The organism is Rhodococcus sp. OK302 (assembly GCF_002245895.1).
Classification (GTDB): domain Bacteria; phylum Actinomycetota; class Actinomycetes; order Mycobacteriales; family Mycobacteriaceae; genus Rhodococcus_F.
This window is the reverse complement of record NZ_NPJZ01000002.1, coordinates 1-56,187: the sequence shown is the minus strand read 5'-3', so window position 1 is coordinate 56,187 and position 56,187 is coordinate 1. Positions and strand designations below refer to the sequence as shown.

At 62.4% G+C, this 56,187-nt stretch carries 54 protein-coding genes and 8 pseudogenes (1 of these 62 only partly in view); 28 read left to right on the top strand and 34 right to left on the bottom strand.

Going from position 1 to position 56,187, the window contains the following annotated elements; all coding sequences use genetic code 11:
• On the top strand, positions 1–724 hold the 3' portion of the coding sequence (locus BDB13_RS27695) for an NAD(P)/FAD-dependent oxidoreductase (RefSeq protein WP_094275291.1). Its footprint begins 392 nt before the window's first position; only the last 724 of its 1,116 coding nucleotides appear in the window; the start codon falls outside the window, past its left edge; its stop codon occupies positions 722–724.
• Between the two features lie 240 nt (positions 725–964).
• On the opposite strand, the gene BDB13_RS27690 is transcribed toward BDB13_RS27695, so the two are convergent.
• Positions 965–1,516 carry a TetR-like C-terminal domain-containing protein gene (locus BDB13_RS27690; protein ID WP_094275290.1) on the bottom strand — a complete coding sequence of 184 codons (552 nt, stop codon included), beginning with the start codon at positions 1,514–1,516 and terminating at the stop codon, positions 965–967.
• A gap of 357 nt (positions 1,517–1,873) precedes the next feature.
• On the opposite strand from BDB13_RS27690, the gene BDB13_RS27680 reads away from it, so the two are divergent.
• From BDB13_RS27680 to BDB13_RS31815, 3 genes are all read left to right on the top strand, one after another.
• On the top strand, positions 1,874–2,185 hold the full coding sequence (locus BDB13_RS27680; protein WP_094275288.1) for a hypothetical protein: 312 nt from the start codon (positions 1,874–1,876) through the stop codon (positions 2,183–2,185).
• Between the two features lie 260 nt (positions 2,186–2,445).
• Complete coding sequence (locus BDB13_RS27675; RefSeq protein WP_094275287.1) at positions 2,446–2,943, top strand: hypothetical protein; 498 nt, start codon at positions 2,446–2,448, stop codon at positions 2,941–2,943.
• Positions 2,944–3,778: 835 nt separating this feature from the next.
• Positions 3,779–3,976 (top strand): hypothetical protein, encoded by a 198-nt coding sequence (locus tag BDB13_RS31815; protein WP_141210716.1) that lies wholly within the window; start codon positions 3,779–3,781, stop codon positions 3,974–3,976.
• 134 nt (positions 3,977–4,110) lie between these two features.
• Here BDB13_RS31815 and BDB13_RS27670 read toward each other — a convergent pair whose 3' ends face one another.
• Entirely contained in the window at positions 4,111–4,488 is a 378-nt protein-coding gene (locus BDB13_RS27670) for a transposase (protein ID WP_254923082.1), read from the bottom strand.
• Positions 4,489–4,664: 176 nt separating this feature from the next.
• The gene (locus tag BDB13_RS27665) at positions 4,665–7,946 is read right to left on the bottom strand and encodes a protein kinase domain-containing protein (protein ID WP_094275286.1); all 3,282 of its coding nucleotides are present in this window, start codon (positions 7,944–7,946) and stop codon (positions 4,665–4,667) included.
• Positions 7,947–8,293: 347 nt separating this feature from the next.
• Between BDB13_RS27665 and BDB13_RS32325 the strand changes: the two genes are divergently transcribed.
• Positions 8,294–8,443 (top strand): hypothetical protein, encoded by a 150-nt coding sequence (locus tag BDB13_RS32325; RefSeq protein ID WP_176459762.1) that lies wholly within the window; start codon positions 8,294–8,296, stop codon positions 8,441–8,443.
• A 447-nt stretch (positions 8,444–8,890) separates the two neighbouring features.
• On the opposite strand, the pseudogene BDB13_RS27655 reads toward BDB13_RS32325, so the two are convergent.
• Positions 8,891–9,079 (bottom strand): annotated as a pseudogene (locus BDB13_RS27655) (IS3 family transposase); the annotation flags it as partial.
• 249 nt (positions 9,080–9,328) lie between these two features.
• Here BDB13_RS27655 and BDB13_RS27650 point away from each other — a divergent pair.
• Positions 9,329–10,531 carry an IS110 family transposase gene (locus BDB13_RS27650; protein WP_094275891.1) on the top strand — a complete coding sequence of 401 codons (1,203 nt, stop codon included), beginning with the start codon at positions 9,329–9,331 and terminating at the stop codon, positions 10,529–10,531.
• A 21-nt stretch (positions 10,532–10,552) separates the two neighbouring features.
• Here the strand turns inward: BDB13_RS27650 and BDB13_RS27645 are convergent, their stop codons facing one another.
• From BDB13_RS27645 to BDB13_RS27615, 6 genes are all read right to left on the bottom strand, one after another.
• Positions 10,553–11,626, bottom strand: a complete 1,074-nt coding sequence (locus BDB13_RS27645) for an IS110 family transposase (protein ID WP_094275283.1) — start codon at positions 11,624–11,626, stop codon at positions 10,553–10,555.
• A 233-nt stretch (positions 11,627–11,859) separates the two neighbouring features.
• Positions 11,860–12,558 (bottom strand): IS3 family transposase, encoded by a 699-nt coding sequence (locus BDB13_RS27640; protein ID WP_094275282.1) that lies wholly within the window; start codon positions 12,556–12,558, stop codon positions 11,860–11,862.
• On the bottom strand, positions 12,555–12,830 hold the full coding sequence (locus tag BDB13_RS32320) for a helix-turn-helix domain-containing protein (RefSeq protein WP_176459761.1): 276 nt from the start codon (positions 12,828–12,830) through the stop codon (positions 12,555–12,557). Before BDB13_RS32320 ends, BDB13_RS27640 begins: the two co-directional genes overlap by 4 nt.
• 553 nt (positions 12,831–13,383) lie before the next feature.
• A complete protein-coding gene (locus BDB13_RS27630) occupies positions 13,384–13,830 on the bottom strand; it encodes a hypothetical protein (protein ID WP_094275280.1) in 447 nt (148 codons plus the stop codon).
• A gap of 334 nt (positions 13,831–14,164) precedes the next feature.
• Positions 14,165–14,404 carry a hypothetical protein gene (locus BDB13_RS27620; RefSeq protein WP_094275278.1) on the bottom strand — a complete coding sequence of 80 codons (240 nt, stop codon included), beginning with the start codon at positions 14,402–14,404 and terminating at the stop codon, positions 14,165–14,167.
• A gap of 476 nt (positions 14,405–14,880) precedes the next feature.
• A complete protein-coding gene (locus BDB13_RS27615; protein ID WP_094275277.1) occupies positions 14,881–15,207 on the bottom strand; it encodes a hypothetical protein in 327 nt (108 codons plus the stop codon).
• 482 nt (positions 15,208–15,689) lie between these two features.
• Between BDB13_RS27615 and BDB13_RS27610 the strand changes: the two are divergent.
• Positions 15,690–15,980, top strand: a pseudogene (locus BDB13_RS27610) (FAD-dependent oxidoreductase); the annotation flags it as partial.
• Between the two features lie 46 nt (positions 15,981–16,026).
• Here BDB13_RS27610 and BDB13_RS27605 read toward each other — a convergent pair.
• Positions 16,027–16,716 (bottom strand): GNAT family N-acetyltransferase, encoded by a 690-nt coding sequence (locus BDB13_RS27605; RefSeq protein WP_254923080.1) that lies wholly within the window; start codon positions 16,714–16,716, stop codon positions 16,027–16,029.
• A gap of 54 nt (positions 16,717–16,770) precedes the next feature.
• Between BDB13_RS27605 and BDB13_RS27600 the strand changes: the two genes are divergently transcribed.
• From BDB13_RS27600 to BDB13_RS27590, 3 genes are all read left to right on the top strand, one after another.
• Positions 16,771–17,469, top strand: a complete 699-nt coding sequence (locus BDB13_RS27600; protein WP_094275276.1) for a class I SAM-dependent methyltransferase — start codon at positions 16,771–16,773, stop codon at positions 17,467–17,469.
• Between the two features lie 65 nt (positions 17,470–17,534).
• Positions 17,535–18,071 carry a GNAT family N-acetyltransferase gene (locus tag BDB13_RS27595; protein ID WP_176459760.1) on the top strand — a complete coding sequence of 179 codons (537 nt, stop codon included), beginning with the start codon at positions 17,535–17,537 and terminating at the stop codon, positions 18,069–18,071.
• Positions 18,072–18,373: 302 nt separating this feature from the next.
• Complete coding sequence (locus BDB13_RS27590) at positions 18,374–21,604, top strand: arabinosyltransferase domain-containing protein (protein WP_441347250.1); 3,231 nt, start codon at positions 18,374–18,376, stop codon at positions 21,602–21,604.
• 346 nt (positions 21,605–21,950) lie between these two features.
• Here the strand turns inward: BDB13_RS27590 and BDB13_RS33850 are convergent, their stop codons facing one another.
• The 3 genes and pseudogenes from BDB13_RS33850 to argS form a co-directional block, all read right to left on the bottom strand.
• Positions 21,951–22,073 carry an HAD family hydrolase gene (locus BDB13_RS33850; RefSeq protein ID WP_441347249.1) on the bottom strand — a complete coding sequence of 41 codons (123 nt, stop codon included), beginning with the start codon at positions 22,071–22,073 and terminating at the stop codon, positions 21,951–21,953.
• Between the two features lie 40 nt (positions 22,074–22,113).
• Positions 22,114–22,500 carry a Tn3 family transposase gene (locus BDB13_RS27580; protein ID WP_441347256.1) on the bottom strand — a complete coding sequence of 129 codons (387 nt, stop codon included), beginning with the start codon at positions 22,498–22,500 and terminating at the stop codon, positions 22,114–22,116.
• A 282-nt stretch (positions 22,501–22,782) separates the two neighbouring features.
• Positions 22,783–24,437: pseudogene (argS, locus tag BDB13_RS27575) on the bottom strand (arginine--tRNA ligase).
• Positions 24,438–24,630: 193 nt separating this feature from the next.
• On the opposite strand from argS, the gene BDB13_RS27570 reads away from it, so the two are divergent.
• The 3 genes from BDB13_RS27570 (at position 24,631) to BDB13_RS27560 (ending at position 25,917) form a co-directional block, all read left to right on the top strand.
• Positions 24,631–25,230: a transglutaminase-like domain-containing protein gene (locus BDB13_RS27570; RefSeq protein ID WP_217902173.1), complete on the top strand. Its 600-nt coding sequence runs from the start codon at positions 24,631–24,633 to the stop codon at positions 25,228–25,230.
• A gap of 203 nt (positions 25,231–25,433) precedes the next feature.
• Entirely contained in the window at positions 25,434–25,673 is a 240-nt protein-coding gene (locus BDB13_RS27565) for a hypothetical protein (protein ID WP_094275274.1), read from the top strand.
• A 1-nt stretch (position 25,674) separates the two neighbouring features.
• Positions 25,675–25,917: a hypothetical protein gene (locus BDB13_RS27560; protein ID WP_094275273.1), complete on the top strand. Its 243-nt coding sequence runs from the start codon at positions 25,675–25,677 to the stop codon at positions 25,915–25,917.
• 116 nt (positions 25,918–26,033) lie between these two features.
• Here BDB13_RS27560 and BDB13_RS27555 read toward each other — a convergent pair whose 3' ends face one another.
• The 3 genes from BDB13_RS27555 to BDB13_RS32620 all read right to left on the bottom strand — a co-directional run bounded on the left by BDB13_RS27555 (position 26,034) and on the right by BDB13_RS32620 (position 27,844).
• Positions 26,034–26,825: a hypothetical protein gene (locus tag BDB13_RS27555; RefSeq protein WP_094275272.1), complete on the bottom strand. Its 792-nt coding sequence runs from the start codon at positions 26,823–26,825 to the stop codon at positions 26,034–26,036.
• A 284-nt stretch (positions 26,826–27,109) separates the two neighbouring features.
• Positions 27,110–27,301 (bottom strand): hypothetical protein, encoded by a 192-nt coding sequence (locus BDB13_RS32625; protein WP_217902172.1) that lies wholly within the window; start codon positions 27,299–27,301, stop codon positions 27,110–27,112.
• A gap of 216 nt (positions 27,302–27,517) precedes the next feature.
• On the bottom strand, positions 27,518–27,844 hold the full coding sequence (locus tag BDB13_RS32620) for a site-specific integrase (RefSeq protein WP_217902171.1): 327 nt from the start codon (positions 27,842–27,844) through the stop codon (positions 27,518–27,520).
• Here BDB13_RS32620 and BDB13_RS27545 point away from each other — a divergent pair.
• A complete protein-coding gene (locus tag BDB13_RS27545; RefSeq protein ID WP_141210712.1) occupies positions 27,843–28,268 on the top strand; it encodes a hypothetical protein in 426 nt (141 codons plus the stop codon). The two genes, BDB13_RS32620 and BDB13_RS27545, sit on opposite strands and share 2 nt — an antisense overlap.
• On the opposite strand, the gene BDB13_RS27540 is transcribed toward BDB13_RS27545, so the two are convergent.
• Positions 28,244–28,771 carry a site-specific integrase gene (locus BDB13_RS27540; RefSeq protein ID WP_094275270.1) on the bottom strand — a complete coding sequence of 176 codons (528 nt, stop codon included), beginning with the start codon at positions 28,769–28,771 and terminating at the stop codon, positions 28,244–28,246. The two genes, BDB13_RS27545 and BDB13_RS27540, sit on opposite strands and share 25 nt — an antisense overlap.
• 205 nt (positions 28,772–28,976) lie before the next feature.
• Here BDB13_RS27540 and BDB13_RS27535 point away from each other — a divergent pair.
• Together BDB13_RS27535 and BDB13_RS32315 are read left to right on the top strand one after the other, a co-directional pair.
• Positions 28,977–29,390 (top strand): annotated as a pseudogene (locus BDB13_RS27535) (SOS response-associated peptidase); the annotation flags it as partial.
• 211 nt (positions 29,391–29,601) lie between these two features.
• Entirely contained in the window at positions 29,602–29,745 is a 144-nt protein-coding gene (locus BDB13_RS32315; protein WP_176459759.1) for a hypothetical protein, read from the top strand.
• 477 nt (positions 29,746–30,222) lie between these two features.
• On the opposite strand, the gene BDB13_RS27525 is transcribed toward BDB13_RS32315, so the two are convergent.
• Complete coding sequence (locus BDB13_RS27525) at positions 30,223–31,272, bottom strand: ATP-binding protein (RefSeq protein ID WP_254923079.1); 1,050 nt, start codon at positions 31,270–31,272, stop codon at positions 30,223–30,225.
• A 387-nt stretch (positions 31,273–31,659) separates the two neighbouring features.
• Between BDB13_RS27525 and BDB13_RS27520 the strand changes: the two genes are divergently transcribed.
• The 4 genes from BDB13_RS27520 (at position 31,660) to BDB13_RS27505 (ending at position 35,433) form a co-directional block, all read left to right on the top strand.
• Entirely contained in the window at positions 31,660–32,712 is a 1,053-nt protein-coding gene (locus tag BDB13_RS27520; protein ID WP_094275267.1) for a 3-keto-5-aminohexanoate cleavage protein, read from the top strand.
• A gap of 146 nt (positions 32,713–32,858) precedes the next feature.
• On the top strand, positions 32,859–34,460 hold the full coding sequence (locus BDB13_RS27515; protein WP_254923078.1) for a long-chain fatty acid--CoA ligase: 1,602 nt from the start codon (positions 32,859–32,861) through the stop codon (positions 34,458–34,460).
• Between the two features lie 527 nt (positions 34,461–34,987).
• On the top strand, positions 34,988–35,245 hold the full coding sequence (locus BDB13_RS27510; RefSeq protein WP_094275265.1) for a hypothetical protein: 258 nt from the start codon (positions 34,988–34,990) through the stop codon (positions 35,243–35,245).
• Positions 35,242–35,433, top strand: coding sequence for a hypothetical protein (locus BDB13_RS27505; protein WP_094275264.1), 192 nt, complete (start codon positions 35,242–35,244; stop codon positions 35,431–35,433). The genes BDB13_RS27510 and BDB13_RS27505 overlap by 4 nt, the downstream gene beginning before the upstream one ends.
• 64 nt (positions 35,434–35,497) lie before the next feature.
• On the opposite strand, the gene BDB13_RS27500 is transcribed toward BDB13_RS27505, so the two are convergent.
• Positions 35,498–36,571: an AraC family transcriptional regulator gene (locus tag BDB13_RS27500; RefSeq protein ID WP_094275263.1), complete on the bottom strand. Its 1,074-nt coding sequence runs from the start codon at positions 36,569–36,571 to the stop codon at positions 35,498–35,500.
• Between the two features lie 179 nt (positions 36,572–36,750).
• On the opposite strand from BDB13_RS27500, the gene BDB13_RS27495 reads away from it, so the two are divergent.
• The 5 genes and pseudogenes from BDB13_RS27495 to BDB13_RS27475 all read left to right on the top strand — a co-directional run bounded on the left by BDB13_RS27495 (position 36,751) and on the right by BDB13_RS27475 (position 41,718).
• Positions 36,751–37,713 (top strand): ABC transporter substrate-binding protein, encoded by a 963-nt coding sequence (locus BDB13_RS27495; protein WP_176459758.1) that lies wholly within the window; start codon positions 36,751–36,753, stop codon positions 37,711–37,713.
• A 45-nt stretch (positions 37,714–37,758) separates the two neighbouring features.
• A complete protein-coding gene (locus BDB13_RS27490; protein WP_094275888.1) occupies positions 37,759–38,583 on the top strand; it encodes an SDR family NAD(P)-dependent oxidoreductase in 825 nt (274 codons plus the stop codon).
• 65 nt (positions 38,584–38,648) lie between these two features.
• Positions 38,649–39,548: an ABC transporter permease gene (locus BDB13_RS27485; protein ID WP_254923077.1), complete on the top strand. Its 900-nt coding sequence runs from the start codon at positions 38,649–38,651 to the stop codon at positions 39,546–39,548.
• A gap of 32 nt (positions 39,549–39,580) precedes the next feature.
• Positions 39,581–40,405, top strand: a complete 825-nt coding sequence (locus BDB13_RS27480) for an ABC transporter ATP-binding protein (RefSeq protein WP_254923076.1) — start codon at positions 39,581–39,583, stop codon at positions 40,403–40,405.
• A gap of 333 nt (positions 40,406–40,738) precedes the next feature.
• A pseudogene (locus BDB13_RS27475) lies at positions 40,739–41,718 on the top strand (quinone oxidoreductase family protein).
• A 619-nt stretch (positions 41,719–42,337) separates the two neighbouring features.
• On the opposite strand, the gene BDB13_RS27470 reads toward BDB13_RS27475, so the two are convergent.
• The 5 genes and pseudogenes from BDB13_RS27470 to BDB13_RS33180 all read right to left on the bottom strand — a co-directional run bounded on the left by BDB13_RS27470 (position 42,338) and on the right by BDB13_RS33180 (position 44,827).
• The gene (locus BDB13_RS27470) at positions 42,338–43,606 is read right to left on the bottom strand and encodes a HAMP domain-containing sensor histidine kinase (protein WP_254923075.1); all 1,269 of its coding nucleotides are present in this window, start codon (positions 43,604–43,606) and stop codon (positions 42,338–42,340) included.
• A 41-nt stretch (positions 43,607–43,647) separates the two neighbouring features.
• Positions 43,648–43,776, bottom strand: a pseudogene (locus tag BDB13_RS27465) (winged helix-turn-helix domain-containing protein); the annotation flags it as partial.
• A 69-nt stretch (positions 43,777–43,845) separates the two neighbouring features.
• Positions 43,846–44,004, bottom strand: coding sequence for a hypothetical protein (locus BDB13_RS32310; RefSeq protein WP_176459757.1), 159 nt, complete (start codon positions 44,002–44,004; stop codon positions 43,846–43,848).
• Positions 44,005–44,065: 61 nt separating this feature from the next.
• Positions 44,066–44,479 carry a hypothetical protein gene (locus BDB13_RS27460; RefSeq protein ID WP_094275259.1) on the bottom strand — a complete coding sequence of 138 codons (414 nt, stop codon included), beginning with the start codon at positions 44,477–44,479 and terminating at the stop codon, positions 44,066–44,068.
• A gap of 216 nt (positions 44,480–44,695) precedes the next feature.
• Positions 44,696–44,827 carry a hypothetical protein gene (locus BDB13_RS33180; protein ID WP_254923178.1) on the bottom strand — a complete coding sequence of 44 codons (132 nt, stop codon included), beginning with the start codon at positions 44,825–44,827 and terminating at the stop codon, positions 44,696–44,698.
• Here BDB13_RS33180 and BDB13_RS33175 point away from each other — a divergent pair.
• Together BDB13_RS33175 and BDB13_RS27455 are read left to right on the top strand one after the other, a co-directional pair.
• Positions 44,821–44,949 (top strand): annotated as a pseudogene (locus BDB13_RS33175) (FAD-dependent oxidoreductase); the annotation flags it as partial. The gene BDB13_RS33180 and the pseudogene BDB13_RS33175 sit on opposite strands and share 7 nt — an antisense overlap.
• Before the next feature lie 238 nt (positions 44,950–45,187).
• Complete coding sequence (locus BDB13_RS27455) at positions 45,188–45,382, top strand: hypothetical protein (RefSeq protein ID WP_141210711.1); 195 nt, start codon at positions 45,188–45,190, stop codon at positions 45,380–45,382.
• 397 nt (positions 45,383–45,779) lie between these two features.
• On the opposite strand, the gene BDB13_RS27450 is transcribed toward BDB13_RS27455, so the two are convergent.
• The 7 genes from BDB13_RS27450 to BDB13_RS27420 all read right to left on the bottom strand — a co-directional run bounded on the left by BDB13_RS27450 (position 45,780) and on the right by BDB13_RS27420 (position 53,356).
• The gene (locus BDB13_RS27450) at positions 45,780–46,805 is read right to left on the bottom strand and encodes a trypsin-like serine peptidase (protein ID WP_094275257.1); all 1,026 of its coding nucleotides are present in this window, start codon (positions 46,803–46,805) and stop codon (positions 45,780–45,782) included.
• A gap of 737 nt (positions 46,806–47,542) precedes the next feature.
• Positions 47,543–47,839, bottom strand: coding sequence for a hypothetical protein (locus tag BDB13_RS27440; RefSeq protein ID WP_094275255.1), 297 nt, complete (start codon positions 47,837–47,839; stop codon positions 47,543–47,545).
• Between the two features lie 335 nt (positions 47,840–48,174).
• A complete protein-coding gene (locus BDB13_RS33170; protein ID WP_254923074.1) occupies positions 48,175–48,423 on the bottom strand; it encodes an AMP-binding enzyme in 249 nt (82 codons plus the stop codon).
• A complete protein-coding gene (locus BDB13_RS27435; protein ID WP_254923073.1) occupies positions 48,390–49,775 on the bottom strand; it encodes an AMP-binding protein in 1,386 nt (461 codons plus the stop codon). The genes BDB13_RS33170 and BDB13_RS27435 overlap by 34 nt, the downstream gene beginning before the upstream one ends.
• 151 nt (positions 49,776–49,926) lie before the next feature.
• The gene (locus BDB13_RS27430; RefSeq protein WP_094275254.1) at positions 49,927–50,979 is read right to left on the bottom strand and encodes a 3-keto-5-aminohexanoate cleavage protein; all 1,053 of its coding nucleotides are present in this window, start codon (positions 50,977–50,979) and stop codon (positions 49,927–49,929) included.
• 71 nt (positions 50,980–51,050) lie between these two features.
• Complete coding sequence (locus BDB13_RS27425; RefSeq protein WP_094273899.1) at positions 51,051–51,875, bottom strand: SDR family NAD(P)-dependent oxidoreductase; 825 nt, start codon at positions 51,873–51,875, stop codon at positions 51,051–51,053.
• A 128-nt stretch (positions 51,876–52,003) separates the two neighbouring features.
• Positions 52,004–53,356: an MFS transporter gene (locus BDB13_RS27420; protein ID WP_094275253.1), complete on the bottom strand. Its 1,353-nt coding sequence runs from the start codon at positions 53,354–53,356 to the stop codon at positions 52,004–52,006.
• Between the two features lie 332 nt (positions 53,357–53,688).
• On the opposite strand from BDB13_RS27420, the gene BDB13_RS27415 reads away from it, so the two are divergent.
• On the top strand, positions 53,689–54,708 hold the full coding sequence (locus BDB13_RS27415) for an AraC family transcriptional regulator (protein ID WP_217902170.1): 1,020 nt from the start codon (positions 53,689–53,691) through the stop codon (positions 54,706–54,708).
• Between the two features lie 433 nt (positions 54,709–55,141).
• Here the strand turns inward: BDB13_RS27415 and BDB13_RS27410 are convergent, their stop codons facing one another.
• Both BDB13_RS27410 and BDB13_RS32305 read right to left on the bottom strand, forming a co-directional pair.
• Complete coding sequence (locus BDB13_RS27410; protein ID WP_094275252.1) at positions 55,142–55,951, bottom strand: nucleotidyl transferase AbiEii/AbiGii toxin family protein; 810 nt, start codon at positions 55,949–55,951, stop codon at positions 55,142–55,144.
• Positions 55,944–56,187, bottom strand: a pseudogene (locus tag BDB13_RS32305) (hypothetical protein); the annotation flags it as partial. The pseudogene BDB13_RS32305 and the gene BDB13_RS27410, both read right to left, overlap by 8 nt.

Genomic DNA, 56,187 nt, shown 5'->3' with positions numbered 1-56,187 from the left:
GAAACTCGCGACACTTCCGGCCCAGGCTTCGATCGGTATCGTCGGCGGCGGACTCACCGGCATCGAGACTGCGGCCGAATTGGCTGAGCAGTCCAGTGGCCGGATCACTATTATCACCGGAGGTGTTCTCGCTCCCGAGCTTTCGGAGAAGGCGCGATCGATCATCGTCAGGGCATTGGCTGCCCTCGGCGTCGACGTGATCACCGGTTCGCGAGTCGTGCGGATTGACAAGCATGCGTGCGAGCTTTCCGACGGCCGCATCATCGCGACAGACTGTGCAGTGCTCACCACGGAATTCGGTGCCCCCGATCTTGCCCGACGCAGCGGGCTCCCCGTCGACGTTCTTGGGCGATTGAAGGTCGACCGCCAGTTGGAGTGCATCACCCATCCCAACATCGTGGGTGCCGGCGATGCGGTTGCCATCAGCGATCTTTCGTTCCGGATGAGTTGCCAAGCTGCAATTCCCCTGGGAGTTCATGCCGCGGAAACCATCACACGCCGCATCGGGGGTTTCGCACCGAAACCGGTCACACCGAAGTTCGTCGGGCAATGTGTCAGCCTGGGACGGAAGGGAGCGGTGTTTCAACGCACCACTCGGACCGACCTGTCGACAAGGTTGGTTGTCGCCGGTCGAGCAGGTGCTTTCATCAAGGAAAAAATCTGCTCTTCGACCACGGACTGGGGCATTATCCCGACACGTCCGATCTTCTACAGCTGGACGTAAACAATGCCCGATTCGTCCCCGAATCGGAACTTCGCCCGGTCGGAACATCACACTCGACCCTCACGCCGTGAGAATTTCACCAAGCGCCGAATTCGGTTCAGCGGCCGGGACCATCTGAAGAGTGCGGTGCGTCGCTGTGTCGAGGATGATGGTCCGCGCGAGTAGGTGTACGTGAATCGCGGCTTTCACTTGTCGATCTCAACGCCGGTTCTCGATCGAGTCCGGGCGACCGCAACGCTGTCAGGACCGCAAGCCGATCACGAGGTCGACGAGCTTTTCGATATCGACGGGCGGTTCGGTGTGCTGTGAAATTGCGGCGAGGCGGACCGGGGAGACCAAGGCTGCGAGGACGGTGTCGGCGTCGGTGTCCTGCGCGATCTCACCCCGATCAATTCCTCGTTGGATCATTTTTCCGGCGGCATCGAACCTTGTGCGCCAGAACGTTTTTCTCGATGCCAGGACTTGTTCGTCATTGGTTGGCATGACGCCTGTTCGGGACAATGCAAGCCCCAGGGGGGTTGCCAGCCAATCTTGGAGGTGTGTCGCGAATTCGAGTAGGTCGCCGCGAATCGAGCCGGTGTCGGGAATGGTCAATCCCGACGCCGTGAACTCGTTGAGAGCGTCGATGATCACGGCGTCGACGGTTTTCCATCGACGGTAGATCGAGGTCGGGTGCACATCGGCGTCGGCAGCAATAGCTGCGATCGTCACCGACTCGGGTCCGAGTGCCGCAACCTGACGGACCGCAGCGTTGATAACGGCCACACGTACGGCGACACCTCGTTGCTTCATGTCTCACATTGTGCCAAGTCGCAGGCCGCGAAAATATTGCAACTCATTGTTGCTATATTTTCGATAGGTGAATTTTCGAATGGAGAAGGAGTTGGACATGGTCGTTTTCTTCGAGGTGCTGTTCGTTCTTGCATGTATCGTGACGCTTTGGTTCACGGCATACGTTGTCTTCCGGTTGGTTACTGACGAACACAGGTGACATCGATGCCCCCAGGGGGTCGCGGACCCCTGGGTTGCGCATTCGTGTCGTTGGCGCCGAATCCCCTTGTAGTGCCGTCGCAAACCGCGGCCGAGTTATTCGACAAGTTCTGATATGTCGACTTATCAGTAGAGGGCGCGGGCGGCGCGGTCGGCGGCATCGGGTCGCTGATCCTCGGTGCCCACGACGACACCGGCAATTTGATTTACATAGGCAACGTCGGCACCGGATTTTCTTCGAGGCAGCGCCGTGAATTGCGCGACCAGCTCCTCGAAATCGAGCGGCCCACCAGTCCGTTCTCGATCGCTCCGCCGCGAGCAATCGCGAACGAATCACGTTGGGCTGAACCGCTTTTGGTGTGCGATGTGGAGTACAGGGAGTTCACCGGCGGCGCGCTCCGACATCCCTCGTTTAGAGGTATTCGCACAGATAAGACAATCGACGAAGTAGACCTCCCCGGCCGTCACTGACCGACCCTTCCCCGCATACGAAAGAAGCCGCCGGCACCGAAAAGATGTCCAGCGGCTTCCGAAACGCGAAAATTTGGGGTTGGATGTGCCCTTCCGATCGTCCCGTATCCCGACCAACCGAACGCCACCGACTCTCGGACGGCGCCCCGATTTTGGGACCGTCGGCGCAACGTGGCCGATCGTCGAGCTGCGTTACGCTCGAATCCAGGGGAAACCGTGAAACCCGCACCCCGCCATGATCTCGCCGCCGAAAGGTTCACATGACCGACACAGCGCGCATGCCGCCATCTGTGGCCGTCTTCCTCCGCGGATCATGGTGGTGGAGTCGCCGCGACGAGCTCGCCAACCGTCAGCTTGTCGACATCTTTGCCCGCCACGGTCACCCGTGCGCTGACATCACCTCCACGCTCGCTGTCGACACGTCCCTACAGGTGGCGGTGGAGAACGAGGCAGCGCGGGGCGAACTCGCCGACTGGATCGACATGATCTCGACACGCCGCGGCGGCAGCGGAATCGGAAATCCTGGACACAGTCTCGGCGAACGCATCGACTACCTCACCCGCAGGCTTGGCGAAAAGCCTGTGACCGCAACCGCGTTGCGTCAATGCCGTCAACAGATCGGATTCATCGACGAGCTACTGCGGGAAGGCTGTGACCTGCCGGAGCTGGCGCACCCCGATGAGGCGATGACCGATCTGCTGAGCCGCTACCGCGTCATCCGCGGACAGGTGCTCGCTGCCGAACCTACCGAACCGTGAAGGGTGGCATAGGTTTTCGGGTGAAAGCCCCCTGGTCTGAATGCTGCCTGGTCGGGGGCTGAGGATATCCTTGACCTCGTCCGGTGCTCTGCATCGGCCCGCTGAGGGTGTGACGCCGGTATGGTCACAGGCACACTCGCACGTTCAGCGCTCCCGCTGAGGCGCGGGGAGTGGTGTGGCAGGCACCAACAGGGAAATTGGGGCCCGCCACACCGCCCGCTCCGACCGCTGACGGCACGCGGTCGCAGCTACTGCCTGTATGAGTGATCGTGTCGACGAAGAATTAGTGACGCTGCCCGATGCCGGCCGGTAGGTGATCCGGCAGTGTGGCTCTCGGAAATATTGGGCATGTCTTTCGCGCATTTTTTTGGCACGTTGCGCGCGGCGCTGGTCGGGTCACGGCGAGACAAGGGTGAATCTCGCTATCCGGCCATGCATTCCCCGAAACGCTGGACGCGGACGTACCGGGGTGAGTTTGACGCCGAATCTTCTCAGCGTATTCCGGTTGTGGAGACTGCCGAAGCGGTTTGCTCAGAGTTCCGACTTTAGTGCTAGGAGTTGTCCTGGCCGAACAACTTTTCTGACGCCCGGAGCTATTGGCAGGCGGAACGGTTACCCGTCCACCGCGAGGCATGTAGTGCCGAAACGTCACGTGGACTACGTGTTTGACGGCCTTCGATCGACCGGCACGCACCGCCAAGCCGAACCTGTCGCTTTTGGCAGTGAGACTTGGTGATCGACGTCACGGCAATCCTCCGGCAATTCGACCGTACGGTCTGAAAGGCTACTGTCGAGTAAGAACTGGGGGTCGGCCTCACCGGCCCAAGGATGTCGTATGTACACAGGGCTCGGTGTTGGCGGGGGACCCGCTGTTGGTGGCGGGGTGGCCGTGATGGGCGGTGCCGGTAGTTTGGCCTTCACCGGATTTCCCGTTGCCGGTGCGGCGGTTTTGATGCTGATCGTCGTTGCCGCTGGTCTTCTGCTTCTACGGGCGTCGCGAGTGCGGGCCGACGAACTGCCCGACATGGCGTAACCGATCTCGATGACGATGCGGTGGCGGTCGATACTCGCGGCCGTCCCTCGTCGTTCCCGACGAGGGACGAGCCAACATGGCTCGCATTTCCCATACTCATTTCAATGAGAACCCGGAGTGCTTCCGTGCCTCCATCACCGTCCTTCCGGCGTCGGTCGATCAATTCGCGCGCGGGCGCATGGCACCGCGCGTGAGTCAGAGCGATCCGATGAATACCGGCATTGATTTGACGGTTCCCTGTGCGCGAGAGACGATGTCGCGCATGATTCGACGACCACACAGGTAACGGTGCGGCCGGCGTTGTGTCGGGCGAACGCATCCTTGGAGTGGAATCGACTGACCTGCGCGGTCTCGCCGAGGATCTTCGCCGCGGTCAAAGCGCCGCAGCCCGGGATCGCAAGCAAGGACGGTGCCAGGACGGTGGCCCGCGAGGTGATCTCGGCGGCGAGTTCGTCGATCTCGATCGTCAGCCGGCGGAGATGGTCGGCGAGCCTGTTGGCCAGGTCGGCCACCAGCCCGGCGAAGTCCGAAACATGCGCCTGAACCTTGGCATAGGCGCTGGCCCGAGCAGACCGGCTGGAGCCGCTCCGCCTGGGCCAGGCGTGTCAACACCCACGACAGTGCCGGGATCGCCTCCCACCGAAGGACAAAAGTGGCCACCTACGAATCGGGCAGTACGGGCGCGTACTCAGGCCCGCCCGTTCCGGGACTGCTCGACCACCCACGCAGCGATCTGCGCGCGCGAAGTGAAACCAAGTTTGTTGAGGATGTGCTCCACATGGCCCTGCGCGGTACGTGGCGAGATCACCAATGTGGTGGCGATCTGTTTGTTGGTGAGGCCCTCGGCGACGAGATCGGCGACCTGACGCTCACGCTTGGTCAAGTCCACCGACGGCCCGGCAGTGCGCGTCGCTTCCGGCGGTTGCCGGCCCAGCGCGTACGCGACTGCCCCATCCATACCCATGAGTCGCCCCTGCCTGCGAGCTGTCCCGAATGCCGACTCACCGAGTGCGCGCCGCATCGTCCTCTCGTATTCCTCGTGGTAGGGCGCCAGGGTGGGAAACACGATGGTGATGCTGCTGCCAACGGAGTGCCCCAGCTCCTCGGCAGTTCCCATCAGCACGGCGGCGCGCTGCGGATTCCGTTCCCCGGCAGCAATCCACGCCAACACCTCCAGGCACGCCGCGCAGGTCAACGGATCGTTCACCTGTGCGGTGAGCAGCAGCGCCTGCCCGAGTAGCCCAACGGCTCTACCGTGGTCACCCTGTCGCCATACCGTGACACCCATGGCCCACAGCGTGTACGAGTGATACACAAATTCCCCGTGAGATTCGGTGATCGCGAGCACCTTTTCACAACAGCCAATCGACCGCTGCGATTCGCCGCGCAGTTCGTACACCAACCCGAGGATCTGCAGTACGCCCACCTGAAGTGTCAGGTCACCGACGACGTCGAACACCTCAAGCGCGTTCTCCAAGTGGGAGACGGCGCGAGGAAGATCATCGCGGAACAGCGCCAGCGCCCCGTCGGCATGGTCGAGGAGGGCGTGGACAAGGGGGTCGGTGAGCTGAGCGCCAAGCGCGCGCCCCTCCTCCATCAGTGCAGTCGCTGCCAGCATGTCGCCCTGCATTGCGGCCAGCAGACTGTCCGCGTAGATCGCTCGAATGCGTCCCGATGTCGGCTTTCCGGCGTCGCGGGCGAGGAAACTGTCGAGCCAATGCCGACCCTCGCTGTACCGACCGCGGGTCAGAGAGAAGTGATACAGCGCGGTAGCCATCTGCAGGCCGGCCTCGACTCCCGCGGCATTGTCGGTGAAGCAATACTCCAGCGCTTCCCGCATATTCGGCAGTTCTCGCTCGAGGCGATCAATCCACTCGAGTTGCCTCGGGCTGATCCATCCGGCTTCCGCGTCGAGCGCCAACTGCCGGTACCAGTCCCGGTGCCGGCCGCGGAGCACCTCGTACTCACCGGCCTGCTGGATTTTCTCCCGGCCGTAGTCGCGAAGCGTCTCGAGCAACCGGAAGCGGACCGCGGTGTCAAACTCCTCCCGGATCAGGATCGACTTGTCCACCAGCGAGCTCAGCGAGTCCAGCAGCCCCTCCAGTGCCGCGGCGCTGCCGCAGACCTCCTCCGCCGCATCGAGTTCGAAACTTCCCGCGAACACCGACAACCTGCCCCACAGCTGCTGCTCTTCGGGAATACACAGGTCGTAGCTCCAGTCGATACTCCACCGCAAGGTCTGCTGCCGCGTCGGAGCGTCACGGCTACCGCGGGTCAGGAGCGCATAGCGATCGTCGAGCCGCTCCAAGATCTGTTCGGGCGACATCGCCCGCAACCTCGCCGCCGCCAACTCGATCGCCAATGGCAGCCCATCCAACCGCTGGCAAATCCGAGTGACCACGGCCCTGTTCTCCTCGGTCAGTTCGAAACCTGGCACCGCGGCAGCGGCCCGTTCGACGAACAGCGTCACCGCGTCGTACCGGGGCAGCACCCGGAGCGACGGCTCTTGGTCAGGATCGGGGACCGCCAACGGAGACACCCGCAGTACTGATTCCCCGCCAATCCCGAGAGGCTCGCGTGTGGTCGTCAAGATTTTCAACTGTGGGCACGCTCGCAGCATTGCTTCGACTAATCCCGCTACCGCATCGACGACCTGCTCACAGTTGTCGAGGACCAGCAACAACGTCCGGGTTGCCAGAAACTCCACCACAATGTCCTGCAGCGGCCGCGACGACCGGTTGCGCACTCCGAGAGTAGCCGCCACCGCGGCCGCCACAAGCGGCTCTTCGTGCAGCTCGCCCAGCTCGACCAGCCACACCCCGTCGGCGAAGTCCCTCTGCGCTTTTGCCGCAACCTGCAGTGCGAGACGTGTTTTGCCGACACCGCCGATCCCGGTCAACGTGACCAGCCGGGACGCCGACAGCAGGTTCTTCGCCTCGGAAAGCTCGGTGCGACGACCGACAAAGCTTGTGAGCTCCAGCGGCAGATTTCTATCGGCACTCCGAACGGCCGGCGGTGCGGGGGTGCGCGATCCAAGTGGCGGCGGTGGATTCCGTCGCTCGGCCTCCGGTTCGGTACGCAGTGCCATCTCATCGACCTGCAACCCGTGACTGAACTGCAACTGCCGAAGTTCCTCCCCCAGCACCGACGCGGACTGTCGGTTGTGTGGATCTCGGGACATTGACTTCTCAACAAGCTCACACACGTCGTCGGGAAACCCGTTCTCCCGCAAATCGGGCACCTGTTGCGCTGTTATCCGCAAGAATTGGGCCACAACCTGCTCGCCGCTGCGGCGCTCGAACGCCGCGTGACCGGTGAGCGCGCTGAACAGGGTGGCCCCGAGCCCGTAGACATCTGAGGCCGGACTCGGCGGCTCACCACCGAGCACCTCCGGCGCGGTGAAGGCCGGCGAACCCGTGACTGTTCCGGTCGCAGTCTTGAAACCGTCTGTGATGTGCGCGATCCCGAAATCTGTCAGAGCCGGTTCACCGTAGTCGGTAAGCAGAATGTTTGCCGGTTTGACGTCACGATGCAGAATGCCGACCCGGTGCGCCGTCTCGAGCGCGCCCGCCATCTTCACTCCGAGCCTCAGCACTTCCTCCACGGAGAACGGCCCCTGCCGGCGGATCCGGGCATCGACGGATCCTTGCGAGTGGTACGGCATCACCAGGTAGGGGCGCCCGGTGTCGGTGACACCGACTTCCAAAACGCCCACGATGTTCGGGTGGCCGGTCAAGCGCCCCATCGCCCGCTGTTCCCGGAAGAAACGTGCGCGGTTCTCCTCGTCCAAGTCAGCGGTAAGTACTTTCACCGCCACTGTGCGGTCAAGCCCGAGCTGGGTGCAGCGGTAGACAACACCGAAACCACCGCGCCCAATCTCCCGCGCGTCGTCGAATCCCGCCGCTCCCAGCTCATCCACGATGAATGGAAGCAGATCGCGATGCGTGTGGAGTTGATCGTCTTCGACCATGGGTTACTTCGATTCTGCAGAATCGCCGGCGACGCATCATTGCGTTACTTCTCGATAATGTTCCCTTCGCGCATGGCCGTCAACGCAGCGCATGGCCGGGGTCTGTGGTTCGGGACGGTGTCCGCCACCTGCGGTCGTCCGCAGTCACAGACGTGCATCATCTCGTACTAAGGAACCCTGGCGACCGGCGGTGGGGGATCCGCACCTCCATCGCACTGCCGAACCGCGCCCATCCGATCACGAAGGTGATTATGGAGTCGGCGTGGGAACCGAAGTGCATTGAGTGGTCGGTCGCGCAGCGCCCTGTGCTGGCAGAATGCTCGCACCGACATGTGTAGGACTGAACGATGACGAAACAAGACAAGACCAGCCTGACGATCTTCGCGCTCGTCGCTGCAGCTCTCGCGATCACGCACCAGCCGTGGCAGTACTGGGCACTCGCGGGCGTCGCTGCCGCCGGGACCGCTGCAGTGTCAGTGCGGACGCACTGTGCCTGAGCGGTACCTCTCGACCACGGAGGTTGCCGAGCGGTTGGGAGTGGACCGCTCGGCGATCAGTCATTACAAGATGCCCGAGCCTGACGCGTTCATCGGGAAGACGCGGGGCTGGCTGCCGAAGACCATCGACGAATGGAATGCGAGCCGCCCGGGCCGTGGGGCGAGAACGGATTTGAGATGAAGGTTCGAATCATCTCCGCCCAGATCGGTAGGCAGCAGGGACCGGCCTGAAACAACCGGGCCGGTCCCTGTTCTGTGTAGTCCGAAAAGATGCCTCTCACCGTGTGGTGGGGGGCTTTTGGCGTGCTGACCTGGGATGACGACCCGCCCCGTCGCTACGGAGGAGACCTGTCGCGGACACCTGACACCGAGCGCGATCAGTGGACAAAGAAGGGCCCGCACCGGATCTGAACTGGTCCCCGGAAGTTGGACTGGCGAAATAGGAGTCTAGGCGGCGAGGGTCTGGGTTCGGTATTGCACCGGGCTCAGGCCCTCGAGCTTTGTGGAGATGCGTTCGTGGTTGTACCAGTGGATGTACTCGTCCAGCGCCGTAGCCAGCGCATCGATATTGAGATATCGGACGTGGTGAAAGACCTCCTCTTTGAGGTGGCCGAAGAAATTCTCGATTACAGCGTTGATGCTCACTGAACAACCATGGTCGTGCCGGCTGCTTTTTTGGAAAGGTGGTTGGTGCTGAACCCGGTAGCCGCTGGGCTACTGCTATTGATGCTCGCCCTTCGAGGGCCAATAGGAGTACCGCAGGACCCGGCGGACCCGGCGTTGAGACTGGCGATAGGGCCATGCGCTTCGAGCGCCTTGCAGTGAGCGACCAGCACCAACGCCATCCACTTGGTGAAGCATCCCGACTATACGGAGAAGGTGCGTATGCAGGAATCAGGTGTGGTAGCTGGAATCGACTGGGCCGCTGAGCTTCACGCGGTGTGCATCCTCGGTGGCGACGGCGGGGTGATCGAGCATTTCGACGTCACTCACGATAGCCAGGCGCTGCGTGTAATGGTGTCCCGGTTCCGCAAGGCCGGGGTGGCCAAGGTAGCGATCGAGCGCGGCGACGGACCTGTCGTCCAGGTGCTGATCGATGCCGGTCTCGCGGTGTTCGTCGTCCCGTCGCGTCAGATCAAAGCTTTACGGACCCGTTACGGATCGGCAGGCAACAAGGATGATCGTCTCGACGCGTACGTCCTCGCGGACACGCTACGCACTGACGGTCACCGGTGGCGGCCGCTACGAGAGGATCACCCGGAAACCAAAGCGCTACGGGCGATGTGCCGAGCTCGCAAAGACCTAGTAGAGACTCGAGTGCAAGTGATGAACCAACTCCGAGCGAACCTCGAGTTGGCATTCCCCGGGGCTCTCGGGTTATTCAGCCGTCCCGACAGCCCGATCACGCTGGCCTTCCTGCGCCGGTTCCCCACCGCAGCCAAAGCCGCGTGGCTCTCGCCGGCACGCCTGGATCGATGGCTCCGATCGGCCGGTTACAGCGGTGGTATCGCCGCGCAGACGCTGTATCGGCATTTAGAGCGCGCGGCGCCGGGTCTCGACGGAGTCGAGGCAGAGGCTCGCGGTGAGATTACGATCGGTTTGGTCGCAACCATCGAAACGCTGTCCGCAGAGATCGCTCGGATCGAGGCACAGATCCGAAAACTCTTCGACGCACATCCCGACCAGAAGATATTCGCGAGCCTACCGCGGTCCGGAATGGTCCGGGCGGCAACCCTTTTGGCGGAGATCGGGGACTGTCGCGAACGGTTCCCTACCGATGATGCCCTGGCGGCGCTCGCCGGAGCCTCACCCTCGACCCGTCAATCGGGCAAACATGAACAAACCGTGTTCCGCTGGTCGTGTAACAAGAAACTCCGCGGGGCGGTCATGGATTTCGCGAACGGCAGCCGCCTCGGCGATGAGTGGGCGATGCAGGTCTACCAACGGGCGATCGCCCGTGGATGTCGGCACCCTCACGCCATTCGGATCCTCGCACGCGCCTGGATCCGCATCATCTGGCGCTGCTGGCACGACGAAATCCCCTTCAGCCCGCAAGTGCACACCAGCCGAAAACTCTCGGCCGCTTGACATAGGGCACTCCTATAGTTGTCAAATCGCATCAGCACTGGTCACGGGATTGTTGACGAGGTGATAGACCTCGCGGATGACGTAGCGTTTCAGGCAGCGGATGATGTCTCTTTTGGCCTTTCCTTCGGCGGTGCGGCGTGCGACGTAGATCTTGGTGGGTTCGCGAAACCGCATGCGTACGATGACTGTTCGATAGATGGCCGCATTGAGCTGCCGATGACCGCCGTGGTTGATCCGGTATTTCCCAGTCGTCGTCCCTGAGGACGCAGGAATCGGACTGATCCCGGCAAGCTTGGCCAGCGCCGCTTCGGACTTGATTCGCTCCGGGTTGTCACCGAACACGATCAAGATCTCTGCTGCCGTGTCGGCACCAATTCCGTATGATTGAACGAGTTGTGGTGCAGTAGTTTTCACCAATCCTTCGATATGCTCGTGCAATTGCGCCGCCTCATGATCGAGTGTGAGCCAGCGACGAGCCAGACTTGCAAGCGTGACGCGGATGCTGTCCTCGGGTGAATTGAGGTACTCAACGATCAGGGCTGCGCAGTGGCGGGCCAGCATGATCTGCGTCTTCCCTGCCGTCTCGGAGCGCAAGGCTTCCGGTGCATGCACAAGCATCGCTTTCAGCGTCACCATTGTCGTGGCGCGAGCCTTGACTGCTGTGTCGTGTGCGACTTTGAGTTGGCGAATCATCTCGACAGTTCCGTCGGCGGTTTTCGGTTCGGCGGTGGCGAACCCGGCCATCACTGCTTTCGCCGCATTCTGGGCGTCGATCGTGTCAGATTTCCCGATCAGTCGGCGTATCCGTCGATCCGGTCGGGCAACTTCGATGACGCGGTAGCCGCGACGCCGGACGAACGAGGTCAATGCACCACCGTAGGAGCCGGTCCCTTCGATGCCGAAAGCTATCGGATGACCGAATGACTCAGCCCACGAGAGTAACTGGACAAATCCGTCCGAGTCGGCGGGGACGCTGATGGTCGAGAGCAAACCGGCGGCGGTGTCGAATACTGCACCGACGTGAACGTATTTGTGGGTGTCGATCCCGACAACAACATCGCCTGATTTCGCGATATCTACAGTTGTGGTGGACATGACGATTCCTCCAGTACGTCGATCCGATCTACCATGGGTTCACTGGCATCAGGCCTGATCGACAGGACTGTCACGGGGACGCTCGCAAACCGACCTCCAGGCTCCTTATCAAGTCAGATCAGGCGTGATGCCAGTGCCGTGCGCCCAACCAGAGGGCTGACAGATCAACGCAAAGACACCGAGGGGTCACTCGTAGCAAGAGTCAAGCTGCTCTGGCTGGGACTTTGCCGAATCTACGCGCATAGACCGGCAGAAACAGACTGACAGTCGAAGCAGTTGCCCTTCCTCGACATCGACTGGGTCGCACCGGAATCGGCGAGCAGACGCCGCCAGGACAGGTTCTGGTATTGAAATCCCTGGTCCGAGTGCACCATTGGCGTTTGCCCGTCGCCGAGGGATGCGATCGCGGCGCGCAGGGAACTGTTGGTCAGCTGCAGGTTCGGTGACGTGCCGACCGAGTAGGAGATGATCTGTCGGTCAAATAGGTCCATCACGGGCGAGAGATACAGCTTCTGATCACCGACACGGAATTCGGTCACATCGGTGACCCACTTTTGATTCGGCGCGCTGGCGGAGAAGTCGCGATCGAGCACATTCGGTGCGACCTTGCCGACCTCGGTTCGGTAGGAGTTGTACTTCTTCTTCCGCCGCACGCGACAGACCAGCCCGAGCGCACGCATGAGCTTGAGCACGGTCTTCTTCGCTACCTGCCACCCTGCGTGAACCAGCACAAGGTGGATGCGGCGATGCCCGTAGCGGCCGTGGTTGCTTTCGAACGCCGCTGTGATCGCGGTCTTCAGTTCGGCATGCGAATCTGGATTGCTCAGCCGGGCTTGGTGATAGAAGAATGTCGACCGGGCAAGCCCGGAAACCTCGAGCAGCATGTCGAGGCGGTATTGAGCCTTGAGGGAGACGACGGCACGAACCTTCACCGTCGTTCCTGTGCCCTCAAGGCACGCAGTTTTCCCAGATAGGCGACCTCCGCCCGCAATCGCTCGTTCTCCGCTCGCAGCTGCTCCAACTCACTGCGCTGACCGGTCTCGGATTCGGCGGGTCCCGGTGGGCGACCTCTCCGTTTAGAACGTAAGCCGTCCTCGCCCTCGTCGCGATATTTCCGCAACCACACGTCGATCGCTTTTGGCGAGGACAAACCGAATTCCTTGGCGAGCTCGACCTTCGTCTCGCCAGCAAGGGAACGCTGCACCACATCAAGTTTCAACTCGAATGAGATCGGCTGTCCGCCCCGTTTCGTCACCAGCGCCCCACTTCCGCGAACCCTCCACCTCTCGTGCAACTGTTTGACGGGCCACCAATTGGCACCCAGCTGCCTCGCGACCCCGCGATAGCCCTCGCCGGTCTCGAACAACGCTACCGCTGGCTCGCTGATTTTCGGTCAGTGAACTTCGTTTATACATAGAACTGCTCCTCGGACGTTGGCACTGAATTTCTCAGTCCAACTTCCGGGGAGCAGTTCAATCACGGTGCGGGCCTTTCGTATTGAGTGACATCGATCCGCTGGTTTCCTACAAGCTGGGGCTGCTCTCGCCGACGCGACCTGAGCGAACAGTCCAGCTGTCGCGTGCTTCTAGTGCTCTAAATCAGTTGCGCCGCTGAAATTCTCGATCATGTGACAGCGCCCCGCTGCGGCCGTGTGCGCCGAGGCTGTTGTGGTGGGACCAGTGGCGATAGTGCGAGCCTCGGGGCTCGCTGTCGCCGCTCGCCGTTCTGCTGCTGTTCGAGCCCGTACACGCGCGGTGTCAGGCGGGCGGATACACCGTGCTCATTGTCGTGTACTGGACGTTGGTGTTGTCGTCGAAGTACGGCGAGAAGTTACTACCGTCGTCTTGCCAGCTGCTGGTCACACCGGTTATCGCTTGGTAGCTTTCGTCCCAGTCGAGGATCCAGCCGCTGCCATTGGCCCCCTGGTGGAGGTCGCAGCCGTCTATTTCGATGCCGTTGGCCGCCCAACCTGTGGCCGCCGCGGTCGTGGCAAGGCAGGCTACCTGGTGGGCGCCATTGCCGATGTCTGTGGGATATGCCTGGGTGACGATGTCTCTTTGCGTGTTCACGCCCTGGTTGAAAACGAATGTGGCGCCTTTGCCCCTGAAGTCTTCGAGGGCGACCCCGTGCGACTTGTACACCACCAGGCTGCCGACGTCCCTTTCAATGTTGCCATACCGGCTCCACTGTTGCGCGACCTTCATTCCGTACCACTCGAAGCTGACGTTCCCCCCTGGAAAGTTGCCCCCGTAGCCGGGTACGAATGAGACTTCGGTGAAAAAGTAGCCGGGGTTCCGTTTTTGCCCCCGGTCCTGAGGCAGTGGGCGGCGGTCATGACCAGGCTCTTGGAGGGGGCGTTGACCACGGTGCCCGAGCAGCTCCCGTCTATGCCCGTTCCGTTTGGGCCGCCGTGCGGGTCGCGGTAGACGATCCTGCCCGCAATCGGGGAATTGGGGAGGTCGATGATCTCCCCGTCCGAAGCGGTAGTGTCTGTCTGGCTCTGCATGGTCTTCGTGACGGTGCCCGAGGCGTCCGTGGTCAGGACCGGAACGAGGGCGTTCTGCATACGTTCCGGGGTCCAGTAGTCGGCGGTCCGCTGACGCGCGGCGCGTCTGCGGTCACGGCCGTGTCATCCTTCACCTCGGCCGTGTCCTGGGTGACGGCCTCGGTGACGGTGTCGTCGGCTCTCGGAGCGGCTTGCGCGGCCGAGGTTCCGGCGGCGGCGATCAGCGCGGCGCAGGCGAGCGACGCGAGGATCGATTTTCGTGGGTGGAGCATAGGGGTGTGGTCCTCCTGTTCGAAGACGTCCGGGAGTGTGGGCGTCTAGGTACATAAGGTGACACACGTGAGGTGCCCGGCGTGCTCGTTTAGTCAAAGTCCGATGGGTCGCATATGCGGAACGATCTCATCGGCCGAGGTGCGGGAGAGGCTGCTGCTCGTCGATTCGGCGTGTGCTGCGGGTGCGTGGAAGTTGATTTTCGAGTGTTTTTGAATATTGTTGTGTTTCAGTGACTTTGGGTGATCAGTTGGTGGGTAATTATTTCAGTGGTTGTGCATGGATATTTTTTGGTGAGGCTCGAATTATGTTGTAGCCATGTTGGTTTCGAGGTCAGTCTTTCATCCTCAGTAGGGGTCGGCCAGTCGTCGGAGAAACGTAAGAATGGAGACGCCGCCCTGGTTTCGCATCGACGTGAAGTCCGGCTTCCCGAGACGGACCCCGTGCAGAGTGAACCCACAAAACAGCGGCGAGCTCGCTACCGGGCAGGGATGACAGTAAAGGTGAAACCTTGGGGATTCGTCGAGTTGAGTTCCGTGAGATAGGAACTGAGCGTTTCGGCAGCGTCGGTTGCCAACGATTGAGCTGCGTCGGGTGTGTGGGCGTGAGCTGTCATTGCCAACCTTGCTGCATCTGTCGCCGAGGTGATCGTCAGATCCGATTCGTAGTCCGAGGAATTCCCGCCGTGCGCCCGTGTCAGCAGCTCAGCGGTCTTCGTCAGATGGGCGGGTGACGCTTCGACATCGATGACAGTGAAACTGAGCGATCCGTCGTCGGGCGATTCGATACCGACTGCGATCACCACTGTCTGTGTGAAGGCGATGGTTTTCGTCCACCGCAGGGCCCCGTCACAGCGATCGCGACAACCATCATTACCGCAGTAGCGAGCAGAAGCATCCGGGTGCGGTCGCGGGGGAAGTTTCTCATCGGTCAGTTATTGCAGCCTCGCGCGCTGAACGATCTTCGATGAAGTCGGCACGTGAGATTCGCGATCCTCGCCCAGTTTTGGATGCCGCACCGATAGCTGTTTTTGACCGGGGCTTCTACTTGGAGCGTGCTTGTGGGGGAGTGCGTGGGTTTGTTTTCGTCCTGTGAGCTGGGGTGATGACATATCCCGTTCTCGTGCGCGGATGCTGCGTTGTTCGTCGAATCGCTGTTCGCTGCTTTCTGGCGAGTGCATGCATGGGTTGCGTGCATTCATGCGTGCATAGATGCGTGCATAGATGCGAGCAGGAAAGCAGTCATGGATGCGTGCAGTGGTGCGCGCGGCGATTCGTCAAATGGGCCGTCGTCGTCATCGGTGGTTCTCTTGTCGGACTGGAACTTTCGGAGTTCTTGGCTGAGCGTGGTCGTAGCGTGACGTTGGTCGAGGGAGGCCGGCAGTTGGGTGTGCCGATGGCTATGCCGCGTCGCTGGACTGCTGTTCGGCATGCAAAAGAGGTGGGTGTGACCATCCATCGCAATGCGACCGTGCAGCGAATCACCAAGGAGTACGTCGAGTTCCGTGTCGGTGACAAGATGCTGACGGCGCCGGCTGACATGGTTGTCGTCGCTTCGGGTGTCTCGGCGCAGGCGCCGAGCGGATAAGTGAGTGTGTGCGGTTGGGCGGTTGGGGTTCAGATGTTCAGCTGGTTGGTGGGTTTGTCGGGACCCAGTAATGAAGTGTCTTTCCTTCGAAGCCTCGGTCGTGGGAGTATTTGTCGGGGTGGCGCACGTGGTGGAGGACCCCACCCGCTGCTTCGATGGTGCGCTGTGAACCAATGTTGGTGTCGTCGCATGTGATCAGCACTTCGTCGAGTCCGATTTCGGTTGCTGCGTGGTCGAGAACCTGCCGTAGGGCTATGGTCACGACGCCCTTCCTTCGTTCTGTAGGTCTGATTCCGTAGCCGATGTGGCCACCGAGGTCGGCAAGGAAGTCGTTGAGGCTGTGGCGTAGTTGGATGGCTCCGAGGTATCTGTCGTCGTGGGTGATCCACCAGTTGGTTGCTGGGACCGTGTCAGGGGTTTGCGGCCCGTGAGGTTGTGCATTGAGTTCTTGCACCCATTGTTTGAAGTCTTCGGGTTTTCCTAGATTCAAGCCGAGTCGTTCGGCGATTCCCAGAGCGGTACCGGGTTGGTGTGCGTGAGGGCCACCCCACTCTGTGCGTGCGTCCAACCATGACTGGTGCAGTGCCTCGTTCGGAGCGATCAGTTCAATAGTCATGGTGACGATCATCCAGGTCTGGTCCGGGTTGTTGTACTCGATTCTCGCGTGGAGGAGACGGGCGGGTGTTGCGGCGTTGGGGTACGGTCCGCGCAGGGCTCGGCAAAACACGCTGAGGAGAGTCGGCGACGGATGTGATGTGTGTGGACTCAGTAGGCTCGGGCGATGGGTGTGATCGACAGGTTGAACAGTTTCAATGAGGCGCATCCGTGGAGTCACAACGATTTCTACATTCCGTGGGTGCTGCGGCAGCTGGTCGGGGCGCCGCATTCGAGTGCTCTCGATGTCGGGTGCGGAACGGGCAACCTGCTTGACCGCTTGGCACAGCGATTCGATTCTGTCACCGGTGTGGAACCGGACTCTGCGACGGAGCAGATTGCGGCTGCACGGTTCTCTTCACATGTCGCCGTGAGGATTCGGTGTTCGACGTTGGCAGATGTTGGTCGCGGTGAGAGCTTCGATGCGATCACGCTCGTCGCGGTGCTTCATCATCTGCCGTTGGAGGAGACGTTGGGGCGGTTGCGGGGGATGCTCAGTCCTGGTGGGTGTTTGGTCATCGTGGGCTGCTACCGAGAGGCCACGATCGTGGACCGAGTGTTCTCGCTTTTTGCTCTCGGCCTCAATCCGATTGTCGGCTTCGTCAAACACCGCAGGGTTGCCGATAAGCTCCCCATCGAGATGACAGCTCCCACGGCCGCACCGACCGAGACGTTGGAAGAGATCAAGCGTGCGGCGCAGGCGCAGCTTCCTGGTTGCCGTATCAGGCGTCGGCTGTTCTGGCGGTACTCCGTGGTTTTCACCGAATCCCGTCTAGCCTCACGCCTCAATAGTGAGAATGAAGTCGTTTCATCCTTTGACCTGTAGCGATGACACGTCCCCTGGTTTGGGTCGGAGCACTCAAGCCGCGACTGACTGCAAGGATGATGGCTATGAGTCGTCGAACCATCCTGAGTACCGACCGGTTGACGGTGACGCAGTGGCTGCCAGAGGATTTCGACGACCTGCTCGCTCTGCATTCGGACCCGCTCACGATGCGATTCATCGGTTACGGCCGCCCTGACACCCACGGGGAGGCGCGGTCACGACTGGACGGTTATCTCGATGAGCAGCAGATCCGGGGCTGGACGAAGTGGCGTGTGGAGAACCGCGACGGCGAGATGATCGGCCGCGCAGGATTCGGTGAGGTCGATGGCTGCCGTGAGTTGGCGTATGCCTTTCGCCGGGACCAGTGGGGCAGGGGTTTCGCGACGGAGATTGCCGGCGCGTTGGTGGACTGGCATCTCGAACATCCGGCACCAGAATTGTCGTCGTGCGGGTTGTGTGCGCATGTCGAGGTGGGCAATCACGCGAGCGTGCGTGTGCTGGAGAAGGTTCGCTTCGAGTATGTGGACACGCGGGTGTATGTGGGCGTCGACTGCGATCTCTTCCGCCTACCGGTTGAGGACATCGACTGTCCTTCTACGTGAGGACTGGTGGAAAAGGCAGAGTTCCCGCTGATCCTCCGACATTGAGCTTCGTGCACGCATAGAACTGCTCCCCGGACGTTGAAACTGAATTTCTCAGTCCAACTTTGCGGCGGTGCCCGCTACGTCCCGCAGCCGAAAGGCGAGAAATACCCTCGTGTCGCACGAACTCGTGTCGCACGAACCTGCGGCCGGCGAGCATCGCGTGCGCTGGCGGGGCGACCCCCTCTGTCCTGCCGAACTGAAATTGCCAAAAGAGACCATCCGGAACCTTTCTGCAGTCGGTTCGTCTAGCATCGAACGTCGTGACCGACAGCATCGTGGACGACCGAAAACAATCCGACCGACCGACCGTGACCCCGGTGTCCCGTCGGGACGTGACCAAGATCCGGGTTGTTGCCGTCGTCGCATCGGTGCTCGCGATCCTGGCGGCGGTGTCGATCCCGTTCATGCCTGTGCAGCAGGAGACTGCGAGTTTGTCCTGGCCGCAGTCGGATTCGCTCACCAGTGTCGATGCGCCACTCGTGTCGTACGCGCCGCTCGAACTCGACCTGACGATCCCCGCTTCCGCGGTGCAGCAACTGTCGTCAGTTGGCGGTGTCGTGGTCTCAACCGCACCGGTCGGCACGGCGGACGCGGCACGCTACGGCCTCGTCGCCCGGGTCAACCCCGGCTCCGACGGAGGGCCCGCGCAGTTCGAGATCGTTCAGCGCGACCAAGATCTCCTCTCGATCCAGGTCGGCGACCTCGCCGGGCGCTCGGTCACCGTGACGTCGACCGCAGAAGAAACCACCACGACAGTGGCCGGCGGCGACGGGTCCACTCTCGAAGGGGACTTCCGTCCGCAGATGGTGGGAGTCTTCACCGATCTCCGGGGCACTGTTCCAGCGGGCCTGTCAATGCACGCCGATCTCGACACCCGATTCTCCTCAACGCCCACGTTGCTGAAGACCGTCGCAATGATCATCGCCGTCCTGACGACCGCGATCGCACTCCTCGCATTGCACCGGATCGACGCGCTTGACGGCCGTCGGGCACGGCGGTTCCTGCCGGCACGCTGGTGGAAGTTCACGCCGATCGACGCGGTGGTGGTCGGAACGCTGGTGTTGTGGCACTTCATCGGCGCCACCACCTCCGACGACGGCTACCAATTCACGATGGCACGGTCATCGCTCGAGTCCGGCTACATGTCCAACTACTTCCGCTGGTTCGGCGTCCCGGAAGCGCCGTTCGGTACCCCGTACTACGACCTACTCGCACTGATGACGAAAATATCGACCGCCAGTCCGTGGATCCGGCTCCCCGCGCTGATCGCGGGCATCGTCTGCTGGCTGGTGATCAGCCGCGAGGTGGCCCCACGCCTCGGCGTCGCGGTCCGCAAGAACCGCATTGCCCTGTGGACCGGCGGGCTCGTGTTCCTCGCTTTCTGGCTCCCGTACAACAACGGTCTGCGTCCGGAGCCGATGGTCGCTGCCGGTGTGCTGCTCACGTGGTGCTCGGTCGAACGCGCGATCGCGACTCGGCGCTTGCTCCCTGCTGCCGTGGCGGTGCTGGTCGCCGCGCTCACGGTGACTGTCGGGCCGTCGGGGATCATCTGCTTCGGTGCGCTCATCGCGGGCGCCCGCCCGGTGCTGCAGATTGTTTCGGCGCGCGCCAAGACTGTCGGCTATCTCGCCGTTCTCGGCCCGATCGTCGCCGCGGGTCTGGTTGTCCTGGTTGCGGCGTTCGCGGACCAGACTCTCGCCGGGGTCTTCGAGATGCAACGCGTGCACGTGATCCCGCCGACGAATGCGTGGTTCGAGGAGTACAAGCGCTACGAGTGGCTGTTCGTCATCAACGCCGACGGATCCCTCGCCCGACGGTTCGGGGTGTTCGTGATAGTGCTCTCGATCGTCGTCAGCTTGCTGGTGATGCTGCGCCGCGGCGGGCGGATCCCCGGAACCGCGTCGGGCCCGTCCCGCCGGATCGTCGGTATCACCGTCGCCGCGATGGCGCTGATGATGTTCACGCCCACCAAGTGGACACACCACTTCGGCGTGTTCGCCGGCCTGGCCGGTTCGCTCGCCGTCCTGACCGCAGTCGCGGTGGGTCCACTGGTGTTGCGGTCGAGGCGCAACAGGGCATTCTTCGCCGCCGCCGTGCTTTTCGTCGTCGCTTTGGCGTTCACCAGCAGCAACAACTGGTGGTACGTGTCGAGCTGGGGTATTCCGTGGTGGGACAAGCCGGTGATGATCGCCGGGCACGGCGCCGGCACGTTCCTGCTCGGCCTGACAGTGGTGATGCTGCTCGTGGCCGCGTGGTGCTACTTCCGGGAACCGCACGAAGACAGATCCGCGTCCGCAGGCCGAGTGTGGTCGATTCCGCCGCTGACGGTCGCGGCCGCGCTCATGGTCCTATTTTTCGTGCTCTCGATGACCAAGGGCGCGATTGCGCAGTACCCGTCGTTCTCGCTCGCGAAATCCAACGTCGGCGCCCTCGCCGGGCACTCGTGCGGACTGGCTGAGGACGTACTGGTCGAGACCGACCCCAACGCCTCCATGCTGCAACCCCTGACCGCCGCATCGGCGGACGCGCTCGGCGCACGGAACGTCGGATTCACCCCGAACGGGGTGGCCGCCGACCTGACGTCCGACGAGGAGTCCGCGTCCGAGGGCATGGCGAACTCGATCGACAACGCGGACTCCAAGTCCAGCAACGCGGCCGGTACCGCCGGTGGGCAGGGCGCCTCCGGTGTCAACGGCAGTAGCGTTGCTCTGCCCTTCGGGCTCGACCCGGCAACGACGCCGGTCCTCGGCACCTACGGTGCGAGCGGGCCGGCGTCGCTGACCTCGGACTGGTACGCGCTGCCCACCAGTGGTGACCTTGTCGCGATGTCCGTCGCGGGTCAGGTGTATTCGGTCAATACCGACGGCATCGCTACCCCCGGTGCCCGCATCCAACTGGACTACGGTGTCCGTGGCAGTGATGGGACCGTTCACAACCTGGGCAGCGCCCTGCCCATCGACATCGGGCCCGCCACCTCCTGGCGAAACCTCCGGGTGCCGCTCGACCAGCTTCCGTTGGAGGCGAACGCCGTCCGGATTGTGGTCGATGACAGCGACACCCAGGCTGATCAGTGGGTCGCCGTGACGCCGCCGCGGGTTCCGCAGACCCGCACTCTCAACGATCTGCTCGGCTCGACCACACCCACCATGATCGACTGGGAAGTGGCACTGCAGTTCCCGTGCCAGCAGCCGTTCAACCATCGCCTCGGTGTGGCGCAGATCCCGGGGTACCGCATCCTCCCGGACCGTCCCGGTGCGGTGATGACGAGTCTGTGGCAGGACCACTTCGGGGGCGGCCCGCTCGGGTGGATCGATCTGACCGCCACCGGCCGCACCCTCCCGACCTACCTCGATGGCGACTGGGACCGCGACTGGGGCAGCCTCGAGAAGTACTCCCGAATCGACCCGAACACCGAGCCTGCACAGCTGGACACTACGACTGTGCGGCGCTCGGGCATGTGGAGTCCGGCACCGATCAACATAGCGTGGTGATCGGTCTTGTCAGATCACCGAACTCACTGCGGTACAAGCTGATACGCCACCAACTCGCGCTCGCGTCCGGACAACTCCGCAGCGAACACATCAGTCCGTCGCCGACACCGTTCACGACGCAAGGGCCCAGGTCAGAACGCGAAGACGCGCAGCAATCCTTAGAGAGCGCACGCGTCAAACTGCGACGCAGGCATCGGCAAGTTCTGATCTGTCGGCTTACCAGCATCCGGAGACTGGCAGGGGCAGATAACCAAGCCCCCCACACCCAGGGGCAGCGGGAGATGCCCGACGAGGTCCCAGATCACCAGGACAGTAATGAAGGACGCGGCGATGACTAGGTTGGCGACTACGACCCGGCCAGCGCGGGCGCGTCGTTGATGCCGTCTCCGACCATGGTTACCCGCACCCCGTCTGCTTCGAGATCACGCACCGCCGAAACCTTGTCGTCGGGCAGCAGACTCGCACGCACATACCGCGGGCTGACTTCGCCCGCGCGGCGGGTCGCACCGTTAATCGCTGTCGCGGGCATCGGGATCGGGCAGCGGCCGGTGTGTTCCGCCGAGGTCGGGCACGTGGAAGGCGTAGTGGCCGTCGATTCCGATGTGGGTGCGGATGAACGCAGACAGCCGGTGCGCGTCGGCGTCGAGCACCGGATAGCCTTGGGCGCGTAGCTGTTCCAGGGCGCAGTTGGTGTAGAACGTATTCCACAGAACTGTGCAGTTGAGCACCAACCCCAGTGCGGAGAGCTGATCTTCCATGCCTTCGTAGTAGGTGCGGGTCATCTCCCCCTTCTTTCCGTGGTAGATCTCCCGCGCCAGGTCGTGACGGCCTTCTCCGAGATTGGCCTGGATTTTGCCTTCCCGGCGATAGGGTTCGTCGTCGGCCAGGCGCAGGATGTGCAGGGTTTGAAGATCCGCCCATAGTGCGCGATGGCTTGACCCAAGGGGCGGGGTTCCCGTCTCGAGAGATCATCCGGGTGACGTCGTGAGCGGAGACCTCACACTCATTGATCCCGCTACATTAGCGACTGCGCACGACACACCCGGAATCCGTCAATGGTGCGCGGTATGTGCCGCTAATCCTCGCTGCGTCTCGACACTTCAGGACCTGAATTTGCAGAGGATTTGTGCGCGCCGCTGACATGGCTCGGCGGGCCGCGACGTTCATGTGGCGTGCGTTCACATCCGCTCCGGGGCGGAGACGCCGAGCATCTCGAGGCCGTTCGCGAGGACCTGGCGGGACGCAACACACAGTGCCAGTCGCGCGGTGTGGATCGGCGCCGGCTCCTCGTCACCCTGCGGCAGAATTCGGCGGCCCGCACCGTAGAAGCGGTGGTACGCGCCGGCCAACTCCTCGAGGTAGCGCGCAATCCGATGTGGCTCACGAAGATTCGCGGCGCTGGCCACGACGCCGGGGTACCCGCCGAGAGTGCGGATGAGATCACCCTCCTGTTCCGCCGACAGGAGCGACAGATCGGGGTTCTCCGCGGAGACACCGAGGTCGACGGCACTGCGGGCGACCGACGCGAGCCGGGCGTGCGCGTACTGCACGTAGTAGACCGGATTCTCGTTCTTCTCACTGGTCCACAGGTCAAGATCGATGTCCAGGCTCGAATCCACGGAGGACCGGATCATCGCGTACCGGGCCGCGTCGACGCCGATCGCCTCGACCAGGTCGTCGAGGGTGATCACGGTGCCGGCCCGCTTGCTCATCTTCACCGCGACACCGCCGCGGACGAGGTTGACCATCTGCCCGATCATGACCTCGACAGTGTCGGGGTCCTCGCCGAACGCGGCCGCGGCGGCCTTGAGGCGGCCGATGTAGCCGTGGTGGTCGGCGCCGAACATGTAGATGCACAGGTCGAAGCCGCGGGCCCGTTTGTGCTGGAAGTACGCGATGTCACCGGCGATGTAGGCGGCGTTGCCGTCGGACTTGATGACGACGCGGTCCTTGTCGTCGCCGAAGTCGGTGCTCTTGAGCCACCACGCGCCGTCCTCGTGGTAGAGGTTGCCCGAACCCTTGAGGGTCTCGACGGCGGTCTCCACGGCACCCGACTCGAACAGCGAGTTCTCGTGGAAGTAGACGTCGAAGTCGACGCCGAACTCGTGCAGCGTGTCCTTGATGTGGGTGAACATCAGCTCGACGCCGATGGACCGGAAGGTCTCGTGACGCTCGGCCTCGGGCAGCTCGAGGACGCCCGGGGCCTGCTTCTGCACGTCGGCGGCGATGTCGACGATGTAGTCGCCGGCGTAGCCGTCCTCGGGGGCGGGCTCACCCTTGGCCGCGGCGATGAGCGAGCGCGTGAAGCGATCGATCTGGCCGCCGTGGTCATTGAAGTAGTACTCGCGCGTCACGTCCGCACCCTGGATGGACAGGATTCGACCGAGCGCGTCGCCGACCGCGGCCCAGCGGGTTCCGCCGAGGTGGATGGGACCGGTGGGGTTCGCAGAGACGAACTCGAGATTGATGCGCTTACCTGCGAGCGAGTCGCCCGCACCGTAGGCCGCACCCTCGGCGAGTGCCTTCGCGACGATCGCACCCTGAGCATCCGCGGCGAGGCGGATGTTGAGAAGCCTGGGCCCGCGACCTCGACCGAACCGATTCCGTCGGCCGCCGTCAGGGCGGCGGCCAGCCACGTGGCCAGATCGCGTGGGTTGGTACCGGCCTTCTTGGCGACCTGCATCGCCACATTGGTGGAGTAGTCACCATGCTCGGGGTTGCGGGGACGCTCGACCGTTACGACTGCCGGAAGTGCAGAAGCATCCAATCGTCGCTCAGTGAGAACCTTCGCGGCAGAGTCGCGGAGCAGTTCACTGAGCATGGTCGGATTCATGGAAACGCACTATACGGATAGCTGTGCTGCGATTACCCGTCGAATCCGCTACATCACCCCCGTAGCGGTCACCGAACTCCTGAATCCGACGTTCCGTCTTCGAGTTGCAGGCCACGGAGGCAGACTGACCCTGGGTTGGAGCTTTGGTTTGGCGGGCTTGACTGTTCCGCGCGGGCTCCCCAATCATTCTTCAATGGCAACCACCGATATGGTGCTCGAAGCCGCGCCTCCGGAAAACTATCTGGCTGGCAACGAGTTCATTGATGTCGACGACCAATCCATCCGAACACTTGCTCTGACGCTGCGACAGAGGGCAGGCAGCGACGTGCCCTTTGCCAAGGCCGCCTTCGAGTGGGTGCGAGACGAGGTAGGCCACTCGTACGATGTCCAGGATCCACGGGTCACCTTGGCAGCGAGCGAGGTTCTCGCGCAGCGCGTCGGACTCTGTTATGCCAAGTCGCACCTGCTGGCGGCGGTGTTGCGATCCGAAGGCGTTCCGACTGGCTTGTGTTACCAGCGTCTCGTGCATGGAGATGGACATGTTCTGCACGGGTTGGTCGCGATCTACCTCAACGGCGCCTGGCGCCGGCAAGATCCCCGCGGAAACAAGGACGGTGTTGACGCACAGTTCTCCCTCGATTCGGAACAACTTGCTTGGCACGTTGTCCCCTCTCTCGGGGAGATCGACTATCCGAAGATCTTCGCCTCGCCGGCACAGTGCGTCGTCGAAACGCTCCGCGGCGCGGCAGACGTGCTGTCGCTCTATGACGCCGGTTTGCCAACGAGTCTCTAACGCACACCGGTTCTACGACGGTTGATGATTTGCTCGGGATCCCGAATCGGCGTCCACCGACTTGCCGGTCAACAGTTCGAAGCACTGATGTCACACTGGCGGTCGATTGTCTGGATCGCGAACGTCCGCGGAGTGAGAATCGTGAGCGAGAGTCAGTCGGCGCAGAGTTGGTCCGGATAAGATCTAAGGGATCCGTCCTGGTCGTGACAGATGGCCACTGGGACGGCGCCGACGTGCGCATCGACTCGCGTGTGCTCGGTTATGGCGGGTTGGGGGCAGGGCGTGGCCGTGTCACAACCCTTGAAGTTGAGGTCGAAGTCAGGGGTAGGGGATTCCGTCCACGCGTCGGCAGGATGGAACTGGGCGCCCAATCCGGATCCACTGCGCACACGCAGTGGCGCATGCTGCCGACCGCACGGCAACTGCTTTCCGAAGCGTTGTGACATGACTGCTCCGGACTTCGACTCGTGGCGAGAGCAATGGCCACTGACACCCACCCTGCGGCGGCGCGCTGTCGCCCGTCCGGTCAAGATCGAGATGAACCGGGCCTTGCCGTTGGCCAGGAACGCGCAACGTCCCGATCGTCTTCCGCTTCGAGTTCTTGCGGGAGGGGTGCGGTTGGAAGGCGTCATGAGCGGAGATCTCTATGCGTGGCTGAAATTGTCTTCTCTGCACCAGTCAACTTGATCGCGCGAAAACCCCTGTGCACAAGGCTTTTCGCCGGTGCGCAGGGGTTTTGCGCGTGTAGTACGGGTGTGTGTGGCCGAAGACGGGTGTGAACGACCCGCGTCCGTCAGCGACTGTCAGGCGCCCGGAAGGACCTCGACCGCGGCCTCGTCGAACTCCGGCAGGTCGAGCGGCTCACCGAACGAGTGGTACATCTTCACCTGGAAGCCGTCGTACTCCTGCACCAGATAGCCGGAGTCGTCGACCCAGTAGTGCATCCTCGACGGGAGCTCCGACCTGATCGCCTCGCGAACATCTGTACCCGACGACTTCATGGCTTCGGGCAGCGACTCCATGGCCACGTCGACCATCGCCTCGGGGTCGGGAGTTACAAAGAAGTGAGTCGCGAAGACACCGCCTCCGATGTCCTTGCGGCCGTTGTGGACGATCGCCCGGGAGCTCAGGATCAGCTTCGTCACCCGGTCGGGGTCGAAAGACTTCGCCAGCATCTGCGTCGCACCTTCTTCGTTCGGGAGTCGGTACCAGGTGCCGGGCTCCAAGTCGTCGTGGGCGCCTTCCCCGGGCAGCATGTAGAGGACGTCGCCCCGCGAGAGGAGCTTCTGAACGGAGGAGGACGGGTCGCCGATCGAGATGTATACGACCCGCTGCGAGTAGTCGACCTGAGCCTCCGTGACGATGCCGTTGACGTCGGACGTGACCCGGGTCGGTCCCGCGTTCAGAGTCTGCGCGACCGCCGCCTTGAGCCTCTCGGCAGGCGACGCGGGGGCCCACGGTTCAGCGACAGGGGCCGGTTCCGCGGACTGCGCGGTACCGGAGGCGTCGTCACCGCAGCCCGTTGCCGCCACGGCGACCGCGCCGGTGAGCAGGGCCGTGGCAAACAGGCGTCGAAGCGGAAAGTGCGTGCTCATTCGTTCTCTTTCGGTGGGTGGGTTTGTCGAGTGTGCACATATCCGTCGTCAGCACGAGATGTCGCGACGGAAAGTGCACTCTCGCACAGGCTTGCGGGGTGCGCTCATCCGCCCGTGGCGTTGAGCGCGGCGGTGTTGTCGTCCTCGGTGGTCGTGTACATCGAGTGGATGCGGGTGAACACGTCGCACGTGTCGGTAACCACGGCGTTCACTCCGCGGACTGCAACGAAGTGTCGCCTCGGGAGGGATCCCCTCACGGCGTCCGTCGGTATTTCAGCGTTCGCCTATCTACTGGGCAGGCCGGGTGTGCCGAGGGCCGTGTTCCGGATCGACAGGCGGCTCGCCTCGTCACGTTTGCTGCGCAGGAAGGTCAGGGTGAGGTCGATGCCTTCGATTTCACCGAGCCAGCCTTCTTCGTGCGCGCGTTGACGGCGTTGCTCAAGATCGGTTTCGATGTCGGTGAGGCGGCTGATCATTTTCGGGTCGATCCGGAGCATCGAGCAGCGGATGCAGGCGTGTTCGTGGCTGCAGGGTGTGGCGTACGGTCGGCCGCACGATCCGAGCTCGACCTTACGTTTGTCGAAGTGCTCTTCGAAGTCGGCCCATTCCTGATCAGTGACCGGCCGATACTCCTCAGGGGGACGTAGTTCCCGCCTGCGCTGGAGGTGGGCCTGGTAATGCCGGGTGACGTCCTATTCGAAGACGGCAACGTAGCCGCGGGTGGTCTCGAGGTCGAGGTGACCGAGCAGGGCAGCTCCGATGTGGATGGGCAGTCCGCTGTTGACCAGGTCGGTGGCGAATAGTCGCCGGAAATCGTGTGGGCGGAAGTGGATCCCGGCGAACTGAGGATCGGTGTCGGCGAGTTCCCTGCAGTACCGTTGGCGAGCGCGACGATGCCGTCGTCGCTGAGCGCGTAATACTTTCGTGGCGGTCCCGACGACGAGGGGAGCATCTCCGAGACCACGAGGCCGACGGACCCCCGACGACGCCAGGGGTCTGTTGCTAGGGTTCCGGCTCATGCAGAGATTGTTTCGTTTCTCCTTCGAACTTCGGGCTCCTCTCACTATGCAGCAGGCCAATTTGGTACTGCCCGCAGTCTGGGCGCTGATGGAGCGAGAGGGGCTGGAGCCGAATTACGGACAGCTCGAACCCGAGGGCGAGGATCAGTGGATGATGTCCGGCTGGACTGCCGATCTCGACTACGACGTATTCCTGGATCGCTATCCGGGGGGGTCGTTCCCTTGGCATGCCGGTCTTGACTACGAGGTATACCTGGAGCGCAATAAGGGAATGTCGTTCACGGATTGGGCAGAGTCGGTGGAGCGAGCCATAAAGCAGATAGTGGCGGAAGCGAATCCGGCGGCGTGGGCGTCCTGTGAGTGGCGCTACTCGGATGACGAGGACTTTGAAGTCCTCGTCTATGAGGACGCTGACGACGAGTGATGCGCTCGGTCTTTGGGCACCGGATTGACCAGCGGGCCGCGGCCGTACAAGAGGTGGTGCTCGTAGAACCCATACACCACGGTCAACGCGTGGTTGATCGTTGTCGGTGCGTATCCCGCAGGCAGGACCGGTTTCCCGGTCTTGAGGTTCACCAATCCCGGCTGCGACACAGACAACGCTGAGCGTCGTCGCTGCGGGTTGACCGCTGACCCGATCCATCCCACCATCGCCTCGATGTCCTCCCTGGTGGCGCGATCCCATCGCACGCCCAGCGCCGCCAGGACTTTCCACCACCTCAGCAGATCGTGCGCATAGGACCGCACGGTCAACGGGCTGACGTCGCACAGCACAAGACTCGCCAGGTATGACGAGATCGGTTCGACTTCGACCCCGTCGACAACAACCCCGTACGGCACCACACCCGGCGGCTCGACACACTGCACGTTCCCCACCGCTGGTAGCTCGACGCGCCCCTCGCGAAGCGCTCGCCGTATCTCGTCCATCCCGCCCACCCCCGTAGTCAGATTCGCGGACTATGTCCAGAAGGTGCAGTTAACAGGACCGACGGGCAGTGGCTTGGCTGCGTTCAGGTGTACGCCGAAACAGGTGATGGCAGAACAGGTCTCGGACTGTGGCTCTGGGTAACTGCTGATGCAATCTCCGTCGACACTGCCTGATTGACTTGCGTCAGTCACCTTGACGTAACGGGCGGCATCCAAACGGCGCGCAATCCTGCCGGCCGACGGCTACTTCGAGTGGCAGAAGAACGAGCACGGCAAAACTCCCTACTTCCTGCACGGGAACGGGGTCCTCGCGATGGCCGGCCTCTACGAACTGTGGCCCAATCCCGACCTCCCGGAGGACGATCCGAACAAATGGCTTTGGACGACAACAGTTTTGACGAGACCAGCGCAGGATGCTCTCGGGCGCATACATGACCGATCGCCGGTCATACTCCCGGAAACATTCTGGGAACACTGGCTCGACCCCGACCTGACCAGCCTCGAAGACGTTGACGCGCTGCTGAATTCGGTTCCCGAACCGCACCTCGAACCCTACGAAGTCGGAACCGCGGTCAACTCGCCCCGCAACAACACCCCGGAGCTCCTCAAACCAGTCTGACCGCAGCTTCTCGCTCGGCGCCGGAAATCCGGCACGTGATCGGGGGAGGGGACGTGTCGTTTCCTATGGTCAATGCCTATTTTTTGGTGATATTGGGCGGTAGCCGGGCTACCGTCATAGGTGACGGCACGGTGCCCTTCGCTTTCTGAGCTGGGTGATGGCGTGTGCCGCCGGCGCGGTTTGTGCGATCGGCTTGCTGCATACTCCGCATATGAGTGGTCGCTTTGATGAAGAACTTGCGATGCTGTCCGATGTACGCCGATACCTACGCTCGATTCAAGGGCCGGCCTTTCCGATCTCGACGACTGTTGTCGATCGAGTTCTCGACGAACGTAACGGAACCCGGATCCGATAGGCCGGAATGAGTCCCGGCGGTGGTGTCCGATGCCGTGCACTACCCGCGGCGCCGGCGACCTGCACCGCGGGTAGGGGACGTGTCATTTGCCCTGCTCAGATCCATTTTTGGAACGTGAGTACCGACGCCGGTACGGCGGTTCGGTGTTCACGTCGAACTCATTCCTCATCCGGTTCTGTGTTGCTCACGCGCGCCGGCGCGGCGTTTGTCGATGTGTGAGCGCTATAGCGAGTAGGCAACGACGGGCTACGCGTGATGTCTGCTCCGGTAGCGCTAGAACAGGAAATTTACCGGGCGGGTTCCGCGGCACGGATGGCACGCAGTCTGGTGATGCCGCCTTGGTTGATGCAGTCTTCGGCGAGTTCTCGGATTTGCCGCAGGTAGTCGGCGTCGTCGGCGAAGGCGAGGACGGTGGTGGTGACGGGGCTGTACCGGGCCAGGGGGAGAGAACCGCGGGTATCAGACTCGTTGTCTTCATCAGCGGTTTGGATGATCAGGGGTGTGCCGCCGGTCCATTCGATGCCGACACGCGTTTCGTATTCGTTCGTTCCGAATCGTTTGCCGGCGACGCGGACCAGGGCCATGAGGTCGGCGACCGCGTGCTCGACGGCTGCGGAATCGACGTGATCGGCTGCAAGGACTATGCCGGTTGCGCGTTGTCCGCCGATCGCCCGCTGCCAGGGTGACGGAACCGTTGTGGTGGATGCTCGCCCACGCCTCCCTCCATCTGGTGGGATCGTTGTCCGCCCCGTTAGGAGCGATCCATCGGCGCAGTCCTGGGCGGAGGTTCTGGCAGTAGACCGATCCCAGGGGCGATCTCCCTGTGGTGGTGTAGGTGTGGCTGTTGGCAGCGTCGAACATTCCCTGCGCGTCCGCGAGTGTCGGCCGAGTCTGGGTCAATGCAGGCACTCGCGGGTGTGCAACAGCGATGATCCAGGCACGGTTGCCGGTGTCCCTGCCGGAGACTTGCTCCTCGTAGAGATGGTCGAGTGCGTCGTGGGCGTGGCGGCGTTCGTCGAAGCGGGCGCGGTACATGAGTTCGAGTTGGCGTTCGTTCATCCAGACGGTGTCTGCGTCGTTGCGGATCGGAGCGCCGAAGTACTCGTCCCGGTAGATCAGGTGAGGGCTGTCGACGGAGGGACCGACGATGATCGCCACGACCTGGTTGCTCGCTTCTCCGATCGGGACGATGTCGAGCCCGAAGACCGACGGGGTGATCGCGGTGACCGCGGCGCTCCGGATTGTGCGTTCGTGATTTTCGGTCAGCTCGCCGACGTCGCACCGGCCGGTGGCCCTGCTTTGGTCTTCTTTTATTCCGTAGACGATGATGCCGCCGCCGTTGTTGGCCATCGCGGCGATGTCCTTCGGGAAATCGGATTTGGTTAGCCCGCTGGTCGGTGGCAATTCCGATTTCCAGTCGAGGTCGGCGGTTTCACTGAGTCCGGCGGTGACGGCGTCGTCGATCATCTCGTCGGTGATCGGACCGGGCTGGTATCCGAGTAGGCGGTGCAGGGCGGTGAAGTGCATGCCCGGATATGTATCACGGGGCGGCGGTTTTACAGCGTCAGACGGCCTTGTTGGGCCGCGAGCTGGGGTGATGTGCCGAAGGGCTGGATGCTCGACATGCCCGTTCAGAACCGAACTCCGCAGCGTCAGTGCCGTCATCAGAACCCGATGTCCCAAGTTGACAGAGAATGTGTCCCAATCAGAAAGGGTTTGTCGACTCAACCCATATAACGTGACTGGTGTCACCGCACTTGTTGCATCCGTCCGCGCGGTCGCTTTCGCTGGGCATCCCTGTCGGTCAGATGATCACCCGCCGGCGGCGCTCTCATTCGACCATCGCGGACTTGCGGTTCCGTCGAACAACCCTCCTAAGCAACACTTTCCAACATTCCCGACAGGAGCTACACCATGCACTTCCACGACGATGCACTCTTCCCGGAAAACCAGGAGAAACTGGTCATCACGGCCGCCCCGTACGGCCCCGAATGGGAACCGAACGATTTCCGCGAGGATCTCCCCGTCACGATGGATGAGCACGTCCAGCAGGCAGTGGACTGCTACGAAGCCGGCGCATCGGTGCTGCACGTCCACGTTCGCGAACTCGACGGCAAAGGCTCAAAGCGGCTCTCGAAGTTCAACGAACTCCTCGGACGGCTCCGTGAAGCGGTTCCCGAGATGGTTCTGCAGGTCGGCGGGTCGATCTCGTTCGCACCGGAAGGTGAAGGCGCCGACGCGAAGTGGCTCTCCGACGACACCCGGCACATGCTCGCCGAGCTGGACCCCAAGCCCGACCAGGTCACGATCGCGATCAACACCAACCAGATGAACATCGGGGAGTTGATGACCGCGGACGACATTGCGGGCACGTCCCTGGCGCGTCCGGAACTGCAGGAGACGTACCGGGAAATGATAATCCCCGCCGGTCCGGCCTGGGTCGAGGAGCACCTGCGACGGTTGCAGGCCGCCGGCATCCAGCCGCTGTTCGCGCTCACCGGTATCCCGGGGCTTGAGACCGTCGAGCGGCTCATCCGCCGCGGCGTCTACACCGGACCGCTGAATGTGACGTGGACCGGCATCGGCGGGGGTTTCGACGGACCCAATCCGTACAACATCATGAACTTCATCCAGCGTGTCCCCGACGGCGCGGCACTGACTCTCGAGTCCCTCATGCGCAGCGTGTTGCCGGTCAACACGATGGCGATCGCGATGGGCCTGCACACCCGATGCGGCAACGAGGACACCCTCTGGGGCCGTAAGGGCGAGAAGATGACCTCGGTTCAGCAGATTCAGCAGCTCGTGCGCATCGCCGGTGAACTCGGCCGCGAGGTCGCCACCGGCAAGGATGCCCGCGATATCTACAAGATCGGCACCACTTACGCCGACGTGGATGAGACCCTCGCCAAGGTCGGCTACGCGCCGAACCGCCGCCCGGGCCAGGTCGGTTTCACCCACCACGCCTAGCAGTCCGGCTCGTGTACACGGTGGGGCACGAATCTAGGTTTCGTGCCCCACCTTCCGGGCGGTTCGTACCGCCCCCAGCCATATCCCGAGATCAGCGACAGATCCGCTGCCGCAGAATTTTTCTCCACCCCACCCAGGAGTTCCACGTGACCAATGGCTTGACCATGGACAACTACCCCCTATCACTGACCGCTGTGGTCGAGCGCGCCGAACAATTCCACAGCACCAAAGACGTCGTAACACGCCGACCCGACGGCAGCATCGCCCGCACCACCCTCGGAGCATGCGCACGCCGAGCACGAAGGCTGGCGACCGCCCTGGCCGACCTCGGCATCGGGGACGGCGACAAAGTCGCAACCCTGCTGTGGAACCAAGCCGAGCACCTCGAAATGTACTTCGCCGTCCCCGCAATGGGAGCGATCGTGCACACCCTCAACCCACGACTGCACGCCGACGAACTGACCTTCATCGTCGGCGACGCCCAGGACCGGGTGATCGTCGTCGACGAATCCCTACTCGAGGTATTCGACAGCTTCCGACTCACACACCACTTCGACCATGTCATCGTCGTTGCCCACGATCGACCGGCGCCGGCGGGAATGCTCGACTACGAAACCCTCATCGCTTCCGCCGAACCAATGATTTGGCCTCTCATCGACGAACGGCAAGCCGGCGCAATGTGTTACACGTCCGGCACCACCGGCCGACCCAAGGGCGTCGTGTACTCCCACCGTGCGATCGTGCTCCATTCGATGGCCGTCGCACTACCCGACGCGTTGGGCGTCTCGACGCAGGACACCCTGCTGCCAGTAGTACCGATGTTCCACGTCAACGCCTGGGGACTTCCCTACGCCGCCGCACTCCTCGGTGCCCGGCTGGTGCTACCCGGACCGAAACTGGACGCCGTCAGCGTCCTCGACCTGATCGAAACCGAGAAGGTCACCATGACCGCGGGAGTCCCGACCGTGTGGATGGCGATGCTCGACGCCCTCGACGCGCAACCGCAGCGTTGGGATTTGCGCCACCTCGACCGGTTGATCGTCGGCGGAGCAGCGGCTCCACGCAGCTTGCTCGAGGGATTCGACCGCCACGGCCTGAGGGTCGTGCAGGCCTGGGGCATGACCGAGACCTCTCCGATGGGCACCGTCAGCCGCCTCCCGGCAGACCTCGAAAATTGCGACGACAACACAAAATATGACTTCCGGGCCCGACAGGGTGTCGCGATGCCGTTCTTCGACATCCGAGCCCGGAACGAGGACGACGGGTTCATCGAATGGGACGACGTCGCCATGGGTGAGCTCGAAGTGCGTGGCCCGTGGGTGGCGTCCGGCTACCACAACGGCACTGGCGCAGACAGTTTCACCGATGACGGCTGGTTCCGCACCGGGGACATCGTCCGCATCGACCACCGCGGCTGCATCCGGATCTGCGACCGCTCCAAGGACCTCGTCAAGTCGGGTGGCGAGTGGATCTCCTCGGTCGATCTCGAAAATCACCTGATGGCGCATCCGTCGGTGGCGGAGGCCGCGGTGATCGCCGTGCCCGATACGAAGTGGGGTGAACGGCCGTTGGCGGTGCTCGTCCTGCGATCCGGTATGACCGCCGATCCGGAACAGCTTCGTGAGCACCTCTCGAGCGAGTTCGCCCGGTGGCAACTGCCCGAGCGTTTCGAGTTCGTCTCCACCATTCCGCGAACCGCGACCGGCAAGTTCAAGAAGCGGGATCTACGCGACCATTTCACCGCATGACCCGGCAGTCGTGAACATCTGGAGCATGTGCGGAGCCGCAACTGAACCGCCTGTAAGTGTTTGTGATGGCCGGCCCGGGCTGGCTGACAGGATGGGTGTCGCCGCTACAACGGCGTATGACCCATGAATCGCTTTGCTCCCTATCGGATGCACTTGCCGGGATCTGTCCACTTGTTGTGGCGACGCCGGTCCGGTCTTGCTTCGGTGGCTTGATTTTCAAGCCTGCCCGACCCCGTTGCCGCGAGGTCGTGGCCCACTACAAGCCTGCCTCGAAGTGCTCTTTCCGGGCCGACGCCGACAACGACGTCGCCCATCCGAAGCGACATCCGCCGGAAATGCCTGTCGCCCTAAGATCACTACGAGATCGTCATCGGAGTCGATACCCCACGCCGCAACCCACGCGCTGTGCGTCGTGACCGCCACAACCGTTGCCGCGGAAGGACAAAGCAAGTTTTCCAGCAAGCCCGGCGGGACTCGGGCGAGCCCGCACGTGGATTGCACACCGAGCAGGACAACAAACCGCTCTCGTGGTCATCGAAGGTATCGGCTCCTACGGAGCCGGGCTCTCCGACCGCGTTCTTGTGGCAGGATTTTCGGTTGTCGAACCTTCCGCAATGGCATCAGGAGATCGGCGAGGAGTCGGTAAGACCGACGATCTCGATGCCGTCCGCATCGCCAGCTCAGTCCTACCCTTCGATGTCGATCGACTGCGTCAACCACGAGCGGCCGGATCACGAGTGGCGATGCGCATCTCTCGTGGTCGCTCGCGAACAGATAACGTGTGAACGACCCGCGCGCAATCAATGCGTTGACCGCTTTGATTCGCACCGTCGAGCTCGGCGTGGATGCACGAAAATCATTGACGTGCAGTCAGATCACGGCGATTGCGACCTGGCGCACTCGGTCCGAGGGCGCCACAGCTGCGACGTGCCGAGCGGAAGCTGCTGTCGCAGTGGAGTTGGAGTCCGGATGAGACAAGCCTGGAATCAGGGAACCGAGCAGGTCGTCACACCGTCGCCGGGAAACGGTCGGAGCCTTTACTTTTGGCTGCGAGATTCCGCCGGCCGATTGTCCGCTACGTGGAGCCATCCGGTCGGACTGAGCCCGTGTTTGGTGTGAAACCAGCGGGTCAAGCTTGTCGGTGTGGCGAATCCGACCATCGTTGCAATGTCTGTCACCGAGTAGCGTCGGCTGAGTAGGGCTCTCTCTACAAGTACCAGTCTGGTGCGGTCCAGCAGTGCCGAGAATGTGGTTCCTTCCACGGCCAAATGTCGATGCAGTGTCCGCCTGTCGATGCCCAGGTGGTGGGCTACTTGCGTGGTCGAGCAACGCCCGGCTGGGAGAAGACTCTCGATCAACCGAGTGACACGGTTTACGACAACATCGGATCTGGGCTCGGCGACCGCAGACAGCATCTGTTGCGCGTAGGCCAGAATCGCTGGGTCGGACTCGCGGATCGCGATGTCCACTTCGGCGGCGTAGAGCGAGATTCCAGCGACTGGTTCGTCAAACTTGAGGTGTGGTCCGAATAGGGCGAGGTGTGTGGTGAGGTCGGCAGGAGCCGGATGCGGGAAAGAGCACACCACCGGTATCCAGTCATGACCGAGGAAGAGACGGAAGACGTCGCACAAGCCAGCTAGTACCAGTTCTGTGGACTGCGGCGACGCTTCGTAATCTGTGCCGAAATCGAAGCCGAAGTAGAACTGGGCAAGCCCCCCTTCGTATTTCACACCGAAGCGGAGTGACTCGTTGTAGGTGTGGCTGTATCTGATCAGTAGGTTCGTGGCGCTGCGGATGTCGGTTTCTTCGCGCAGCACCACGATCAGGGGGCCGAGGTTCGACAGTGTTCGGCGTTGCGCAAGTTGCAGGCCAATGTCAGTGCGTCCGCTTGCGAGGGCAGAGGCCTCTAGCAGGCGATCCACACTGATGGCTGGCACCCAGTTGTCCTGATTCAGCAAACCTGCCGGGTCGAGGCCGACCTCACGCATTAGGCCTGCCGGGTCGAGACCGATAGCAAGGCAAAGATTGAGATAACCAGTAGATGCATAGCGGCAGTGGGGCTGATGGGTCCGTTCCGATGACCGTTCGGAGCTCAATTTTGTGCGTTCCATGTCTCAATTTGATAGCAAATGTGTCTGGAAATGAAAGGCACAACCCAAATTATCAAGCTAACGTTACCCAGATCACATTCTGTTCCGAGGTGCGCACTGCCCTCACGGAGTGGGTGGCCGATGAATGAGCCGATCAAAAAGAAAGCAGTCGGATGAACTTCAACACCGCGGATATCCGCATGAGTACGAACCCCTTCGTGGCCGCATTCTTGCTGACCGGATTGCTGCTGTTGACAGGATGTGGATCTGAGTCCAATGCACTGGAGAAAGATGCGGACGGTATCGCCACGATCTCGGTTGGGCATACACCCGACAGCACAGTCACCTTGCCATTCGAGGTTGCACGGAGAGAGGGCTTCTTCGAGAGTGCGAAGCTCCGCGTGAATACGGTTGAGGCCGCTGGAGGTCCCGCGCATACAGCTGCGCTGATCGGTGGAAGCACCCAAATTTCGATCGGAGTTCCCGCGAATGTCCTCACCGCGATGGGGGAGGGCTCACCGATCGTTGTCCTCCCGCCGTACGGAAAGCTAGACCTCTACATAGCTGTCCCAGAGGACAGCCCGATCAGCACTGTCGAACAGTTGTCTGGCAAGAAGATTGGTGTATCTCAACGGGGAGCCGGTGGCGAGAAGGTAGCCACGACCATTCTGCAAGCGGATGGCATTGAGGCGACCTTCATCGGCGTCGGTGACTACGCGGCACATCTCGCAGCTTTGCGTGCGGGCGCGATCGACGCTGCGGTGGTGACCTCCGATGCAAGCGGGCTGTTCGAGGTCGAAGGCATGAAGACACGCAGGGTGGCCGGACCCGCCGGCGAGCTGAAGGAGTTGGGTCTGCACACGATGTATACGACGACCAGAACGTTCCAGCAGGACGAACCTGACATCGTGAACGCATTCTGTCAGAGCATGAAGGCCGCTGTGGAATGGATCGCCGACCCGCAGAACAAAGACTCCGCTGTCGCGATCATCGCGGAGATCATCAATGTCCCAGAGCCGGTCGCCGGTCCGATCTGGGAGCAGGAACACAACTACTGGCGAATGCAGCTCGATGCAGCCGCGTGGGACTACAACGTTGACTGGGTGCTCGATGGCGGCGGGGACCTCCCGTTCGACTCGAGTGTGATCCAGAACTGCGGCTGAGGGGTGACGACTATGAACGTAACGGACGAAGAAAGAGAGAATCGAATGAGGCTTCGAGACAAGGTGGCTGTGGTCACCGGTGCTGGCAACGGGTTGGGGCGAGCTATTGCGATCGCGATGGCTCGCGAGGGCGCACACGTAGCGGCACTGGACATCAGCGAAACGGGCCTGAAGCAGCTAAAAGAGGATCTGGCCGGCGAGGGCCTGGCGGTCATGACACTCGACTGCGATGTGTCGGACGTCGATCAGGTCAACGAGTCGTTTGACGCCGTCACTCGAGAGTTCGGGACCGTGCATGTCCTGGTGAACAATGCAGCCTTGGTCCCGTCCGCGCCCAAGGAAGCCGAGCGCCGGGCACGCGTGTATGAGTACTTCACGCAACCGGTTCCTCGGCGTTCGCTGGGTGTGACTCGTGAACTCACTGACGACGACTGGCTCAAGTGGTGGGGCGTCAACGTTCACAGCGTCTTCTACTGCACCCGCGCCGCCTTGCAGCACATGGAACCGCAGGGCTGGGGGAGGATCGTGAACATCGCCTCGATCGCTGCGCTGGGTGCCGCCAGCGCCCACAGCCCCGGCTATTCGGCGAGCAAGGCAGCGGTGGCAAGTTTCACCAAGACCGTGGCTCTGGATGTGGCGGGAGCAAACGTACTGGTCAACTGTATCGCGCCCGGTGCCGTCGTGACCCCGCCGTTCAAGGAATACCTCGAGTCCGCGACCGACGAGGAGCAGGCTTCGTTGGCTCAGTTGTTCCCCATCGGTCGTTTTGGCGATCCGGAGGAGTACGCCAATGTGGCGGTCTTCCTGGCTTCCGAAGATCACTACATCACCGGTCAGGTAATAAGCCCCAACGGTGGGATGGTCATCTGACGTGAACGGCTGGAGGTCGAGCCTTGCATGGTCGTTGTTCGGATGTGAACGAGAAGGTGATGGTCGTGTCGACTAGTGAAGTAATGGAATCGGCGGCGGACACCCGGGCAGATCCTGACGTAAAGGGGATCACCGAGGGACTTCGAGGCCCGACCGATGCCTCTGCGCGAGGGCCATCGAGCGGGAAATCCCGGGTGCGTCGCTGGGACGTCAAGATCCGGATCATCCAGCTCCTGATCGGTGTGGGTCTGCTCGGTCTATGGCAACTGTGCGCCGAACTCCAGTGGCCTGACCCGGTGCTGGCCAAGTCTCCAGGGGAGGCTTACAACTACTTGACACAGGCGGCGTCGTCCGGTGAGCTTTGGAGCAACACCAAGGCTACGATGCTCGCGGTCTCGATCGCCTGGGTGATCGGCAGCGTTGCCGGGGTTGCAGCGGGCATCACGCTGGGTCTTCTGCCACGGCTGGAGAAGGTGCTGGATCCTTTCCTGGATGCGGCCAATGCGATGCCTCGGATCGCGCTCGCCCCGCTGCTCATCGTCGCCTTCGGCATCAACACCACTGCCAAGGTTGCGTTGGCAGTGACCTTGGTGTTCTTCATTGTTATGTCGGGAGCACGTGCTGGAGTGCGATCCACGGATTCGGAATGGATGCGACTGTCGGTGGTTCTCGGTGCGAAGAAGCGACATCTATTCATGAAGATCTTCATTCCGGTCGCCACCCCGGCGATCTTTGCCGCACTAAGGCTTGGCCTCATCTATTCCTTGCTCGGAGTAGTGGGCTCCGAATTGATCTCGGCTCAGGATGGGCTCGGACAGCTGATCTCTAGCTACTCCGCAACATTTCGAATGGATGCCGTCTACGCCATCTTGCTGATGTTGGCCGTCATTGCGGCGACCCTCAATCAACTGATGAGCGTCCTTGAGCAACGACTGCTTGTTTGGCAACCGCCAGCCGATCGATGACTACTGCCTCAGGCAGCACAAGGAGATTTTCAATGTCCGACTTACGCATGCACGACAGGTTGGCCTTCGACACCCCTACCTTGCCTGGGGAAGCCGATGTGGTTAGCGCCGCGATCTCGATCAGGGACTTGTCGGTGAGCTTTCCCGACGGCTCGGGTGGCACGCGTCAAGTGCTCTCTGATGTGAGCCTCGATATCCCTGCTGGACAGTTCACCGCATTGGTCGGCCGCAGTGGCTGTGGCAAGACAACCTTGCTGAACACGATCGCAGGACTGGTGGAGCCGCAGGCCGGTGAAGTCAGTGTTTTAGGTAAGGCGCCGCGCGAGGCGCGTGACCGATTGGGGTTCATGCTGGCGAGAGACGCACTGCTGCCGTGGCGGACGGCTCGACGCAACGTGGAATACGGGCTTGAACTGAGAGGTGTGGGCAAGGCAGAACGGCGTGATCGGGCAACTGATTGGCTCGAGAAGGTCCATCTGGGTTCGGCCACGAACTTGTGGCCGTGGCAGTTGTCACAAGGGATGCGTCAGCGCGTGGCGCTCGCTCGCACCTGGGTCCTCGACCCCGAGGTTCTGCTCATGGACGAGCCATTCGCAGCGCTTGATGCCAACACTCGCGTGCACGTGCAGGAGGAGTTTCTGGCGCTGTGGCAGTCCGAGGAACATCGAACGGTCGTCTTCGTCACCCATGACCTGCATGAGGCGGTCGCGCTGGCGGATCGAATCGTGTTGATGGGAGACGGGCAGATCCTTGAGGATGTGCCCGTAGGGATCGAGCGTCCGCGAGACCTGGCCCGCGTTGCTGGAGACCCACAATTCCAGGAACTGCATGATCACCTTCGCAGCAGTATTGATTGACGGCACAAAGAGACCCTAAATTCCTAATCCGGGGGCGTAACCACGCCGCAGCAAACCTGGGCAGCCGCGCGCAGGTAAGAAGTCTGCAGGCTCATTTCTTGATGGATGAAACACGCCCTGTAAATCCCGTGTCGGCAGGCGGATACCCACCTGCAGACACGGTGATGAGTCTTTGCTATTTCGAGGCTACAGATCATGTGGATCAAGAAGTGCCAGTTAGGTATTGGGAATCACATGAACACATGTTGTGCGACCAGTTGACCAGCACCTGGAGGTGAGGCCAAACGGCTGGGAATCCAGGAAGACAATGAAAATCGAGAGGGAGAAGACGCGATGGCCAAGGCAGTTCGCTTTTACGAAACCGGCGGCCCGGAAGTGCTCAAGTTGGAATCGGTCGACGTGGGTGCCCCGGATGTAGGAGAGGTTCGGATCCGACATCACGCGGTAGGACTCAACTTCGCTGAGACCTACTTCCGGACCGGCTACTACCCAGCCCCGCTGCCCTCGGGCTGGGCATTGAGGGTGCAGGGGTAATCGAAGCTGTGGGCCCGGGTGTCACAAACTTTGCAGAGGGCGACCGAGTCACGTACACCGGAAGCCCTCTGGGTGCATACAGCACCGAGCGGGTCATGCCGACGGAATCATTGGTGAAGTTGCCCGCTGGAATCCCCTTCGATGTTGCAGCGGCGGTCACGGCCCGCGGGTTGACCAGCGCCTACCTGCTGCGCCGAGTAGGTGGGCTGAAGGCCGGCGACACAGTGTTGCTGACTGCCGCAGCTGGCGGCGTCGGTACCGTCTTCACGCAGTGGGCTCGGCATCTGGGCATCAATGTGATCGGTACGGTGTCGACCGACGAGAAAGCCGAGTGGGCACGGGCGCATGGCTGCACTCACACCATCGTCTATACGCGCGAAGATGTCTCGGCGAGGGTGCGCGAGCTCACCGACGGCCGAGGTGTACCAGTGGTCTATGACACCGTGGGAAAGACCAGCTACCAATCTTCCCTTGACTCTCTCGCGGTGCGAGGACTGCTGGTCTGCTGTGGTACGTCTTCCGGACCGATCCCCCCGATTGATGCCTTCGAATTAGCCCGCAAGGGATCGCTGTTCGTCACCCGCACAGCTCTCGTGGACTACACCCGTGATCCAGCAGAACGAGCCCAGCTATACAGCGAGCTCTTCGATCACCTGACCTCTGGCAAGATTCGCGTCGAGATCAATCAGCGCTACGCACTAGAGGATGCAGTGAGGGCGCACCGCGACATGGAAGCCGGCATCACCATCGGACCATCGGTCTACGATCTCGGTCTCTGACACGGAACGACACCCACCGAATCGGTTCTGCCAGTAGAGGTCAACTATCAGCGATAACTGTTGATGGTGTTGGAGAACAGTCGCACCTTCCTCCCTGAACGGACCTACTTGGGCTGCGAGGAAGGCAACTCGGATCATTACGCCGTCGATCTACCTCAGCTTTTGCGAGTGGCCACCGGGACCGCCGCGGCAACCCCAGGCATGCAATGCGGTGAACTTTCGATCGAAATGCTGTCAACGCGGCCACGCCTGGATCGGTTGGATCATGCCTCTGGCCGACACCTAAGAATGAAGGCGACCTTCACTCCAATATCGATAGTTTCGACGCGGCGGGTGGTCTGGGTTGGAGTGCCCCGATAATGATGATGAGGGCGGGCACTCCAACCCAGACCACCCGAATTCCGTAGTAGCTCTTTGAGTGCCAGGTCGTCGAGGCATTCGACGATGTCGGTGTCCGATGCCTGTGCGCGGGTTCGATCACCGGACCATGCTCGCCCGACCATCATCGACTCACTTCCTTCGTCATCTCCTCGATGTGTTCTGGTGTTACCACGCGCATTCCGTGTACATCACAACGTGACAATGTCCGACCGACACCCTGGTCCGCCGCGCCGGCAATCTAGCCAACCGAGTGTGGGGGTTGAGGCAGCCGAAGCCGCAGTCGGGTACCCCCGAGCGGACTCTCCGACAGGCCGGCGGTGCCGCCGTGCAACGCGGCCTGCTGAGCGATCAACGCCAGACCGAGCCCTGAACCCTCGACCTGCGCGGCCGAGCCCCGAGTAAACCTGACGAACATCCCCGCCCGCTCACGCTCGGGGATACCGATACCGTCATCGTCCACCGTGACGGCGATGCCGTGAGCACCGTTCTCGGCGAGGGTGATCCGTACCCGCTCGGCGTGCCCGTGACGGAGCGCGTTGGTGATCGCATTGTCGAGCACCAGCCGCAGCCCCGACGGAATCCCGCGGACCGTCAGCGCGTCCGGGCCACACAGTTCGATCTCCAGGTCGGGTAGCCGCCGCGCGGACTCTTGCACGCAGCGATCCGCAAGGTCGACGAGGTCGAATTCCTCATGGTCGGCCACGTCGGAGAGTTCACCGACCGCCAGACGCTCGAGGTCCGTGAGCGTCGTCTCGACCTCACGCTGCGTGGCGAGGACATCGCGCACGATCTCGGCGCGCTGCTCGTCGGAGAGCGGCATCGTCGCCAGCACCTCGAGGTCGGTGCGCATGGACGTGAGCGGGGTGCGCAGCTCGTGGGCGGACACCGCGGCGAAGTCGCGAGCCGCGCGGAGCGCTTCCTGGGTTCGGTTACGCGCCTGCTGCATCCGTCCGAGCATGTGCGTGATCGCGTCGGAGAGTTCCTCCGCCTCGCGGGCGCCTCGAACGTTCGCAAGCACGTTGGACGGGTCGTCCCCGACAGTGCGTGTGGCGGCAGCGAGCCGTTGCAGGGGCCGCACGGCACGGCCGGCGAGCAGCCAGCCGAGCCCGGCCGCCACCGCGATCGCCGCGACCGCGGCTGCCGCGACCTGCCACTGTTGTTGGCGGATCGCCTGCGACAGTGTGTCTTCTGGGACGGTGACGGCGAGGTACGTGCCGTCTGTGCCGTTGACCGGGACGTCGCGGGCGCGCACGGTCGTCCCCGCCAGGGTTTCCGTTCGGACCGTGTCGGATTCGGCGACGTGGTCGCCGGGTGCGGTCACCGCCGGCTCCGGGGTCCCCGCGCTCGGGAGCTCCGAGGTTTCCGCGATCGTCGTCTCGGCGGCCACGCTCAGCACCACCGAGTCGAGTGTGCGGTCGAGCTGAGCGGATCCGTTCACTCGCAGGAACACGGCGCATGCGATACCGATCGCGGCGATGACGACGGCCGCGGACAGTGCCGACACCATTGCCACCCGGGTCCGGAGGGACGGGGATCGCCGGCGCACCCTCATAGCTGCTCCGGCAGTACGAATCCGACTCTCCGCACGGTGTTCAGCACTCGCGGCATTTCCGTCGCCTCCAGTTTTCTATGCAGGTACGTGACGAACACGTCGACGACATTGGTGTCCGTGTCGAACACGTCGACGACATTAGTGTCCGTGTCGAACACGTCGACGACATTAGTGTCCGTGTCGACGTCGTAGCCTCACACCCGGCGCTTCAGTTGCGTCCGGCCGAGCACGCCGCGGAGGCCCCGTCGTTCGCGGTCTCGATGCCGAAACCGGACAGACGGAACCTCCGGACCGAGGGACGAGAGGACCTTGGTGTCGTCGTCGACGATCAGGATGCGGACGGTGTCAGTCACCTGATCCATCGAACCTGATCGCGGAGGAACGAGGCCCGCCCGCCCCGCAGCACTTACCGGGTCAGCAGGCCGCTACGGCGGGTGTGACGCCGCCGTTCTGCGCGTCCGTGCTCACGGCCGCCTCGCCGGTACCGGTCCCCTCGGCGTAGGCACGGATCTCCTCGGCGCTGGCGACGACCGCGGGTTCGATGGCGGCTGCGGGCGTGATGTCGGCCAGGCTGATCTCACCCTTCTCGACCAGCGCGTCGACCTCTTCCGGGGTCAGATCGCGGCCACACTCGCTGTTCGGGGTGTCGGACTGCATGGCCGGGGCACTCTCCACGATGGGGGCGGAGATTACGGCCGGTGCGGTCTCGGAGAGGCCGCCGCTGGCCCAGGCAACGCCGGGCACGGCGATCGCGGCGACGGCAGCGATTCCGGCTGCGGTGATGGCTACTCGCCGGCGGGCGGGGTTGTCGATGACGGTCTTGCGCATGGGTGATCTCCTCGCTCGGTGCCGCGGCCCTGCTGGCCTCGACATCTCCGAATCTATGGCCGGAAAACTGGGCGTTCGTTAGTGAACTCTTAGGGGTTGGTGAGAAAACCGTTCCACCGTCGATGGATGAACGATGCGCCCTGATCGAAGCACACAAATGCGGGCAGCTGCACGCACGCGGACATCGCCACGTACCTCGACTGGCATCGGCGCGGACTACTCGATCTCGACGCCCTCGTCACCGATCGCTAAGCACTGGTCGACATCGACAGCGCCGTGACCGCCCTGGCCGATGGCAAGATCTTCGGTCGCGCGCTGGTCACGATGTAAGCGCCAGTCCTGCCGCACGTCTCAAATCGAAGCTTGCGGCACTGCCGACTAGCTCCTCGATCAGCGTCGTCGGTGGCGGGCTCACAGGCATCGAGACCGCCGCCGAACTCGCTGAGCAGCGAGGGGTTAACTCCTTCTGCGTCGAGATGAGCGAAGTACAGGTTCGGCCGTTGAACTACTTCGGCGCAACCTTCTGACCTACGGTGATGGCACGTTCCTGGGTGGTTGTAGTGGGTGTGTGGGATGTACCGGAGTGGACGCATGCCCGTGCCCGCGCCGCTGCACTCGACGGGGACTGCAGCGGTTGGTGAGGGGGCGTGTTTGACTGGCGCGATGAGATGGGCGGCGCGGAAGAATCTGTGGAGCAGGAACAAGAAGGTGCACGCCGAGCCGGCGAGCGCGTTCACTGCGTCCCAGCAGCGCTACCTCGACGACGTCGCACGTGCATGGGAGGAGTTCGCTGCGCAATCGTGGCTGTTCCACATCTCCGGTGACTTGCAAGAATGGGCCCGCATCTGGCTACCCCCTGAACTCGCCGACGCGACACTGTCCGAGGTGGAAGCGTCGCGGTGAACTGCCGGCGATTCCGGCGGAACCGGTGAACTTCATCCGAGCGGTTGGGAGTGGACCGCTCGGCGATCAGTCATCATCGAGCGCGAGCAGTGGACGAAGAAGGGCCCGCACCGGATCACGGTGCGGGCCTTTCGTATTGAGTGACATCGAGCCGCTGGTTTCCTACAAGCTGGGGCTGCTCTCGCCGACGCGACCTGAGCGAACAGTCCTAGCTGTTGCGTGCTTCTAGTGCTCTAAATCAGCTGCGCCGCTGAAATTCTCGATCATGTGACAGCGCCCCGCTGCGGCCGTGTGCGCCGAGGCTGTTGTGGTGGGACCAGTGGCGATAGTGCGAGCCTCGGGGCTCGCTGACGGCGCCGACCGTTCGGCTGTTACTCCAGCCCGTACACGCGCGGTGTCAGGCAGACGGATTCATCGTGCTCATGGAGGTGTACATGATGTTGAGGACGTTGTCGAAGTACGGCGAGAAGTTGCTTCCGTCGTTGGTGGCCACCATGCTGGTCACACCGGTTATCTGCTGGTTGTTCGCGTCCCCCCAGTTGAGGATCCATCCGCTACCACTGGCCCCCAGGGAGAGGCGGCAGTCCCCAATTTCGATGCCGCCTGTTGACCAACCTGTGGCGAGCGCGGTCGTGGAACGGCAGGTCGCCTGGGTACCGCCATTGTCAATGTCGAGGGGATACGCCTGGGTGATGATCCGTCTTTGCGTGGCCGCGCCCTGGTCGAACACGAATGTGGCGCCTCTGCCCGTGTGCTCTTCGAGGGTGAGCCCGTCCACCCTCTTCACCACTAAGGCGCCGAGGTCCTTGCCAACGTTGCCGTACTTGCTCCACTGTTGCGCGACCGCCATCGTGTCCGCCACGAAATAGATGTTGGGGACGTTCTGCGGTATGTACTTGTAGTTAGGGACGAACATGACTTGATCGTAAAAGTAGCCGGGGGTCCCGTTTACGCCCCCGGTCTTGAGGCAGTGGCCGGCGGTGAGGACCAGGCTTTTGGAGGGGGCGTTGACCACGGTGCCCGAGCAGGACCCAGGTTCGCCGTCCGCCGGGTCGCGGTAGAAGAGCTTCCCGGCAATCCGGGAAGGCTGGTAACCGTCGACGATTCCATCCTCGTCCGGATCGATTGCGGCCACTTGGCTTTGGCTGGTCCTCGTGACGGCACCCGAGGCGTCCTTGGTCAGGACCGGCTCGCGGGCGTTCCGCATACGTTCCGGGGTCCAGTAGTCGACGATCCGCTGATCGGCGGCCGCGTCACCCGTCACCCGGGACACGGCCGAGATGTCGGCCGTGTCCCGGGTGACGGGTGACGCGGTGAGGGCGCCGTCGGCTCTCGGAGCGGCTTGCGCGGCCGAGGTTCCGGCGACGGCGACCAGCACGGCGCAGGCGAGCGACGCGAGGATCGATTTTCGTGGGTGGAGCATGGGGGTGTGGTCCTCCTGTTCGGAGACGTCCGGGAGTGTGGGCGTCTAGGTACATAAGGTGACACACGTGAGGTGCCTGGCGTGCTCGTTTAGTCGAAGTCCGATGGGTCGCATATGCGGAACGATCTCATCGGCCGGGGTGCGGGAGAGGCTGCTGCTCGTCGATTCGGGGTGTGCAGCGGGCTCGGGAAGGTCGATTTTCGGGTGTTCCGAAATATTGTTGTGTTTCAATAACTTTGGGTGATCGGTTGGCGGGCAACTATTTCGATGGCCGCGCATGAAGGAACTTCAGCGAGAATCGAATTGCACTGACACGCTCTAGCCAGCTGAACGTGTGGGGGTTGAGGCAGCCGAAGCCGCAGTCGGGTACCCCGAGCGGACTCTCCGACAGATCGGCAGTGCCGCCGTGCAACGCGGCCTTGTTGTTGACCTGGTAGCCGAGGTGCGGCAACTGGATCGGCGGATCACCAAAGCCGCAAGCGATATCGAGGAAGCCGTCGCCGAGTCCGGCAGGACTCTGACCGAGAGGAGCGCTATACGCGGTCGATGTGCAGACGATCCTTGCCTGTATGGTTCGTGTTGATCCTCAAGCCGGATTAGCTGTGGGGGAACTGTTGAACTATCTCTCTCACAACGTATTTCGACAAATCCTCTTTCGAGAACGAGTATCGCAGTTGGTGATGAGGTGCTCGATTCCGAGTGCAGTTCCAGGTCCATTCGATCGACGAGTTGGCGAACTATATACAACTCGAAGGAATACGGATCCGGGGGATCTGCGACCCCATTCTCGTTGCAAGCGTCACGCGCAGCACGCCGGTCTGCAGCGCGCACTGGCACGTGAGTACATTGTCCCGTGCGGCGTGGCTGAGCAAGAAGATCGCGGCTTCGTTGATTGCCAGCATGAGGTCCGCCGTGGTGTCGGCATCGACGCCGCAGTCGCGGGTGAGTTTCGCGATGAGCTCCCGTAGTGCTGTGGTCGTGAATGGTGCTGGGTGAGTAGGGATTTCTATTGTTGATCGGTAGAGCATCCTCATGTCTCCAGGTCGGTGAAGAATCGTCGGGAATCGGTAGAGGTCGTCTCCGCTGTCAGGAAGAGGTGACGGTTGCGCGTTTGGTCCCGAAGGGGCCTGCTGTCCGGGGTCTTCGGGATTGACGGTCAACTCCAATTTTCGGGGTACGCCTCGCGTTCTCGCGGCGGACTCGGTTGGTTGCGGCCAATGCCGGTGTCCACCTTGAGGTGAACGTGTGCGGTCCGGGACGCCGTCGAGACGCCCCGGGACATGCACCTCGCCGAGATCGTGCTGCGACAGATGCCGCGTGAGCGCTGACTCGCCACTCCGCATCTGTCCGGATGTTCACGACTGCCGGGTCAGGCGGTGAATTGGTCGCGTAGATCCCTCTTCTTGAACTTGCCGGTCGCGGTTCGCGGAATGGTGGAAACGAACTCGAACCGCTCGGGCAGTTGCCACCGAGCAAATTCGGTCGAGAGGTGTTCACGAAGCTGCTCCGTGTCGGCAGTCATGCCGGTTCGGAGGACGAGTACCGCCAACGGCCGCTCACCCCATCGCTCGTCGGGGACGGCGATCACCGCGGCCTCTGCAACCGACGGGTGCGCCATGAGGTGGTTTCGAGATCGACCGAGGAGATCCACTCGCCGCCGGACTTGACGAGGTCCTTGGAGCGGTCGCAGATCCGGATGCAGCCGCGGTGGTCGATGCGGACGATGTCCCCGGTGCGGAACCAGCCGTCATCGGTGAAACTGTCTGCGCCCGTGCCGTTGTGGTAGCCGGACGCCACCCAGGGGCCACGCACTTCGAGCTCACCCATGGCGACGTCGTCCCATTCGATGAACCCGTCGTCCTCGTCCCGGGCACGGATGTCGAAGAACGGCATCGCGACACCCTGTCGGGCCCGGAAGTCGTATTTTGTGTTGTCGTCGCAGTTTTCGAGGTCTTCCGGGAGGCGGCTGACGGTGCCCATCGGAGAAGTCTCGGTCATGCCCCAGGCCTGCACAACCGTCAGACCGTGGCGGTCGAATCCCTCGAGCAGGCTGCGTGGTGCCGCTGCTCCGCCGACGATCAACCGGTCGAGGTGGCGTAGGTCCCAGCGCTGCGGCTCGGCGTCGAGGGCGTCGAGCATCGCCATCCACACAGTCGGAACTCCCGCGGTCATGGTGACCTTCTCGGTCTCGATCAGGTCGAGCACGCTGACGGCGTCCAGTTTCGGTCCGGGTAGCACCAGCCGGGCACCGAGGAGTGCGGCGGCGTAGGGAAGTCCCCAGGCGTTGACGTGGAACATCGGCACCACGGGCAGCAGGGTGTCCTGTGCCGATACGCCCAACGCGTCGGGTAGTGCGACGGCCATCGAGTGGAGCACGATCGCACGGTGGGAGTAGACGACGCCTTTGGGTCGGCCGGTGGTGCCGGACGTGTAACACATTGCGCCGGCCTGTCGTTCGTCGATGAGAGGCCAAATCATTGGTTCGGCGGTATCGATGAGGGTTTCGTAGTCGAGCATTCCCGCCGGCGCCGGTCGATCGTGGGCAACGACGATGACATGGTCGAAGTGGTGTGTGAGTCGGAAGCTGTCGAATACCTCGAGTAGGGATTCGTCGACGACGATCACCCGGTCCTGGGCGTCGCCGACGATGAAGGTCAGCTCGTCCGCGTGCAGGCGCGGGTTGAGGGTGTGCACGATCGCTCCCATTGAGGGAACGGCGAAGTACATTTCGAGGTGCTCGGCTTGGTTCCACAGCAGGGTTGCGACTTTGTCGCCGTCCCCGATGCCGAGGTCGGCCAGGGCGGTCGCCAGCCTTCGTGCCCGGCGTGCGCATGCGCCGAGGGTGGTGCGGGCGATGCTGCCGTCGGGTCGGCGTGTTACGACGTCTTTGGTGCTGTGGAATTGTTCGGCGCGCTCGACCACAGCGGTCAGTGATAGGGGGTAGTCGTCCATGGTCAAGCCATTGGTCACGTGGAACTCCTGGGTGGGGGTGGGGAGAAAAATTCTGCGGCCGCGGATCTGTCGCTGATCTCGGAACGTGGCCTTCCGGGCGGTACGAACCGCCCGGAAGGTGGGGCACGAAACCTGGTTTCGTGCCCCACCGTGTACACGAGCCGGACTGCTAGGCGTGGTGGGTGAAACCGACCTGGCCGGGGCGGCGGTTCGGTGCGTAGCCGAGTTTCGCCAGAGTCTCGTCCGCGTCTCGGTAGGTCTGCCCGATCTTGTAGATGTCGTGGGCATCCTTGCCGGTGGCGACCTCGCGGCCGAGTTCACCGGCGATGCGCACGAGCTGCTGAATCTGCTGAACCGAGGTCATCTTCTCGCCCTTACGGCCCCAGATGGTGTCCTCGTTGCCACATCGGGCGTGCAGGCCCATCGCGATCGCCATCGTGTTGACCGGCAACACGCTGCGCATGAGGGACTCGAGCGTCAGTGCCGCACCGTCGGGGACACGCTGGATGAAGTTCATGATGTTGTACGGATTGGGTCCGTCGAAACCCCCGCCGATGCCGGTCCACGTCACATTCAGCGGTCCGGTGTAGACGCCGCGGCGGATGAGCCGCTCGACGGTCTCAAGCCCCGGGATACCGGTCAGCGCGAACAGCGGCTGGATGCCGGCTGCCTGCAACCGTCGCAGGTGCTCCTCGACCCAGGCCGGACCGGCCGGAATTATCATCTCCCGGTACGTCTCCTGCAGTTCCGGACGCGCCAGGGACGTGCCCGCAATGTCGTCCGCGGTCATCAACTCCCCGATGTTCATCTGGTTGGTGTTGATCGCGATCGTGACCTGGTCGGGCTTGGGGTCCAGCTCGGCGAGCATGTGACGGGTGTCGTCGGAGAGCCACTTCGCGTCGGCGCCTTCACCTTCCGGCGCGAACGAGATCGATCCGCCGACCTGCAGGACCATCTCGGGAACCGCTTCACGGAGCCGTCCGAGGAGTTCGTTGAACTTCGAGAGCCGCTTGGAGCCCTTGCCGTCGAGCTCGCGGACGTGGATGTGCAGCACCGACGCGCCGGCTTCGTAGCAGTCGACTGCCTGTTGGATGTGCTCGTCCATCGTCAGCGGCAGGTCCTCGGGGAAGTCCTCGACCGCCCACTCGGGGCCGTAAGGGGCGACGGTGATGACCAGTTTGTCCTGGTTTTCGGGGAAGAGTGCGTCGTCGTGGAAATGCATGGTGTAGCTCCTGTCTGGGGCGAAAACTCTGGTGAGAGAGGTCTTTCGATGTGGATTGCTGTTGGTGGTGGTTAGATGACCACGCCGCCGTTGGGGCTGATTATCTGACCGACCAGGTAGTGGTTCTCGCCCGCCAGGTAGACGGCGAGGGAGGCATATTCTTCCGGTCTTCCTAGGCGGCCGACGGGAATCATCTGGTACAGGTTGCGCTTCTCGTCCTCGGTGGCGTTGTCGAGATACGCCTGGAAGGGAGGGGTGAGAACTCCTCCGCACGCGATGGCATTGACGTAGATTCCGGCGCCGGCGACATCGAGAGCAACTGTCTTGGTCAGGCTCACAACAGCGGCCTTGGCGGCTGAGTAGCCGGGACTGTGCGTGCTCCCGGTAGAGATGCCGGCGATCGAGGCGATGTTGATGATGCGGCCGTAGCCCTGAGGCTCCATGTACTTCAATGCTTCACGGGTGCAGTAGAAGACGCCGTGGACGTTGACGTTCCACCACTTGAGCCAGTCTTCGTCGGTAAGGCTGCTGGTGATACCCATGGACTGGCGTTCCATCGGCGTGGTGACGTAGGCGTAGTGCTTGCTGCGCCGGTCCTCATCCGCCGGCGAGTTCGGCACCAGGGCAGCATTGTTGACCAGGATGTGAACGGTGCCGAAATGTTCGGCGGCTCGGGCGAACGTCTCGACGACCTGATCTTTGGACGAAACGTCGCAACGCAGCGCCAGGCTCTTGCGGCCCAGCGCCTCGATCTCGGCGGAGACCTCCGCCAGTTTGTCCTCTTGCAGGTCGCACAGGACGAGGTTGGCGCCTTCGCGTGCCATGGCGAGGGCGATGGAACGGCCCAATCCCTGTGCTGCTCCGGTCACGAGGGCGACCTTGTCGAGTAGCTGCATTTCCTTAATCTCCTCTTGGTGAATCGGTGAATCGGTGAATCGGTGAATCGGTGAATCGGTGAATCGGTGAATCGGTGACACGACATCCGCGCAGCAGATGCCGAGGCATTTCGTGTGTGGACGGGGATCTATGCGGAAACGCCGGCTGTGTTCGGTACTACAGGCTCCATCTCCGAACCCCTGAGCGGCACTGAGGCGAGCTTGCGAAGACCGGCGGGGTAGAGCTTCATGCCGGCAACGAGGACAGCAATCGACACGACATATGCGAGGGGGACCCATTGCAGTGCGCCGAGCAGTCCCAGTCGGTCGGACAGAATTCCGACGACGACTGGACCGAGCGCCAGGCCGAAGACGTTGTTGGCAAGGGTGCCCACGCCGAAGGACGATGCATGGATCGACGGGTGCGAGAGGCTGGCAACGACCGCCGTTGTGGCACCGGAGAACCCGGAGCAGAAGAACGCTCCGGTGCCCAGCAGAATCAACTGGACCGGGCCGTTCTCCAGCTGGAATCCGATCATCAGACACAACATTGCGATGACGGCATACGCGATGGCGGCACTCCATCGCCGCTCAGGCCGTCGACGCCCGAACCGGTCTGCAGCGATGCCACAGAGCACCGTTCCGGCTCCGATCAGGAGCACGAAGAACGACGCGGCCAAACCTGCACTCGCTGCATCCATATCGTGATAGCGGTTGAAATAGCTGGGAAGCCAAGCGAGCAGCACTCCCGCGACGAAGAACTGCATTCCACCACCGATGTATGCGCACGTCAGGGAGGCATTGGTGAACAAGCTCGAGATCGGAGCGCGGCCACCAGCTGCGACCGGGGCTCCGGCTACCGACTGATCAAAGGCATGGCGCGCCAAGCGATTCTCGCTGACGACGATCCGGAAGAGGACGACGAGACTCAGCCCAAAAGCGGCCATGATCAAGAACGCCGCGCGCCAACCGAGTCGATCGGCAATGACGCCGCCGAGGGCGACACCGATGACCGAGCCGAAAAATGCCGAACCGAGGAATGCGCCGCCGAGCGAGGCATGGAGTCGTGGGGCGAAGACTCCGAGCATGACCGCCAAGCCCACGCTTGCGTATGCGGCTTCACCGAATCCGATCAGAAAACGGGCTCCGAGCAGCTGCGTGTAGTTACTCGCCGCGGCGCACAGGACGGTCGCGATACTCCACAAGACTGCCATCAGGACGACGCTACGGACGCGGCCCCAACGGTCGGCCAACAGTGACATCGGGAGCGCCAAGACGCCTACCATCAGAGCTACGACGCTGGTCAGGGCCGCAAGCTGTGAGTCCGACAGGTTCCAATCGGCCTTGAGGACGGGGAAGACCGAACTGAGGACCTGACGGGACATGTAGTCCGACATCATCAGCCCGAAGATCAGTACGAACACTGCCCACGGAAAGATCCTGGACCGACGGCCGCCGCCGGGATCGGCTTCGGTTGCGAGAGACTGGGTCTCCAGTTCCATGTGTGCTCCTTGTTCTGAAGTCGTGTTCGTTGGAGCACGTCTTCGATATGACGCTGGTCCTGAAACAGCATGCGTTCGAGAACCGTTGCGGCGTAGTATGTTCGGGCCGACGTGGGTCAAGTCGGCCGCCTTGTGTTGACGATGTGTTCGATCAGGGCGGTGTCGGCGGATGCTGGGTGGTGTCCAGAACAGCGATCCGAGCCGTAGTGCTCCTGACTTACCGACGGGAGTGACAAGCTCGGTGACTCATGTCACGATAGACCGATTGGGTCAATTAGTCTTGTCCGATTGGGACATTTTCCTTGTCATCTTGGGGCGATTAGAGAGAGTCGATGGCGAAAGTGCTGAAGGTGCGAAGTTCAGTTCTGAACGGGTACGTGGAGGTAGCGCAGTCTCTAGGCTCGGATCCGGATCCGACCATGCGGGCGGTGGGTATCGACCCGGCTACTCTCGCCACACCGGACGCGTGGCTCGCAGCTCAAGTGGTAGACGAGTTACTCGAGCGCACGGCCGTGGTTACGGAGTGTGAGACCTTCGGGGTCAGGATGGCAGAGGGGCGACGAGTCTCGAATCTCGGACTGATCGGGTTGGTCGCCAGGGAAGAGCCCGACGTCCGCAGTGCCCTCACAACAGTGTTGCGTCACATGCAGTTTCACAACGAGGCCATTCGACCACGGCTCGTCGAGTTCAACGGACTTGTGTCTCTGCAGATCGAGTCGGAAACCGGTATGGCACTCGGACGTCAGTCGATCGAACTGACCGTCGCTGCCATTTCCCGGATACTCGGCACATTTCTGCCAGATGATTGGAGTCCGCTGTCTACCTGCTTCGTCCACGATGCGCCGACGACACTCGACATCCACCACCGCGTGCTGGGACCTAACGTCGCGTTCGAGCGGGACTTCAACGGTCTGGTGCTCTATTCCAGTGACCTGGACTCACCGAATCCCTTGTCGGATCCACTATTTCGGCCCTATGCACGGCAATATCTGGATCTGCTCGCGCCGCGGGAGGACTCGTCTGTTGACGACCGTGTGCGCGATATGATCGAGGCGCTCCTACCTGGTGGGGGGTGCACGGCGAGCAGGATCGCGCGCAGTCTAGGCATGGACCGGCGCACCTTGTATCGGCACTTATCCAAGTCGGGTCAGACTTACTCGTCCGTCGTCGATTCCGTGCGTGAGGATCTTGCGCGGCGACATCTCGCACAGGGTGACCGAACCTTCACCGATGTTGCTGCAGCACTAGGATTTTCGGACCTGAGTGCATTCTCGCGGTGGTTCCGTCGATACTTCGGTCTGAGTCCGACGGCGTGGTCCGCCGCACAAGAGCATGAACTCGACCCGCGGTGAACAACGACATAACTCGATATCAGTCCGAAACTAAGATGAGAGGACGCGGTACCGCATGCAGGTGCGGTGAGATCGATCGCGATGTTGAGTTTCAGCACAAGCACCCGACCCTCACTTAGGCCGTTGACGTAAGTGGCCTGGCGAACCCCTAGCGCCGCGCACTGAACTGCTCCCCGGAAGTTGGACTGAGAAATTCAGTGCTAGCGTCCGGGGACCAGTCTATTCAGCGGTGAGGGGCCTTCCTGTATCTCTGAGTGGATTTTGTTCGCTATTTGGTGGTTGGTGATCATGTTGAGGTTCGGTGACGATGCCTTTGTCACCGAGGATTATCGACTTCCAGCCGCCTTCGTCCGTGAGATCGCACTGGCGTTGGCCGGACGAGCGCTCACCGAGCGGACGACTGTCGCGGCGTGGATGACGCTGCATGCTTGTCTTAGTTCGGCAGGTCAGTCTTGGCGAGGACATCTTGCGGGTTGAGAACGAGTCTGTGGATCAGTGACGCCATTCGTGCGGGTTCTGATCGCGAGGGTGCGGGTGGGATGCGCTGTTCTGTCAGTAGCGTTTTGAGCATGATCAGGGCATGGGCTGCGTCTCGTCGGTCGCCTTTGCGTATGTGGTCTGGATGGTTGAGCTTCCACACGAGTGATTCGCTGTGTAGGTAGGCAAGTTCGAGTAGCGATGAGATGTCGGTCAGATCTTTGGGTGCATTTCGAGACTTCCACGCGAGAGCTTTGAGCACCAGAGCGGATTCCGGGTTCGGTACGGGGACGGCGAACGTCAGGTAGTCACCGCGTGTGAGGCGAACGTTTGCGGCGATCATCGTCGGTTCGGCTGCCATTGCCAGGTTGAGGCCGGGGATGGCGTCGAATGCGCGGTCGCCGAGAATCGCTGTCTTTTCGGTTGACGTTCGCGGGACGAGGAGGTCCACGGCGAGTGAATCCGCCGATGAATCGGCTGCCTTCTTCTCATATCTGTTGCCTTGAGGGGTGTAACCGAGTTCGAGTAACCGGTGGTGGATGTCTTGCCCGATGGCGAGTGGCCGCTCAATTCCCGCATCGGCGTCGGAGGTCGCTCTGACACTCTTCTGAGCCTCGGGGGTGGGGTACGCGAGAAGTAGCAGTTGAACCATGTGGCCACCGACAACGCGGTAGTCGAGTCCCTCTGCGGCGGTCGCTAGATCTGCGAGCGCCCGGTAGCCCAGGTCTGACGCGTTGGAAGTCGAGGAGACAACAATGTCAAACAAGGAGTTGGCCGTTCTTCAGGGCAGCCTTGAGGTGTTCGGCGGCATCGGCGGTATCGGGGCCTGTGCTGTGCGTGACGTCCCATAATGTCGTCATCGGATCGGCCAGCATCCGTTGCGGGTTCTCGTCGAGCGTGCGGCCAAGCGCCCACAAGGTGGGGTCTTCCGGGATCCTTGCTATCAACGTGGCGTTTGCGCGGGTGGTGGGCATGAAGTCGATGACGGTGAAATCTACCGCT

What these genes read in the sequence shown, in the direction of transcription:
- BDB13_RS27690 (WP_094275290.1), bottom strand. Translation starts at nt 1,516, where the DNA reads ATGAAGCAACGAGGTGTCGCCGTACGTGTGGCCGTTATCAACGCTGCG.
- BDB13_RS27675 (WP_094275287.1), top strand. Translation starts at nt 2,446, where the DNA reads ATGACCGACACAGCGCGCATGCCGCCATCTGTGGCCGTCTTCCTCCGC.
- BDB13_RS31815 (WP_141210716.1), top strand. Translation starts at nt 3,779, where the DNA reads ATGTACACAGGGCTCGGTGTTGGCGGGGGACCCGCTGTTGGTGGCGGG.
- BDB13_RS27665 (WP_094275286.1), bottom strand. Translation starts at nt 7,946, where the DNA reads ATGGTCGAAGACGATCAACTCCACACGCATCGCGATCTGCTTCCATTC.
- BDB13_RS32325 (WP_176459762.1), top strand. Translation starts at nt 8,294, where the DNA reads ATGACGAAACAAGACAAGACCAGCCTGACGATCTTCGCGCTCGTCGCT.
- BDB13_RS27650 (WP_094275891.1), top strand. Translation starts at nt 9,329, where the DNA reads ATGCAGGAATCAGGTGTGGTAGCTGGAATCGACTGGGCCGCTGAGCTT.
- BDB13_RS27645 (WP_094275283.1), bottom strand. Translation starts at nt 11,626, where the DNA reads ATGTCCACCACAACTGTAGATATCGCGAAATCAGGCGATGTTGTTGTC.
- BDB13_RS27630 (WP_094275280.1), bottom strand. Translation starts at nt 13,830, where the DNA reads ATGAAGGTCGCGCAACAGTGGAGCCGGTATGGCAACATTGAAAGGGAC.
- BDB13_RS27620 (WP_094275278.1), bottom strand. Translation starts at nt 14,404, where the DNA reads ATGCTCCACCCACGAAAATCGATCCTCGCGTCGCTCGCCTGCGCCGCG.
- BDB13_RS27600 (WP_094275276.1), top strand. Translation starts at nt 16,771, where the DNA reads ATGGGTGTGATCGACAGGTTGAACAGTTTCAATGAGGCGCATCCGTGG.
- BDB13_RS27595 (WP_176459760.1), top strand. Translation starts at nt 17,535, where the DNA reads ATGAGTCGTCGAACCATCCTGAGTACCGACCGGTTGACGGTGACGCAG.
- BDB13_RS27570 (WP_217902173.1), top strand. Translation starts at nt 24,631, where the DNA reads ATGGCAACCACCGATATGGTGCTCGAAGCCGCGCCTCCGGAAAACTAT.
- BDB13_RS27560 (WP_094275273.1), top strand. Translation starts at nt 25,675, where the DNA reads ATGACTGCTCCGGACTTCGACTCGTGGCGAGAGCAATGGCCACTGACA.
- BDB13_RS27555 (WP_094275272.1), bottom strand. Translation starts at nt 26,825, where the DNA reads ATGAGCACGCACTTTCCGCTTCGACGCCTGTTTGCCACGGCCCTGCTC.
- BDB13_RS32625 (WP_217902172.1), bottom strand. Translation starts at nt 27,301, where the DNA reads ATGATCAGCCGCCTCACCGACATCGAAACCGATCTTGAGCAACGCCGT.
- BDB13_RS27545 (WP_141210712.1), top strand. Translation starts at nt 27,843, where the DNA reads ATGCAGAGATTGTTTCGTTTCTCCTTCGAACTTCGGGCTCCTCTCACT.
- BDB13_RS32620 (WP_217902171.1), bottom strand. Translation starts at nt 27,844, where the DNA reads ATGAGCCGGAACCCTAGCAACAGACCCCTGGCGTCGTCGGGGGTCCGT.
- BDB13_RS27540 (WP_094275270.1), bottom strand. Translation starts at nt 28,771, where the DNA reads ATGGACGAGATACGGCGAGCGCTTCGCGAGGGGCGCGTCGAGCTACCA.
- BDB13_RS32315 (WP_176459759.1), top strand. Translation starts at nt 29,602, where the DNA reads ATGAGTGGTCGCTTTGATGAAGAACTTGCGATGCTGTCCGATGTACGC.
- BDB13_RS27525 (WP_254923079.1), bottom strand. Translation starts at nt 31,272, where the DNA reads ATGCACTTCACCGCCCTGCACCGCCTACTCGGATACCAGCCCGGTCCG.
- BDB13_RS27520 (WP_094275267.1), top strand. Translation starts at nt 31,660, where the DNA reads ATGCACTTCCACGACGATGCACTCTTCCCGGAAAACCAGGAGAAACTG.
- BDB13_RS27500 (WP_094275263.1), bottom strand. Translation starts at nt 36,571, where the DNA reads ATGGAACGCACAAAATTGAGCTCCGAACGGTCATCGGAACGGACCCAT.
- BDB13_RS27495 (WP_176459758.1), top strand. Translation starts at nt 36,751, where the DNA reads ATGAGTACGAACCCCTTCGTGGCCGCATTCTTGCTGACCGGATTGCTG.
- BDB13_RS27490 (WP_094275888.1), top strand. Translation starts at nt 37,759, where the DNA reads ATGAGGCTTCGAGACAAGGTGGCTGTGGTCACCGGTGCTGGCAACGGG.
- BDB13_RS27480 (WP_254923076.1), top strand. Translation starts at nt 39,581, where the DNA reads ATGTCCGACTTACGCATGCACGACAGGTTGGCCTTCGACACCCCTACC.
- BDB13_RS27470 (WP_254923075.1), bottom strand. Translation starts at nt 43,606, where the DNA reads ATGGTGTCGGCACTGTCCGCGGCCGTCGTCATCGCCGCGATCGGTATC.
- BDB13_RS27460 (WP_094275259.1), bottom strand. Translation starts at nt 44,479, where the DNA reads ATGCGCAAGACCGTCATCGACAACCCCGCCCGCCGGCGAGTAGCCATC.
- BDB13_RS27450 (WP_094275257.1), bottom strand. Translation starts at nt 46,805, where the DNA reads ATGCTCCACCCACGAAAATCGATCCTCGCGTCGCTCGCCTGCGCCGTG.
- BDB13_RS27440 (WP_094275255.1), bottom strand. Translation starts at nt 47,839, where the DNA reads ATGAGGATGCTCTACCGATCAACAATAGAAATCCCTACTCACCCAGCA.
- BDB13_RS33170 (WP_254923074.1), bottom strand. Translation starts at nt 48,423, where the DNA reads ATGGCGCACCCGTCGGTTGCAGAGGCCGCGGTGATCGCCGTCCCCGAC.
- BDB13_RS27430 (WP_094275254.1), bottom strand. Translation starts at nt 50,979, where the DNA reads ATGCATTTCCACGACGACGCACTCTTCCCCGAAAACCAGGACAAACTG.
- BDB13_RS27425 (WP_094273899.1), bottom strand. Translation starts at nt 51,875, where the DNA reads ATGCAGCTACTCGACAAGGTCGCCCTCGTGACCGGAGCAGCACAGGGA.
- BDB13_RS27420 (WP_094275253.1), bottom strand. Translation starts at nt 53,356, where the DNA reads ATGGAACTGGAGACCCAGTCTCTCGCAACCGAAGCCGATCCCGGCGGC.
- BDB13_RS27415 (WP_217902170.1), top strand. Translation starts at nt 53,689, where the DNA reads ATGGCGAAAGTGCTGAAGGTGCGAAGTTCAGTTCTGAACGGGTACGTG.